The organism is Kitasatospora sp. NPDC001660 (assembly GCF_053596725.1).
In genome coordinates, this window is record NZ_JBSFGU010000028.1 from 54,305 (window position 1) to 104,533 (window position 50,229).

The following is a 50,229-nucleotide window of genomic DNA, read 5'->3' on the forward strand; positions in this document are numbered from 1 at the left end:
TCGGTCACGTGCCTCAACGGGCACGTCCACCAGCTGTTCAGCAAGACCGAGGGCAACATCACCTTCCACTCGGCCCGCCCCACCTGCTACCCGTTCCCCAAACCCGGCCAGGGCCCCGCCCCACTCCCACAGGTACTGCCCGCCGGACAGCTCAAGGACGCACTCGGCATCCGCACCGTCAACTACTGGCAGGGCAACCACGCACTGGCCATCAAGGACACGAAACTCGCATGAACACCCGGAGCACGAACACCCGAAGACTGCCCGCCCTCGCCCTGCGCCTGGCGCTCGCCGCCACGCTCGCGGCGAGCGGATACATCCACGCCCAGCTCTACATCGACGGATACCGCTCCATCCACATCATCGGCTCGTTGTTCCTCCTGCAGGCCAGCACCTCCTTCGCAGTGGCCGCACTCCTCCTACTGGCGGCACCCCCGCTCCTGCGCATCGCCGCCACAACGATCGCCATCTGCACGCTCGCCGGGTTCACCGCTTCCCGCACCACCGGACTGTTCGGATTCTCCGAAAACGGCCTGCAACCCACCCCGCAGGCCCTGCTCAGCCTCATCGCCGAAACGCTCACCCTGCTGATCCTCGCGGCCTGGAAGGCATCCGAGGCTGCGGCGAAATCGAGGGCCGGGGCGGCCGAGCACGTGTAGGGCCTCGCTCACCCCGCCGACCACCGACGGCACCACGACGCCCTGTGGCTTCTCCTGCCCGCGCTGGTGTGGCCGGCCTCTACTGGTTCGGCCGCGTCCACACCCCCAAACCGCCAACTACGAAACCAGCCTCTTCAGGAACCGCGGCGACGCGAGACTGCTGAGAGCCCAAATGGGCTCCGCGCTCCTGGGCCTGGCGCTTATTCAGCCCGAAGTGCACGGCGGGACGGCGTGCGGGCAGCCAACCGGCTGGTGAGAAGGAGGCCGCAGCCGCGTCAAGGGCGCGGTCCGTTTCCATGCGCTCCCTACGCCGCGGGCACCTCAACGGGACACTTGATCTCCCGGACAGTCCCGGGGCTCTACGCTGCGGGCATGACCTCGCGACACGCACAGTGGGCCAGGCTGCGCCGGCGGTTGTGGCGGCCGCCGCGCGCGCATGGCGAGCAGCCGCGCGAGCGGGTGGTCGGTCCACTCGAGTTGTTCTACGACCTGGTGGTCGTCGTGCTGGTGGCCCAGGCCGCCCATCACCTGGCCGGGCACCTGACCTGGAGCGGGCTGGGTGAGTTCGCCGCCGTCTTCGCGCTGGTGTGGATCGCATGGTTCAACGGCAGCCTGCACCACGAACTGCACGGGTACGAGGATGCCCGCGGCCGGAGCATGTTCCTGCTGCAGATCCTGGTGCTCGTGCCTCTGGGCGCGTGCATCCCCGAGGCGGGCGGCGCGCGCGGAATCGCGTTCGCCGTGAACGCGGGGGTGCTCTTCGCGGTACTGGCGGTGCTGTGGCTGTTCGCCGCACGCGGTGACAGCCCCGAATTCCGCCGCCCCAGCATGCTTTTCGTCACCGGAACGGCCCTCTGCGCGGTCGTCGCGGCCGTGAGCGCCGCCCTGCCGGCGGGCATCCGTGTGCTGACATGGGCTCTGCTGGCCCTCGCCTACCTGACAGGGTTCGCGGTCCTGATCGGTACGGCCACCCCGGTGCAGGCCACCGCGCTCACCGTGACCGATGCACTCACCGAACGGTTCGGCCTCCTCATCATCATCGTGCTTGGCGAAACCGTGACCGGCGTCGTCGACGGACTGGCCCACGAGCCGACCACCGCGCTCACCGTCGCCGTCGGACTCGTCGCCGTCGTCGTCGGCTTCGGCGCCTGGTGGACGTACTTCGACTTCGCCGGACATCGGCCACCAAGGCCCACCCGCACGAGCACCGTGCAGTGGATGCTGGTCCACTTGCCGCTCACGGCCGCGATGGCCGCGATGGGCGCCGCGATGGTCAGCCTCGTCGAACACGCCCACGACAGCCGGACCCCCGCCGCAACGGCCTGGGTGCTCTGCGGGGGCGCGGCCACGGCGCTCTGCGCGACGATGCTGCTGGCGGCTTCGCTGCGCGTCTGGCGGCAGGAGCGCAGGCTCTACCGGCCACTGGCCGGCATCTGCGTCATCGTTGCCATCGTGTGCCTAGGAGTCGGCGCAGCACGCCCGGCTCCACTCGTCCTTGGCCTCGCCCTCGTCCTCCTCCTCGGTGTCCCGTGGGGACTCGCCGTGGCATACCACCTGTCCCACGAAGAGGAACCCACTGCCGAGAGAGAGGGGTGAGCGTTCCGGTGAAGGCCGAAGCGCACCAGCACCACAGCCGCGGACGCTTCGCCCAACTCGTCCGCGCAGCCGCCGCACGCAACCGCGACCGGCTGATCTGAGGCACCCGGTACCCGACAGCGCCCACCCAGCGAGAATAGTCACACGCGGAATCGACGAGACCACTCAACGTTTCCCCCTTGGCGCCTGCTCAAGGGAGATCCGCAGGCCACAAGCCCCCTTCCAGGGTTGGTGGTCGCATGATGGTCGCCAGCGGCACGCTGGCTGGAAGGAGAACGACCCGCGCACCCCTTCGAGGCGATCACCATGCGCAGCTCACCCACCCCTGAACGAGGACGGGTCTACCGGCGTTGTGGCTGCCGCGACGACCAGCGTCGCCAGCTCGGCACCCGCTGCCCGAACCTCGCTGCCAACCCCGAGCACGGCACCTGGGCCTTCGCCGTCGACGTCCCCTCCACCGACGGCCACCGCCGCACAATCCGCCGAGCAGGCTTCCCCACCGAGGTCGACGCCCGCATCGCGCTGCGGCGCTTCAACCAGTCCCTGCCCGCCTTCGTCATCATCGACCCGCGGCAGACCACCGCCGACTACCTCATCACCTGGCTCGCCGAGAAGGAACTCCACCTCAAGCCCACCACCATCGCCCGCTACCGCGCCTACATCGAACAGGACCTGATCCCCGCCCTCGGCACCATCCCCCTCGACGACCTCACCCGCCAGCACCTGAGCGCCTTCGTCACCACCCAACTGCGCCACCACCGCGGCAAGGTCACCGTCCACCGGATCATGTCCACCCTCTCCAGTGCCCTCAGCTCCGCCGTCACTGGCGAACGCCTCGCCCGCAACCCCGCCAAGCCCCCACTCATCTCACGCCCCGCCCCCGCCGAGCGGCACCTGTGGACCGAGGAGGAAGCCGCCCACTTCCTGCGCTTCACCCACGTCACCGACCCGCTCTTCGCCGACCTCGCCGAACTGATGATCGGCACCGGCATGCGCAAAGGCGAAGCCCTCGCCCTGCAATGGGACGACGTCCACTTGCGTGAGCGCACCCTGTTCGTCCGCGCCACCCTCTCCGTCATCGACAACAACCAACTCCTGCTCACCACGCCGAAGACCAAGGGCAGCCGAACCTGGGTCGCCCTGTCCGACCGCGCCGCCGACGCCCTCGACGACCGAGCCGGCTCCCGCGCCTTCGGCCAGATCACCCCCGCCGGCGGCTACGTCTTCCACCGCCACGGCCGCCCGCTCCACCCCAAGAGCGCCCTCGATCGCTTCTACCTGCTCTGCGACAAGGCCGGCGTCCGTCGCATCGCCCTGCACGACCTGCGCCACCTCGCCGCCAGCTTCGCTATGGCCGCCGGCACGCCCCTATCCGTGGTTTCCAAGACCCTGCGCCACCGCACCCTGTCGACCACCGCGAACATCTACGCCGACCTCACCCACCTCGCCGCCCGCGCAGCCGTCGACGCCATCGCCTGGACCCTCAACACCGCCGACCGCGCCATCCTGGGCGAACCGACCTGCCGAGCCCGGCGCCCCTGGCACCAAGAACCGCGCCCCCACCGGCAACTGCCCGCACACCAACACGCAGGAACAAAAGAACCGTCAGCCGCGTGGCCGATGTGGCCCGGAGACCACCATGCGACCACCAGCTGACCGAACATCAAAAAGGCCGCTCCCGCCAGAAGCGGAAACGGCCTACGACCTGCAGTTTTGCAAGTCGGGACGACAGGATTTGAACCTGCGACCCCTTGACCCCCAGTCAAGTGCGCTACCAAGCTGCGCCACGTCCCGTGGTCTCGGTGCCGGGCGGCTGGGCCTGGGGGGCTCTGCCGGTCGGCTTCTCGACCTTGTCTCCGGTTGTCCCGGCGACGTGGAAAACAATACAGCACGTGGAGGGGTGCTCGCTGCCAGGTTTCGGGTGGGTGGGTCAGGGGGTGGGGTGGCGGGCGTCGTAGGTGAGGAAGGCGGGGCGGCGGACGGCGAGGAGGAGGACGGCGGCGACGCAGGCCAGGCCGCCAGTGATCACGGAGGTGGCGGGGCTGGTGAGGGCGGCGACGGCACCGGACTCGAAGTCGCCGAGGCGGGGGCCGCCGACGACGACCACCATGAAGATGCCCTGGAGGCGTCCGCGCATCTCGTCCGGGGCCGCGACCTGCATCATCGTGTTGCGGAAGATCATGCTGACGGTGTCGGCGCAGCCGGCGAGGGCGAGCAGGAACAGGCCGAGCCAGAGGTTGTGGAGCACGCCGAAGGTGGCGATGGCGAGGCCCCACGCGGCGACGGCGGTGAGGACGGCGGCGCCCTGGCGGTGGATGCGGGCGACCCAGCCGGAGAAGAGGGCGCCGACCAGGGCGCCGACGGCGGGGGCGGAGACCAGCAGGCCGACGGTGCGGGCGTCACCGCCGTAGAAGGTGACCGCGATGGCGGGGAAGAGGGAACGCGGCAGGCCGAAGATCATCGCGGCGAGGTCGGCGAGGAAGCTGGTGCGCAGGTTGGGCTGCTCGCGCAGGAAGCGGAGCCCGTCGAGGACGGAGGCGCGGGCCTTGCCCGCGTCGAGCGGACGCATGGCGGGCAGGCGCCACATCGCGTACAGGGTGCCGGTGAAGGCGACGGTGTCGACCAGGAAGGCCGCCTGGGCCCCGTAGGCGCCGATGAGGAGGCCGCCGAGCATGGGGCCCACGGTGAGGCCGAGGTTCATGCTGACGGTGTTCAGGGCGTTGGCCGCGGGGAGCTGGTGGGAAGGGACGAGGCGCGGGATCATCGCCGAGCGCGCGGGCGAGCTGAGGGCGAAGAAGCAGGCCTGGGCGGCGACGGCGGCGTAGAGGACGGCGACCTGGCCGAGGCCGGCCATGGCTTGGACGGCGAGGACGGCGGAGACGACGGCCAGGCCGGCGGCGCCGATCAGGCCGAGCTTGCGCCGGTCGACGCGGTCGGCGATCACGCCGCCGTAGAGGCCGAAGGCGATGAGCGGGACGAACGAGAAGAGGCCGACCACGCCGGTCGCGAAGGCGGAGCCGGTCAGCTCGTAGACCTGGACGGACACGGCGACGGCCGTCATCTGCTGGCCTATGGAGGAGACGGCCTGACCCAGCCAGACCCGCCGGTAGTCGGCGTGGTCCCGCAGCGGGCTGAGATCGGCGAAGGCCCGCCGATACCACGGGCCGGCTGCTACGGGCTCCCGGGATGAGGAGACGGGATCGGCGGACGAGGAGACAGGATCGGCGGACGGCGGAGCCTCTGAAGGGCGCGTTGATGAATGATGGTCGTTCGGCACAACCCTCCATGCTCCGCCCTGCCGTTCGTGCGCTCCCCACCGGGGCCCGCACGAACGAGCGCGCCCCAGGTCAGGGTTACCCCGTCAGGTCCGGGTTACCGGGTCAGAACCTGCTTCTCCCCCGCCTCCACCGCGAAGTCCAGCCGGTTGCCCGGCGGCGGGAACGGGCAGATGAAGTGGTCCGCGAAGGCGCACGGCGGCAGGTACGCCCGGTTGAGATCGAGCACGGTGCGGCCGTCCGCGTCCGGCGCGGGCAGCGTGATGAAGCGGAAGCGGTAGGTGTCGATGCTGCTCGTCGCGTCCGCGATGACGCCGCTGAGGCGGTTGCCGGCGCGGCTGACGGTCAGGGTGCGGTGCTCGCCGGCGACGGTGAACGCGATCTGCCCGGTGACGGCCAGCGGGCGCTCCTTGCCGTCCGCGTTCGGGACGAGGACGGACTGCGCGTCGTCCGCCTCGAACGGGGTGAAGACCGCGGGGACGGCCCACTCCGGCGAGTAGGGGTACGCGGAGATGCCTGCGAAGGAGGCCCGGCGGGGGGCGGCGGGGTCGAAGACCCGCAGGGCCAGCTCGCCCTCGCGCTCGATCGGGACGAGCAGCGCGTCGCCGAGGGCGGCGGTGTCGGCGGCCGGGTCGGTGTCGGGACGGAGCAGCACCTCGCCGTCGACCGGGTCGGCGCCACCGCCGACCGTGATGCCGTCGGCCGCCGTCGCGCGGACCCGGACGCCCTCCGCGTCGGCCCACCAGCGCCCGGGCAGCCCAGGGATCTCGATGGGCTCGGGCTCCAACCAGTGCGTGCCGGTGAGTGCGAGCTGCCCGTGCGGCGCACTCACCGACGCCGCCCGATTGTCGCTCCAGTGCTTCCAGTCCTCCGCGGCCGTCGCTGTCATCGGCAGACCCTCCCATCCGGTCCGCGGCCCGCCGCGCGGTGGGCCGCCCTTCTCGATCACCCAGCACAACACCGGCCGCCCGGCCGATTCATCCCCGCCACCGCCGCCCGCCCCGAAACGGAAACACGGTGGCAACAGCGCGCAATCCCAGCAAACCCGGCAATCTCACCCCTGCAACGGCCGGAACAGGCCCTCCTGCACCACGGACACCACCAGCCGCCCGTTCCGGTCGAAGATCTGCCCGCGGGCGAGCCCGCGCGCGCCGTGGGCGATCGGGGACTCCTGCTGGTAGAGCAGCCAGTCATCGGTCCGGAACGGACGGTGGAACCACATCGCGTGGTCCAGCGAGGCCATGTCGAAGTGCCGGGTGCCCCAGAGCGGCTCGACGGGCGCGCGCACGGCGTCCAGCAGCGTCATGTCGCTCGCGTATGTCAGGGCGCAGACGTGTATCAGCGGGTCGTCGGGCAGGGCGCCGTTCGTCCGCAGCCAGACGCCGCTGCGCGCCTCGACGTCCGTCAGCTCCTCCTTCGTCCAGCGCAGACGGTCGACGTAACGGATGTCGAAGGGCTGGCGGCGGCTGATGAACGGGGGCAGTTCGCCGAGCCGGGAGCCGACCTCCTCCAGGGCGCTGGGCAGTTCCTCGGGGGCGGGGACGCCCGGCATGGGGTGCTGGTGCTCGATGCCGCCCTCCTCGGCGAGGTGGAAGTCGGCGGTGAGGGCGAAGATCGAGCGGCCGCCCTGGATGGCGAGCACCCGGCGGGTGGTGAAGGAGCGGCCGTCGCGGATCCGGTCGACCTGGTAGACGATCGGCACGCCGGGCACCCCGGGGCGCAGGAAGTAGGCGTGCAGCGAGTGGACCGGCCGGTCGCCGTCGACCGTGCGCCCCGCCGCGACCAGCGCCTGCCCGGCGACCTGGCCGCCGAACGTCCGCTGCAGCGCCTCCTCGGGGCTTCGGCCGCGGAAGATGTTCAGCTCGATCTGCTCCAGGTCGAGCAGATCGACGAGGTCGTCGACGGGGGTACCCATGGCTTCGCTTCCTCTCCGGGCCCGCAGCCCGGGCGGAGGTCTTCCGTCCGGCTGCCGGAGCCCGTTCTCTCGAATTCTCCAGCTCACTCGAATTCTCCGGCGACCGGTGGAATTCCCGCTCCCCGGTCCGAAGCCCCCGATTCACTCGAACGAGTGCCCGATCGACGACCCGGCGACGCGACGACCCGACGACCCGACGACCGATCCGACCGCTGCTGCACCACGCCCCCCCGCCCCCACCCCGCCCTACTCCAACCCCGACTGCCGCACGGTGATGTTGAGCCGCCCCACCAGCCCCAACGCCGGATCCGCCGTCCCCGCCAGCGTCCGCACCACCCCGTGGTAGGCGAACCGGGCCGGACCACCGAAGACGAGCAGATCGCCGCTGCGCAGCTCCAGGTCGGTCCACGGACGGGTCCGGGTCTCGGTGTTCCCCAGCCGGAAGACGCAGGTGTCGCCGAGCGAGAGCGAGACGACGGGCGCGTCCGTCCGCTCGTCGCGGTCCTGGTGGAGGCCCATTTTGGCGCCGTGCGCGTAGTGGTTGACGATCGCGATGTCCGGCGCGTACGACGCGGCGCCCGCGACCTCCCCGGCCCGGTCCCCGTACGCGTCCGTCACCGCCCGCCGGGCGAGGTCCCCGAGGAGCGGCGGGAACGGCTTGACCGGCGCGCCGTCGTCGGCGGTCCGCCGGTACCCGTACGGGAACCAGTGCCAGCCGAGGCTCACCATCCGGACGGACATCACCCCGCCGGTCGGCATCCGGACGGTGTGCAGGCCGGCCGAGCCACGGGCCCAGTCCCGGCAGGCGGCGACGAGCCGCAGCTGGGCGCTGGCGTCCAGCCAGCCGGGGAGGAGGACGGCACCGGGCGCCGGCTCGGAGCGCTCGCGCGGGGCGGAGGGCTCCGACGGGTCACCGAACAGCTCGCCCTGGATCACCCCCCCATCCTCGCGCATCGCCGGGCGGAGATCCCGGTCGGGCGGACGCCAGCCCATCAGCCCCGGTTTCCGCGCATTCCGGCCACGTCTCCCGCCCGGCACCAGCACTGCCACGACCGGCAGCACCAGGACCGGAAAAGCCACCGCATCGCCCCCCCGACACGCCGGATACGCCGACGGCCGCTCCCCCGCGCAGCGGAGAAGCGGCCGTAGCGATGAGCGACACGACACCTGCCTCAAGGGCAACCGGCGTCAAGGGACGCGGACGATGTCAGGCGACGTCAGACGCTCAGGACCTGGCCCGGGAAGATCAGGTTCGGGTTGCCACCCACGACCTTGGCGTTGTTCTTGTACAGGTCGTGCCAGTCGACGCCCTGCGCGGCGGCGATGGAGCTCAGCGTGTCACCGGACTTGACGGTGTAGCTGCCGCTCTTGGCCGGGCCGACCGGCGCGACGGGCTTGGCGTCGCTCGAACGGTTCCAGGACTGCGCGCCCTTGTCGGCCTTCGGAGCGGCCTTCGGAGCGGCCGTCGCGACGTCGGCCTTCGGAGCCTGAGCCGGCTTCGCGGCCGGGACGGCAGGCTTCGCGGCGGTCGCGCCGGCGGAGGTGTCGACGGAGGCCGGGGCGCCGCCCTTGGTCAGGCCGGCCTTGACGGAGCACACGGGCCAGGCGCCCGGGCCCTGCGAGGCGAGGACCTTCTCGGCGACGGCGATCTGCTGCGCCTTGGTGGCCTGGTTGGCCTGCGCGGCGTAGGCGGTGCCGCCGTACGCGGCCCAGGTGCTGGAGGTGAACTGCAGGCCGCCGTAGAAGCCGTTGCCCGTGTTGATGGCCCAGTTGCCGCCGCTCTCGCACTGGGCGACGGCGTCCCAGGTGGAGACGGGGGCGGCGGAGGCCGAGGTGGCCGTGACGAGGCCGGCCACCGGCAGGGCCGCGACGGCGGCGCCCGCGACGACCGCCAGGCGCACGCGGTTGCGCGTGGTGGCGGTGGAGGTGGTGGCAGCGGCGGTCTCGTGACGGAAGGTCATGGGGTTCCTCTCGACAGCCCCGGGCGGGCATGCGGAACCAGGCCCTGGAAGGGGCCGCGTTCGTTGCCGCGTCCGTCGGACGGCCGTGCACGTGTCGGACGTGCCGCTGCCGCCCCGGCCACCCAGCCGCTCGCCGACGACCTGTTCGAGCGATCGCGTCGGCGGGCACGTGCCGCTGCCGGTACCGGACCGGCGGGCTGTGCGTCGGGGGTGAACCCGGGTGGCGCTCGTTGCGCCGCCCAAGAAGCTACGAGCCGGTCGGTGAGGAAACCAAAACCCGAGCGGTCTACCCAGCTCACACAAGGGTTACCAGCGGTAACAGGGACACAATTACGCCCGAATTGCCCGGTTTGGTCGTCAATTCCAAGATCAAATACCGCAGCCGCGTGACCCACCTCACGGCTTCATTTCGGCAGGCCCGCCCACGACATCGACACATTGCGACCACTTGGACACGCGCTGCGGTCGGATCCGGGGCAATTCCCGTCAGCCTCGACGCCCACCCGTGACGCCTGACACAGGGGTCCGTTGGTAATGGCGACCTCCCCGTAACCGCAACCCAGACCCACCAGACCCACCCGAGGAGACCCTGTGCCGCGCATGCTCACCGTCAGCGACGAGGTCCGGTCCGAGATCGGCGACGACGAGGCCGACCGCCTCCTCGGCGGCGACCGCGCACCCGACAGCTACGAGTGCACCTCCTGCCGCACCCCCGGCGACACACACTCGGACCCCACCAGCACAGTGCTGTTCGTGGGCGACGAAACCGCCGTGCTCGCCTTCGCCCACGCCCGCTGCATCCCGTCCCAGGTGGTGCCGGTGTCAGAGGAGCAACTCGCCGGCGCCGTCCGCAGCATCAACCAGGTCCAGACCGACGCCCCGGCCTTCCCCGCCGCCGCCACACCCGCCCCGTCCACCCCGTCCGCCGCGCCTGCCGTACCGACGACGGACACCCCGGTCCTCGCGGCCCCGGGTACCGACGGCCGGCCCACCTCCCCCGGCCAGGTCGCCATCCTCGGCATCACCTGCGGCCTGGTGCTGCACGGCAAGGTCGGACACGCATCGCTCGTGGTCGAGCCGACCGGGCCGGTCGGCCGCCCGGGCAACACCTCCGGCGAGGACGAGTTCCTCGACCTGCTCCAGGACGCCGGCTTCCAGCCCGTCGCCGACCTCGACGAGACACCCGACCAACTCCCGGGCTGGTCGGTCCTGGTGGCCATGGGCAAGCTGCACGCGATCCTGCAGCCCGCGGCGGCCGGCGGCAGCACCGGCTGGTGGCAGGCGCACCAGCCGCTCCAGGTGACCGACGCGTGGCGACTGGCCGCGAGCCAGCTCTCCGAGGTGACGATGTACGCCGTTCCGGCCGGCATGATCGGCCGCCAGCCGCGCGAGGACCTGCTCCGCCAGGCGCTCGAGCGCGCGGTGTCGCTGGGCCAGGTGGTCGCGGCCTCCCTCCCGCTCGCCGGTACCTGAGCCGTACCGCCGCGCCACGCCCACACGCCACTCAACGCCGCGACCACCCGGCGCCGCACACACCACTCGGCGCCACCACCATCGGCGCCGCGACCACCCGGCGCCACGACCACCCCACGGCTCGCCCGGCCGGAAGGCGGCTCTCCGATCGGCTTAGGCCACCTTCCGGCCGGGCCCCCGTGCCCCGCATCCCCGGAGGCTCTCGCTCGTTGGCCCTTTTGTGTACAGCTACGACGTCTCCGAGGCCCCCGGCCGGACCGCCACCGCCCCCCGCTCGATCCCGGGCATGCGCCCGTCGTACGACGCGGAGCACCCCCACTCGACGACGCCGATCTACGACGAGCTGTACTCCGAGTACCGGCGGCTCTTCCGCGCGCTGCCGGGCGACCGCTCGGGCGAGGAGGACCTGAAGTTCACCGGCTTCGCGATCCGCGACAACTACCCGATGCCGGTGGACCCACGGTCGTACCCGGCGCAGCAGCAGGCGTTCCACACCTATGAGGGCCAGACGGCGGGCCTGCCGCAGTTCATTCCGGCCCAGCAGGCGAACCCGCACCCCGCCAACCCCACCAGCGACGGCTACGGCCAGGCCACGCACCACGCGACCGGACACCACCCGGCGGAACACCACACCACCGGCCAGCACCCGACCGGGCACCACGCCACCGGCCACCATCCGGCTGGGCACCACGTCACCACCCACCACGCCCCGAACGGCCACCAGGCCTCGCCCGCACCGCAGTTCACCAACGGCCAGGGCTGGGTGGCCGCCGGCTACCTCGGCGCGGCGGGCATGATCCCCCACCCGATGCCCGCGCCGCCCCCGGTCCCGTCCCCGATGATGGGCACGGCCCCGTCCGCCGCCGGACGCCACCGCCAGATGCTGTCCCTCCCCCCTGGCCGCATGGGCAACCACCACTGAACTCCGACGAGCGCTGGACTGCGACCACCACTGACCCGCACAGCAGCACACGCGCAGAACGCACACAACGACCGAGGGCCCCGCCGCCGAAGCGACGAGGCCCTCACCCGTACTCACCTGCATCCGCACCTACACATAGGCGCTACTTCTTCTTGCGCTTCTCCCGCACGCGCACCGAGATCGAGATCGGCGTCCCGACGAAGCCGAACTCCTCGCGCAGCCGGCGCTCGATGAAGCGCCGGTAGCCCGCCTCCAGGAAGCCCGAGGCGAACAGCACGAAGCGCGGCGGACGGGTGCCCGCCTGGGTGCCGAACAGGATGCGCGGCTGCTTGCCGCCGCGGATCGGGTGCGGGTGGGCGGCCACGAGCTCGCCGAGGAAGGCGTTCAGCCGGGCGGTCGGGATGCGGGTCTCCCAGCCGTCCAGCGCGGTCTCGATCGCCGGGACGAGCTTCTCCATGTGCCGGCCGGTCTTGGCCGAGACGTTGACGCGCGGGGCCCACTGCACCTGGACGAGGTCGCGCTCGATCTCGCGCTCCAGGTAGTAGCGGCGCTCCTCGTCGAGCTGGTCCCACTTGTTGTAGGCGATGACGACGGCGCGCCCGGCCTCGACGGCCATCGAGATGATGCGGGTGTCCTGCTCGGCCAGGGTCTCGCTGGCGTCGATCAGGACGACCGCGACCTCGGCCTTCTCCAGTGCGGAGGCGGTGCGCAGCGACGCGTAGAAGTCGGCGCCGGCGGTCAGGTGGACCCTGCGCCGAATACCGGCGGTGTCGACGAACTTCCAGGTCTTGCCGCCGAGTTCGATCATCTCGTCGACCGGGTCGCGGGTGGTGCCGGCCAGCTCGTTGACGACCACCCGGTCCTCGCCGGCGACCTTGTTGAGCAGGCTGGACTTGCCGACGTTCGGGCGGCCGATCAGCGCGACGCGGCGCGGGCCGCCGGGGGCGGCGTCGCCGAAGGTCTGCGGCGGGGCCTCGGGCAGGGCGGCCATGACGGCGTCGAGCAGGTCGCCCGAGCCGCGGCCGTGCAGCGCCGAGACGGGGTACGGCTCGCCCAGGCCGAGCGACCACAGGTAGGCGGCCTCGGCCTCGGTGGACGGGCCGTCGACCTTGTTGGCGCACAGGACGGTCGGCTTGCCGGCCCGGCGGATGATCTTGATCAGGGCCTCGTCGGTGTCGGTGGCACCGACAGTGGCGTCCACGACGAACAGCACCGCGTCGGCCTGCTCGATGCCCAGCTCGGCCTGGGCGGCCACCATGGCGTCGATGCCGAGGACGTCGATCTCCCAGCCGCCGGTGTCGACGACCTTGAAGCGGCGGCCGTTCCAGCTGGCCTCGTAGGTGACCCGGTCGCGGGTGACGCCCGGCTTGTCCTCGACGACGGCCTCGCGGCGGCCGATGATGCGGTTCACCAGGGTCGACTTGCCGACGTTCGGGCGGCCGACGACGGCCAGCACCGGCAGCCGGACGTGCTCGGCGGCGTCGAGGCCGTCCACGTCGTCGAGGTCGAAGCCCTCTTCGGCGGCGAGGGCCATGAACTCGGCGTACTCGGCGTCGTCCAGCTCACCGTGGCCGGTGGTGGCGTGCTCTGCGGTCATGTTCGTCTGTTCCGTTTCCCGGCCCGGCCCTTCCCAGGGGCGCGCCGTGCGTACCTGCCCCGCTCGGGGCAGCGCGAGTACTTCTCCTGCGGCACCTCGGCGGCGCCGCAGCTCGTTGGGGTCCCCCGGAGCCGGAGCTCGGCGGATCACCGGTGCAGAAAAGCGGTGGTCACACCGACGACAGGCCGGCCCGCTCCTCCACCAGCGCGGCGATCCGCTCGATCACCTGCTCCAGCGTGAGGTCACTGGTGTCCACCAGGACCGCGTCGGCGGCCTGGGTCAGCGGAGCCGTCTTCCGGGAGGAGTCGGCGGCGTCCCGGCGGGCGAGGTCGGCGGCCATCGCGGTGATGGTCGACTCGTCGACGCCCTTGGCCCGCAGCTCGGCCGCCCGGCGCTCGGCGCGGGCCGTCTCGGAGGCGGTCAGGAAGATCTTGACGGTGGCGTCCGGGAACACCACGGTCCCCATGTCCCGGCCCTCCGCGACGATGCCGCGCTCGGCGACCTCGGCGCAGCCGCGCTGCAACTCGACCAGCTGGGAGCGCACCGCCGGCACCGCGGACACGGCGCTGACCCGCGCCGTCACCTCGGGGCCGCGGATCGGCCCGGACACGTCCTGCCCGTCCACCGTGATGGTGGGCCCGTCGGCGTCCGTCCCCGACACGATCACCGGCTTGCCGCACGCGACGGCCACGGCCTCCGCATCGTCGGTGTCGACGTCGTTGGCCAGCATCCACCAGGTCATCGCCCGGTACATGGCACCGGTGTCCAGGAAGCTCAGGCCCAGCCGGGCGGCGACGGCGCGCGAGACGGTCGACTTGCCGGAACCGGAGGGTCCGTCGATGGCGACGACGACCGGGGCGTGCGACGCTCGGTCGGCAGTGTCCACGGGGTCGAACCTCTCTCTGAGCATGGGACCCGGAGCCTGGACAGCCATTGAACAGGCACACGACCGGGGATTGTCTCCCTCAAGGTTAATGGACCGCCGCCGGACCCCGTCCCGCCCGACCCCTCCCCGCCCGCGCCGGGCCCCGGCGGCCCTCAGTCCCGCACACTCCACCCGCTCGCCCGCAGCGCCGCCGTCAGCGGCTTCACGGCCGTCGGGGCGACGGACAACTGCACGAAGCCGACCTGCTGCCCGTCCGAGTGCTCGATGGCGACGTCCTCGATGTTGACCCCGGCCGCGCCGACCTCGCCGAACAGCCGGCCCAGCTCACCGGGCTGGTCACCGAGCACGACCGACACCGTCTCGTACCGGGTGGGCGGCGCGCCGTGCTTGCCGGGGATCCGGGCCTGCCCGGTGTTGCCGCGCCGCATGACGGCCTCGATGCCGACCGCACCCGAGCGGCGCTCGCCCTCCTCGGCGGCCTCCAGGGCGCGCAGCGCGGTGACGGTGTCGCCGAGGTCCGCGGCGACCTCCTCCAGGATGTCGGCGACCGCGCCCGCGTTGGCGGAGAGGATGTCGACCCACATGCCGGGGTTGGAGGCGGCGATCCGGGTGACGTCCCGGACGCCCTGTCCGGAGAGCCTTATCGCCGTCTCGTCCGCGTGCTCCAGCCGGGCGGCGACCAGCGAGGACACCAGCTGCGGGGCGTGCGACACCAGGGCGACCGCCCGGTCGTGCGCGGCGGCGTCCATCACGATCGGCATCGCGCCGCACAGCGCGACGAGCTCCAGCGCGGCGTTGAGCGTCTCGGTGTCGGTGTCGGCGGTGGGGGTGAGCACCCAGGGGCGGCCCTCGAAGAGGTCGGCGCGGGCGGCCAGCGGGCCGGAGCGCTCGCGGCCGGCCATCGGGTGGCTGCCGATGTAGTGGACGGTGTCGCAGCCGAGCGCGGTGATCTCGGCACGCGGGCCGGCCTTGACGCTCGCGACGTCGGTGTACCAGCGGGCCAGGTTGCGGCGCTGGCAGTCGGCGAGCACCTTGCCGACCAGCGTCGGCGGGACGGCGATGACCGCGAGGTCGACGGGGCCGTCGGCCGGCTCGGTGGTGCCCGCGCCGAGCGAGGCGGCCGTGCGGGCGGCGTCCGGGTCGGCGTCCTCCAGGTGGACGGTCAGCCCGCGGCCGGTCAGGGCGAGGGCGGCGGAGGTGCCGATCAGTCCGGTGCCGACGACGACGGCAGTGCGCATGGCGGGTCGTTCTCCTTCACGGGACTGGCCGACGGGCCGGGGTGTACTCGCCCCATCCTCTCGCATCCACCCCGTCCCCACGCCCACCACCCACCGCCCCACGGCCACGGAGAACCGCCGACGCGCCGCCCCCGTCCCAGAGATTGCACACGCCAACGCACGGGCGAAATCCGGGGACGCCCGCACGGAGGCGCGGCAGACTGGCCGCCCGAGGCAGGCACCGTCGGCGCAGGCGGCAGGACGCGAACGAAGGGGTTGCGCATGGACGATCAGCACAGCGGCGAGGCGGGGCGGCGGAAACCACCGGCCGTGCCGGCGCACCCGTCGGTCCTCGACTCGGTCGTGGTGTACGCCGAGGGCGCGGTCTGCCGCCGCCGGGCCACCGTGCCCGTCCCGCCCGGCGGCCGGCTGCGGCTGACCGGCCTGCCCCGCACGCTGGACGGCCGCTCGCTGCGCGCCCGGGTGCTCGGTGGACCGGCCGGCACCGCCGTCACCGAGGCCCGCGTGGAGCAGCTCGCCGAGATCCGCGACGAATCGGAACTCCCGGCGCTGCGCCACGAGTTGGACGATGCCAGGGAGCGTCTGGGCGCGCTCGTCGAGCGCCACCGCCTGGTCCTCGCGTCGATCGCCGAGACAAGCGCGCTGCGCGCCGTGCCGCCGCAGCGGCGGCGGCCCGACGAAGTCCTGCGCCGCACCCCCGCCGACGCGTGGCTGGAGCTGGCCGAGTTCGTCGACGAGCGCATGGCCGGGCTCCAGACGCGCGCCGAGCAGCTCACCCGGGAGATCGAACTCGCCGACCACGAGTGCGAGTTGATCAGAGACCGGCTGGAGCGCGGGTCCACCGCCGGCCCGTCCCGGCCCGTGGAGACGGCCACCACCGTCCTGCTCACCCTCGCCGTCACCGCCCCGGACACCGCCCCGGACACCGCCCCGGACCGGACAACCGCCGAACCCGCCCGCCTTGAGATCGAGCTGGAGTACGGCGTCGCCGCCGCCCGCTGGGTCCCCGCCTACCGCCTGTCCTACCGGCAGGGCTCCGACACCGGCCGCCTCGTCCTGCGCGCCTCCGTCGCCCAGCACACCGGCGAGGACTGGACGGGCGTGCGCCTCGCGCTCTCCACCGCCGACCTCGACCGCCGCACCGACCTGCCCAGGCTGCGCTCGCTGCGGATCGGCCGCAGCCAGCCCGCGCCGCCACCGTCCGGCTGGCGCGAGCCCCCGGGCGGCCTGTCCGACCTGTTCACCGGCTACGACGCGGCCGACGACCTCCCCGGCCGGCCCCGGCCCCGCCAGGGCGCGCTGCCCGTCTCGGCGCCGATGCCCCAGCCCGTGGCGGAGCCCCGGCAGCGCCGCCCGCTCCCGGCCGGGTCCCGCCCGGCCGGGAGCGGGCGCCCCGGCGGTGGCCCGATCGGCGCGGGCGGCGCGGTCAGCCGCGGCGGCACCCTGGACGCCGCCGACGGCGAGTACCCGTTCCCGTCGCCGCCGCCCCCGCCCCCGCACGTCGCCGGCTTCGCGGGCTACGGCGGTGCACCGGCCCCCCAAGCCGCACCCGCATCCGCATCCGCCGCACAGTCCCTGCCGCCCGACGCCATGAAACGCGTGGCCCACCGCCAGAGCTACGGCGCGCCCGGGTCCCAGGACGCCGGCCACACCGCCCCCGCCACCCCCACCGGCCCCACCCCCGACGCCGCCCTGCTCGACTATCCCGAGCTCGTCCTCGCCGGCCCCGACGAACCCGCCGCCCGCCGCGGCACCCTCCACCCGCCCACCACCGCCCGCACGACCGGCCCCGGCCTCGGGCGGCTGCGCGGTCTCCGCCTCCCCCAGCACGCCGTGGCACCGCGCGTCTCGGCCGGCTCCTTCGACCACCGCTTCGACGCCGCCGCCCCCGCCGACATCCCGTCCGACGGCACCTGGCACACCGTCACGGTGGACGAGATCCCGCTGTCCGTCCGCCCCGAGTACGTCACCGTCCCGGCCGTCGAGGAGAAGGTGTACGCGACGCTCGTCCTCGCCAACCGCACCGACCGCGCCGTCCTGGCCGGCCCGGTCGAGGTCACCGTCGACGACGAGTTCCTGCTGACCGCCGCCCTGCCCACCCTCGCGCCCGGCGGCGTGCGGCGCCTGGGCATCGGCGTCACCGAGAGCATCGAGGTGGCGCGCCGCACCGAGCTGCACGAGGCCGCCGCGGGCAAGCTGAGCATGCTGAACAACAGCACCCTGCTCGACCACCGGGTGCACGTCGAACTGGTGAACCGGCTCGGCCGCGCCGTCACCGTCGAGGTCCGCGAGCGCGTGCCGGTCACCTCCGACGCCGAGATCCGGATCGAGGAGCGCGCCGACTGGCACGCCCCGACGGTCCCGACCCCGCAGTGCCCGACCAGCACCCGGCTCTGGCGGGTCGAACTGCCCCCGGGCGGGCGGGCCGAGCTCGACGGCGGCTACCAGATCAAGATCCCGGCCGGAAAGGCCATCGTCGGCGGAAACCGGAGGAACTGAGAATGACCGGAACCACCCCCCTCCCCGTCACCCCCCTCCCCGTCACCGCCGTCACCTGCCTGGAGGACCGCAGCCACGTCGAGCGTACGGCGACGGTCGACCTCGCCGCGGGTGTCCAGCGCGTGCGCCTCGGCCCGCTCACCGCGCTCGCCGTCGACCGCACCCTCCGCGCGGAGACCAGCACGCCCGGCACCCGAATCCTGGACGCCCGCCTGGTGCGCAGCTGGACCCCGCACGCCCCGCAGCCGCCGGGCCCGGACGATTCCGAACTGCGCCACCGGCTGCACGAACTGGACGTCGAGACCCGCCTGACCGACCAGACCCGCACCCGCCTGGAGGCCCGGCTGGCCCTGCTCGCCCAGCTCGCCGCCGACCTCCTGCGCGAGGTCGGCGAGGGCGTCGGCGTCGGCGAGGTCGAACGCGCCCGCTGGACCCGCGAGCTGGAGCGGGTGGACGCCGAGCGCGAGCGCCACGGCGAGGAACTGCGCGCCGCCCACTCCCGGCTGCGCCGCCTGGAGGAGGAGCGCTCACAGGCCCTGACCGCCCTCGACGAGGCCGAGGAGGAGCCCGCGGAGCTGGTGGCCCACCTCGACCTCACCGTCGAGGCGGCCTCGAACGGCCCCACCACCCTGACCGTCACCCACCTGGTGCCGTGCGCGCTCTGGCGCCCGTCCTACCGCGCCACCCTCGCCGACGGGAGCCTGCGCCTGGAGTCGGAGGCCGTGGTCTGGCAGCGCACCGGCGAGGACTGGACCGGCGCGAGGCTCACCTTCTCCACCGCCCGCTCCGCCCTCGCCACCGATCCGCCCGCGATCGCCGAGGACGTCCTGATGCTGCGCGAGCGCACCACCGAGGAACGCCGCACGGTCGAGGTCGAGCTGCGCGAGGAGACCGTCAGCACGCTCGCCCCGGACGCCGCCGTGCCGGGCGTGGACGACGGCGGCGAGGTCCGGGTGCTGCCCGCGCCCGCCCCGGCCACCGTGCCGTCCGACGGCCGGGCGCACCGGGTGCCGCTGGGCGGCTTCCGCGCGCCGGCGAGCAGCGAGTACGCGTGCGCGCCGGAACTGTCCCCGCTGGTCACCCAGGTGGTCCGGTTCCGCAACGCGGCGGGGCACCCGCTGCTGGCCGGCCCGGTCGAGCTGGTCCGCGGAAGCGGCTTCACCGGCCGGGGCGAACTGCGCTTCACCGCGGCCGGCGCCGACGCCGAGCTGGCGTTCGGCAGCTCGGACGGCTACCGGGTGGTCCGCGAGACCGAGGAGCGGCAGGCCAGCGCCGGGATCACCGGCCGCCGGACGACCACGCGGACGGTCCGGCTGCACCTGTCCCGGTTCTCCGGCCCGGAGGAGCGGGACGAGCAGGTCGTCACGGTCCGCGAGCGGGTGCCGGTCTCGGAGGTGTCGGCGGTGGAGGTGCGGCTGCGCAAGGAGGAGTGCACCCCGGCGCCGGACGCCTTCGACGCCGAGGGCATCGTCCGCTGGGACGTGCCGCTCGGCCCGGGCGCCCGCCGCACGGTCACGCTGGTGTACGAGATCGCGGCCTCCGCCAAGGTGGCCGGGCTCTGACCTCCCGAGCGCGCCGGACTCCGACGCGCTCGTGACGGCCGCTCAGGACCAACCGGAGGACCAACCGGACCGGACCGGGTACAACAGGAACATGATCCTCCACCTCGCACCCCTGGACGACTGGCTGACCGACCCCGGCCGCCCGTACGCCGCCGCGTCGCTGCTCACCGACGGGTTCATCCACTGCTCGGCGGACGAGCGGACGGCACTCGCGGTGGCCAACCACTTCTTCGCCGACGCCCCCGATCCGCTGATGGTGCTGCTGATCGAGGAGGCGCTGGTGGAACCGATGGTCAAGTGGGAGGCCCCGCACGGCGCACCGCCGCCCGGGGCCACGCCCGGCGTGCTGTTCCCACACATCTACGGCCGGCTGAACCGCTCCGCCGTGGTCGGCCTGGAGAAGGTCGAACGCGGTCCGGACGGCCGCTGGGCCTCCCTCACCCCCTGGAGCTGACCCGGGCCCCGGAGCCGACCCACGCCCAGGGGCCGACGGCTCACAGCCACCCGCGCTCCCGCGCCGCCATGCCGGCCTGGAAGCGGGTGGTCGCGCCCAGCGCCCGCATCAGGCTCTGCAGCCGGCGCTGGGTGGTCCGGGCGCTCCAGCCGAGCGAGCGGGCGATCGACTCGTCGGTCAGGCCGGCCGCCAGCAGGCCCAGCAGCTTGCGGTGGTCGGCCGCCGGCTCCAGCGCGCTCTCCGTCGCACCGATCGCGGCCTGGAGCTGGACGGCCCGCTCCCACTCCGCCTCGAACAGCGTGTCCAGCGCCTGGAGCAGCGCGGAGGGGTGGATGACGTAGGCGGCGTCGAGGACGCTGTCGCCGACGCTGATCGGGATGATCGCCATCCGGTCGTCCGAGATGATCATCTTCATCGGCAGCGTGGGCCGCACCCGCGCCTCCTCGCCGTCCGCGACGCCGGCCAGGATGTTCTTCTCCAGCCGCCCGGGCCAGGCCACCGCCTCCCGGTCGTAGATGGTCCGGAAGCGCAGCCCCTCCCGCAGCCGGTCCCGCTGCAGCGGCATCAGGGCCACCGGGTCCTGGATGTACGGCGGGCAGTCGAAGCCGCGGACCTGGTACTGGCTGGTCTCGGTGATGTGCTCCAGCCGCTGGGCGATCGCCTCGCCGCCGGTCAGCACCTCGACCGAGTGCGCCGGGTCGGTGTAGCGCGACGCCTCCCGGAAGGCGTCCATCAGCCGGTGCATCTCGGCCCGCGCATACCGCAGTTCGGACTCGCGGTGGCCGATCAGGGTCCCGATCGCGACGTCGGGGGCGACCGGCAGGTAGCGCTGCCGGTCCACCGGCGCGCGGGTCGCCATGCCCTGCTGGGCGAGCCGGTCGAGCGCGCGCACGCTCTGCTGGAGGGTCAGGCCGCAGCTCTCGGCCAGGTCCTCCGCGGTGGATTGCGGGCTGGCCACCAGCGCGGCGTAGACCTGCCCGTCCGGCTCGGCCAGTCCCAGTGCGCTGAGTGGTGCATCGGACACGACGCCTTCTCCCCCTTTTCGCCCCCACCGGCGCCTGTGCTGGCGCACTCCCGCCACGCGGCGCGGCGGTGGTCAAGTGGCCATCCTCTGCCACGGATCATGACGCTGACAAGGCCGTGACCAGGGGGTGCGTCCCGATTCACATACACACCGGAGGGTCCCCCGCCACCACGGGCGGGAGACCCTCCGAAGAACTCTGCGTGAACCGGCCGCCTACAGGCCGACCTCGCGCATCAGCCGGCCGACCTCGGGGTTGGTGAGGCGGCGCAGCCAGCCCGACTTCTGGTCGCCCAGCGCGATCGGACCGAAGTGGGTGCGCACGAGCTTCTCCACCGGGAAGCCGACCTCGGCCAGCATCCGGCGGACGATGTGCTTGCGGCCCTCGTGCAGGGTCACCTCGACCAGGTAGTTCTTGCCGACGTTCGAGACGACCTTGAAGCTGTCGGCGCGGGCGTAGCCGTCCTCCAGCTCGACGCCCTGGGCCAGCTGCTTGCCCAGGTCACGCGGGATCGGGCCCTGGATGGCGGCCAGGTAGGTCTTGGTCACGCCGTACTTGGGGTGGGTGAGGCGGTGGGCCAGCTCGCCGTGGTTGGTGAGCAGGATGATGCCCTCGGTCTCGGTGTCCAGGCGGCCGACGTGGAACAGCCGGGTCTCCCGGTTGGTCACGTAGTCGCCGAGGCACTGGCGGCCCTCCGGGTCCTCCATGGTGGAGACGACGCCGGCCGGCTTGTTGAGCGCGAAGAACAGGTAGGACTGGGTGGCGACGGTCAGGCCGTCGACCTTGATCTCGTCCTTCTCCGGGTCGACGCGCTTGCCCTGCTCGGTGACGGTCCTGCCGTTGACCTCGACGCGGCCCTGCTCGATCAGCTCCTCGCAGGCGCGGCGGCTGCCGATGCCGGCCCGGGCCAGCACCTTCTGCAGGCGCTCGCCCTCGGGCTCGCCGAAGGTCTTGGGCAGCTTGACGGCGGGCTTGTCGTGCCGGGCGAGGACGGCGTCCTCGATCCTGGCCTGGAGCTCGCGCGAGCGCTGCGGCTGGCGGCGCGGGTCGCCCGGGGCGCCCTGGCCCTCGCGGCGCGGGCGCGGGGCCGGGCCGGGGCGCCGGCCGGCGAAGCCGCCGCGGGCGGGGGTGGCGTTGGGGCCGCCGCCGTACTCGGGGCGGTCGTACTTGCGCTCCTCGGGCCGCAGCGGGCGGTCCGGGTAGCGGTCGTCGCGGCGGTCGTCACGCCGGGAGTCCCGCCCGGACGAGCCGGAGCCGCCGCGCGAGCCCGAGCCGCCACCGTACGAACCGCCGCGCGAGCCCGAGCCACCGCGGCCGCCGCCCCCGTAGGAGCCGCCGCCCCGGCCCCCGCCCTGTCCGCCGCGACCGCTTCCGCCGCCGCTGCCGTTCCTGCCGTTGCCACTGCTACGCATCAAAATGTCCGTACGTCGTTTCGTCTGGGATGTGCGGTCGTTTCGGCCGACCTCACCGCCCCCTGCCGATCGTGCTCGGCCCGACCGGCCTCGCCACTGCCGTCCGCGGCCTGCGCGGCAGCGGCGGCGACCGCCTCCGCGATCATCGTGCCCTCCAGGGACTCCGCTTCCACGTCGTCGACCTCGGGCAGGAAGGGAGCGAGCTCCGGCAGCTCGTCCAGGCCGCGGAGCCCCATCCGTTCCAGGAAGTAGTTCGTCGTCCGATACAGGATCGCACCTGTTTCGGGCTCGGATCCGGCCTCTTCCACCAGTCCTCGCTGTACCAGGGTACGCATCACGCCGTCACAGTTCACACCACGGACGGCCGAGACCCGCGATCTGGACACCGGCTGACGGTAGGCGACCACCGCGAGGGTCTCCAGCGCGGCCTGGGTCAGCCGGGCCTGCTGGCCGTCCAGGACGAAGCGGTCGACGGCCGGGGAGCAGGCGGCCCGGCTGTAGAAACGCCAGCCGCCGGCCACGTGCCGCAGGTCGAAGCCGCGCCTGTGGGCGGTGTACTCGGCGGACAGCCCGCGCAGCGCGGCGGCGATCTCCGCCCGGGGCCGCTCCAGCACCCCGGCCAGCCGGTCCTCGGTCACCGGTTCGTCGACGATCATCAGGATCGCCTCCAGCTCGGCCCGCAGCCCGACGACCGGTTCCCCTGTCTGCCCCGCCGGCTCGGGCTCGACGTCGGAAGTCGACGGAGCCGGCTTCCGGTCCACGACCCGCGCCTCGGCCACCGGCTCCGGCGGCACGGGCGACCCGACCACGGGCGACTCGGCCACGGGCGACCCGACCACGGGCACCTCCTCCGGCTCGTCCAGCACGAGCTCGAAGGCCGGCTCCAGCCACTCCTCGGCCCGCGGCCGCCCGGGCAGCCCCAGCCGCCGTCGAGCCGGCCGCCCGCCGCCGCCGTCCGCAGACGTCCCCATCACCCGTCCTCCTTCTCCCCCGCCGGCCGGTCGAACTCGTCCGTGACCTCCACCGCGCCCCGTCCCGGCTCGGCCACCCACCGCACGGTCAGCTCGCCCAGCGCCTCCGGCTGCTCGAAGGCGAGTGCCTGCTCGCGGTAGAGCTCCAGCAAGGCGAGGAAGCGGGCGACGACCACCAGGGTGTCCGGCGCGTCCGCCACCAGCCGCTGGAACGACGCCTCGCCCAGCTCGCTGAGCAGCGCCACCACCAGCCCGGCCTGCTCGCGCACGCTGACCGGCGGGGTGTGGATGTGGTCGACGTACACGACCGGCTCCGGCCTGGGCTCCATCGCCCTCGCCGCGAGCTGCGCGAGCCGCTCCGCGCCGACGCCGATGACCACCTCGGGCAGCAGCTCGGCGTGGTGCGGCTCCAGCCCGCCGGTGCGCGGGCGCTGGAGCAGCTCGGCGGCCCAGCGTTCCCCGAACACCTCCGCGGCCCGCTTGTACGCCCGGTACTGCAGCAGGCGCGCGAACAGCATGTCGCGCGCCTCCAGGAGGGCGAGGTCCTCCTCGTCCTCGACCTCGGCGGCGGGCAGCAGCCGGGCGGCCTTGAGGTCGAGCAGCGTGGCGGCGACGACGAGGAACTCGGTCGCCGCGTCGAGGTCCCAGTCCGGGCCCATCGCCCGGATGTGCGCGAGGAACTCGTCCGTCACGGTGGCCAGCGCCACCTCGGTGACGTCCATCTTGTGCTTGGCGATCAGGCCCAGCAGCAGGTCGAACGGGCCCTCGAAGTTGTCCAGCCGCACCCGGAAGCCGCCCCGCGACCCGTCGTCGGTCCCGGAGCTCGCGGCGGTGGCAGGCGGTTCGGTGGTGCTCGGCATGACGGTCCATCTTCACCCGGCCCCGGCGCCCGCCCCGCGCCGGGGCCGTCGACACGCCGTGCCCCGGACACCCGCAGGCGCCCGCCGGGGCCCTGCCGCCGCGCGAGGACAGGCCCTAGCGGCCGCGCAGGCGCCGCACCAGGATGGAGGCCTCGCCGCGCTGCTCCAGGTCCGCCAGGACGACCGCGATGGCCTCCCGGACGATCCGCCCGCGGTCCACGGCCAGGCCGTGCTCACCGCGCAGCACCAGCCGGGTGTGCTCCAGGTCCATGAGCTCCTCGGCGGACACGTACACGGTGATCTTCTCGTCGTGCCGCTCGCGCCCGCTGGGGCGACGCGGCGCGCGGCCGCGCGGGCGGGCCCGTCCGGCGGCGCCGGGCTGCTCCTCGGCGGTCCCGGCGTGCCGGGCGGCCGCCGGGGTGGCGGCGGCACCGCGGCCGCCCGAGACGGTCTTGCCGGCCGGGGCGGCGGTCTGGCCGGCGGCCGGGGCCGCGGCGGAGCGCTGCACGGGCGGCTGCGCGGGCGCCGGGACGGTGGCGGCCGGCCGGCCCTGGGACGGGCGCCCCGGCTCGCCGGTGCCCTGAGCGTCCTGCGTGCCCTCGGCGCCCTCGGCGCCGTCCGTGCCGTTGCCGGTCCGCGCGGTCTCCGGTCTGGATGCCTCGGCGGCCGGACGCGGCGCTAGGGACGGCGACAGCGCCATCCCGCCGGTGGTCCGGAACAGCTCGTCGGCACCCGGGAGACTCACTCGGCGGGGCGGCACCGGTCGAGCACCTCCCTGGCGAGCTGGCGGTAGGCGGCGGCACCGACCGAGTTGGTCGCGTACGTGGTGATCGGCTCGCCGGCGACGGTGGTCTCCGGGAAGCGCACGGTCCGCCCGATGACGGTGTGGAAGACGTGCTCGCCGAACGCCTCGACGACGCGCGCGAGCACCTCGCGGCTGTGCACGGTGCGCGAGTCGTACATCGTGGCGAGGATTCCGTCCAGGCGCAGCTCGGGGTTGAGCCGCTCGCAGACCTTCTCGATGGTCTCGGTGAGCAGCGCGACACCGCGCAGCGCGAAGAACTCGCACTCCAGCGGGACGATGACGCTGTGAGCGGCCGTCAGCGCATTGACCGTCAGCAGACCCAGCGAGGGCTGGCAGTCGATGATGACGTAGTCGTAGTCGGGCAGCAGGGGCTTCAGGGCGCGCGCCAGCGCGGACTCCCGGGCCACCTCGCTGACCAGCTGCACCTCGGCGGCGGAGAGGTCGATGTTGGACGGCAGCAGGTCCATGCCCGGCACAGCCGTCTTGAGCAGCACCTCATCGGCCGTCAGGCCGCGCTCCATGAGCAGGTTGTAGACCGTGACGTCGAGTTCCATCGGGTTGACCCCGAGGCCGACGGAGAGCGCGCCCTGGGGGTCGAAGTCGACGAGCAGCACCCGGCGGCCGTACTCGGCCAGCGCGGCGCCCAGGTTGATGGTCGACGTGGTCTTGCCGACGCCGCCCTTCTGGTTGCACATCGCGATGATCTGCGCGGGGCCGTGCTCGGCCACCGGCGCGGGGATCGGGAAGTAGGGCAGCGGGCGGCCGGTCGGGCCGACCCGCTCGCGGCGCTGGCGCGCGGCGTCGGGGGCCAGCGTGGCCGCGTACTCCGGATCCGGCTCGTACTCGGCGTCCGGGTCGTCGTAGGCGCCGTAGGCGAACTCGCCGTAGGCCAGGCCGTAGGCCGCCAAGTCGGCGTCGTGATCGGTCACCGTGGTCACCTGTGCTGTGTTCTGGCGTGCTTCGAAAGTACGGAGTGCGACCGAGCCGACCTCGGCCGAGCCCACGGAGGGCTGCCGGGCCCCGGGCTCCTCACTCGGCTGGCCGGCGGTGCGTTCCGCCAGTCCTGGCTGACCACCCCCGGGAGCAAATGTCGACTCATTCACAAGTCGTCTTACCTCCTTGGGGATCCAGGACTCTATGTCGATTCGTCAGCGTGGCAGCATGCCGACGGTTTGCGACTCTAGGCCGTTCAAGGCGTTCGCAGCAACACAATCCACGGTAGTGGGCATGATGTGTCGACTATCGGGCGGGCTGCTGTCAAGGGATGAGTGGCCCGTCGACCCTCACGTTTCTGCGCCGGGGTGCGGTGGGGTGATACGACCAACAGAAATTGACGACAGAGCGACCTGCCCACGCCACCGCCTGTTCACGGGCACGGCGAAGCCCCCGACCCGAAGGGAGAGGGTCGGGGGCGAACGACCGCCGTGCGGTCAGGGGTTTCAGGCGAGCACGCTCTCCAGCGAGACCGACTCCAGGCCGAAGGCCTCGGCGACGGCCGGGAAGGTGATCTGGCCCTCGTGCACGTTCAGGCCCTTGGCGAGCGCCGGGTCGCGGCGCAGCGCCTCCTTCCACCCGCGGTTGGCCAGCTCGACGACGTACGGCAGCGTCGCGTTGGTCAGCGCGTAGGTGGAGGTGTTCGGGACGGCGCCCGGCATGTTGGCGACGCAGTAGAAGACCGAGTTGTGGACCTGGAAGGTCGGCTCGGCGTGCGTGGTCGGGTGCGAGTCCTCGAAGCAGCCGCCCTGGTCGATGGCGATGTCGACGAGCACGGAGCCCGGCTTCATGCGGGAGACCAGCTCGTTGGTGACGAGCTTCGGGGCCTTGGCGCCCGGGATCAGCACGGCACCGATGACCAGGTCGGCCTCGATGACGGCCTTCTCCAGCTCGAAGGTGTTGGAGACGATGGCCTTGATCTTCGTACCGAAGATCCGGTCGGCCTCGCGCAGCTTGTTGATGTCGCGGTCGAGCAGGGTCACCTCGTAGCCCATGCCGATGGCGATGGTGGCCGCGTGCCAGCCGGAGACGCCACCGCCGATGACGACGGCCTTGGCCGGGTGGGTGCCGGGCACGCCACCGGGCAGCACGCCGCGGCCGCCGACCGGGCGCATCAGGTGGTAGGAGCCGACCTGCGGGGCCAGGCGGCCCGCGACCTCGGACATCGGGGCGAGCAGCGGCAGGGCGCCGTTGGCGAGCTGCACGGTCTCGTACGCGATGGCGGTGGTGCCGGACGCGACGAGCGCGTCGGTGCCGGCGCGGTCGGCCGCCAGGTGCAGGTACGTGAAGAGGGTCTGGCCCTTGCGGAGGCGGTGGTACTCCTCGGCGATGGGCTCCTTGACCTTCAGCAGCAGGTCGGCGGTGGCCCACACCTCGTCGGCGGTGGGGAGGATGGTGGCACCGGCGGCCACGTACTCCTCGTTGGGGATCGAGGAGCCGACACCGGCGCTGTCCTCGATGTAGACCTCGTGTCCGTTGCGGACCAGCTCATGCACGCCGGCGGGCGTGATGGCCACGCGGTACTCGTGGTTCTTGACCTCGCGGGGGATGCCGACCTTCACGGCTAAACACGTCCTCTTGCCATGGGGGTCCCTACCGGAGAAGACCGGCGGGCGACGCGCACGGGGGGAAGCCTCCGGGGGCAGCCCGGGGCATGGATCGCTGCGCGACTGAGCTCGAGTGTAATGAAGCCCAGTCGGCGTGTCAGCCTTCCAAAGTGACTAATTTTGCCGGACACATTGGCAGGTTCGTAGGCTTCCGTCTCGATCTTCCCATCAAAGGCGCCCGGATCGGACATCTAAGACAATACCCCCGAAACAGCCCTCACCACCCGGTGCGGAGGCGTTCCCGCAGGTCCGCCAGGTCGGCTCCGACGGCCTCCTGACCGTGCTCGTCGCCGAGCCTGCGCAGCACCGCCAGGGCGGCGCGGTACTCCCGCTCGGCCTCCTCGAACCGGCGCTGCGCGGTGTGCGCTTCGGCCACCCGGGCGAGCAACCGGGCCTCGGCCGCCTGGTCCCCCATCGACTGCCGCAACCCGAGCGCCCGCCCGTACCAGTCGGCGGCACGCACTGCGTCCCCGAGCGCCCGGTGGCATCCGGCCGCGGCCTCCAGCGCCCGCGCGCAGAGCGGCTGGTCGCCGACGGCCCGGGCGTGCTCCAGAGCGGCCCGGTAGTGGGTGCCGGCGAGCTCCCACCGGCCGGCCGCAGCCTGCAGGTCGCCCAGGTTGAGCAGCGCGGCCGAGGCGCGGCGGGGCCTGCTGTTGCGCTCGGCGACGGTCAGCACCAGCTCGTGCAGCCGGTAGAGGTCGGCGGGCGCGGCGCCGCCGGTGAGCGGCAGCGCCCGCAGCAGCGCGGTGACGAGCCGCCCGGCCGAGCCGTCGAGGTCGCCCTGGCCGATCGCGTCGCCGACGGCGCCGAGCAGGAGGTCCCGCTCGCCGAGCAGCCACTCCCGGGCGTGTGCGGCCGAGCGCAGCCGCAACGCGACGGGCAGCGGGTCCGGTGCCGGGCCGGCGGCCGGGTCGAGCAGCGCCCGGGCCGATTCGGTGAGCCGGACCATCCGCTCCAGCAGCCGGGCCCGGGCCAGCTCGGTCTCGGCGGGCCGGTCCTCGTGCTCGCGCAGCCGGACGAGCCGCGGGTAGAGCCGCGCGGGCACCCGGTAGCGCGGCGTGCCGTCGGCGGCCGGCGGCTCCTCGGCGAGCAGCTCCCGCTCGGCGAGCGCGGCCAGCGTCGCGGCGGCGTCCGGGGCCGGGCAGCCGACCAGGGCGGAGGCGGTGCGGGGGTCGGCGGTCTGGGAGGGGGCCAGGGTGAGGGTGCGCAGCATCCGCGCCTGGCCGGCCGGCAGCGTGCCGTACACCAGCGTGAACGCGCCGACCAGCGGGTCGTTGTCGGGGACGGGCACCGGCTCGGCGGGCTCCGGGCCGGGCCTGACCCAGGCCGCCGGATCGGTGGCCGGCTCGGCGGGCGGCTCCGGCGCCGCGGCCGCGCCGTTGCTCCTCGCGCCCTTGACGTTCCTGACGCCCTTGGCGTTCTTCGGGTCCTTCCCGGCCGCCGTCTCCTCTTCCTTCTTCCCCTCATCCACGACGCTCTTCGCGATGTCGTTCGCGACGCTCTTCGCGACGCCGTTCGCGGCGTCCCCTCCGTCTTCTTTCGCACCCTTCTTCCGGACCGCCGGCCGGTCCGCCTCCTCGCTCAGGACCTTCGCGAGGTCGCGCGCCGCCTCCGTGACCGCCGCCTTCGGGTTGCCGCGCAGCCACCCGGCCATCAGCCGCAGTGCGGCCGGCCGGGCGGCGCAGGCCTCGGCGAGGTCGGCGCCGCCGATCGGGTCGCAGGAGATCCGGGTGCCGCCAACCAGGTCCGCGAGCAGCTCACCGGAGGCCTGCCGGTCGAGCCCGCCGAGGATGACCGGGTCGATGTCCTCGATCCCGGTGAGCGGCCCGGCGGTGGTGGCGAGCACCAGGCAGCCGGGCTCGTCGGCGAGCAGCGGCCACAGCTGGCCGGCATCCCGGACGTCGTCGAGCAGGAGCAGGACCCTGCGCCCGGCGAGGGCCTCGCGAAGCGCGACGCAGGCCGGCTCGTCCCGCCCGTCCTCGGCCGCGCCGGGCAACGGCACGGCGACGTCCGGGTCGAGCTGCTCCAGTAGCAGGCGGGCGGCGCGGGCCGGCGGCACCCGGCCGCCATCGGGCGCGGACAGGCGTGCGAAGAGCACGCCGTCGGGGTACTCCGCGGCGGCGGTGCGGGCGAAGCGCACGGCGAGGGCGGTACGGCCCGAGCCGGGGCGCCCGGCGAGCACCAGCACCGGGCTGCGGCCCGCGGCCGGCCGGACCGCGGCGGCCCGCAGCGCGGCCAGTTCGGCGCGCCGCCCGACGAACACCGAGGGCCCGGCCGGCAGTCGGTCCACACCCGGCACGGCCCCGGCGGGCACACCGGGGCCGGGGTCCATCGTCGCCGTCTTCCTCGCCACCCGTGCCCCACTCCCGACGTCATCCGGCGCTCAGCGGAGGCGGCCCGGAACGGACCGCCTGTCTGCGAAGCGTAGTTCGGCCGTCCGGCTCGGCCGAGGTGACATCCGGTCGTACGAACCGGCAAATCACCCCGCCGGACCAGCCGGAGTGGACACGCGGGGCCCTACGCCTCGAAGGGCCGGGCCGGCCAGGGCGCGTCCGCCGGGCGCAGCGCGTCCAGCCCGCCCGGGCTGGTGAGCGCGGCGTGGACGGCGAGCGTGCCGGTGATCAGGGTCGGGTTGTGCAGCTGCCCGGCCTGGATCAGCCGGATCAGCTCGGGCACCGGCACCCGGGCGATCTCGATCTCCTGCTCCTCGCCCTCCGCCGAGTAGCGCTCGCCCTCGGCGTCGGACAGGTCGGTCGCGAGGAACATGCGCAGCGCCTCGTCGGTGCCGCCCGGGGAGGTGTAGTAGTCGGCGAGCACTCGCCAGGTGCCGGCCTCGACGTGCGCCTCCTCGTACAGCTCCCGCCGGGCGGCGTGCCACGGGTTCTCGCCGGGCACGTCGAGCAGACCGGCCGGCAGCTCCCAGAGCCGCTGCCGGACGGGGTGGCGGTACTGGCGCAGGATCAGCACCCGCTCCTTGTCGTCCAGGGCGAGCACCGAGACCGAGCCGGGGTGGGTCTGGTAGTCGCGGCGGGCCCAGCTGCCGTCGGGCATCCGGACCTCCTCGCTGCGCACGCCGGTCACCCGGCCCTGGAACGGCGTCCGGCCCTCCCTGACCTCCCACTCCTCGGCCGCGTCGGCGATCACCCGGTCGCTGCTGTCGTCCATCGCTCTCCCCTTTTCGTCAGTACGACACAATCTAACGCCGGACGGCGGCCCCGCGGGAATCGCGGGGCCGCCGTCCGGTGAACGACCGTCGACTTCGGGCGTGTTACTCGGCCGGGGCGGTCTTGATCTGGATGGCCGCCTTGACCAGGCCCGCGAACAGCGGGTGCGGGCGGGTCGGACGGGACTTCAGCTCCGGGTGGGCCTGGGTGGCCACCAGGTACGGGTGCACCTCGCGCGGGTACTCGACGTACTCGACCAGGTCGCCCTTGGGCGAGAGGCCGGAGAACTGCAGGCCGGTCTTCTCCAGGTCCGCGCGGTAGGCGTTGTTGACCTCGTAGCGGTGGCGGTGGCGCTCCTCGACGTACTGCTCGCCGCCGTAGACCTCGCGGACGATCGAGCCCTCGGCGAGCTTGGCCGGGTAGAGGCCCAGGCGCATGGTGCCGCCCAGGTCGCCCTTGCCGTCGACGATCGCCAGCTGCTCGGCCATGGTGGAGACGACCGGGTACTTGGCGGCCGGGTCGAACTCGGTGGAGTTGGCCTCGGGCAGGCCGGCCAGGTTGCGGGCGGCCTCGATGACCACGCACTGCAGGCCCAGGCACAGGCCCAGCAGCGGGACCTTGTTCTCGCGGGCGTAGGTGATGGCGGCGACCTTGCCGTCCACACCGCGGTCGCCGAAGCCGCCGGGAATGCAGATCGCGTCCACGTCGCTCAGGTGCTCCCGCGCGCCCTCGGGGGTGACGCAGTCGTCCGAGGTGACCCACTTGATCTCGACCCGGGCGTTGTTGGCGAAGCCGCCGGCGCGCAGCGCCTCGGTCACCGACAGGTAGGCGTCCGGCAGGTCGATGTACTTGCCGACCAGGGCGACCTTGACGATGTGCTGCGGCTCGTGGACGCGGCGCAGCAGGTCGTCCCAGGTGGTCCAGTCCACGTCGCGGAACGGCAGGTCGAGCCGGCGCACCACGTAGGCGTCCAGGCCCTCGCCGTGCAGGACCTTGGGGATGTCGTAGATCGACTTGGCGTCGATGGCCGCGACCACGGCCTCCTCGTCCACGTCGCACATCAGCGAGATCTTGCGCTTGATGGCCTGCGGGACCTCGCGGTCGGCGCGCAGCACGATCGCGTCCGGCTGGATGCCGATGTTGCGCAGCGCGGCGACGGAGTGCTGGGTCGGCTTGGTCTTGAGCTCGCCCGAGGGGCCGATGTAGGGCAGCAGGGAGACGTGCACGAAGAACACGTTGTCCCGGCCGACCTCGTGGCGGACCTGGCGGACGGCCTCCAGGAACGGCAGCGACTCGATGTCGCCGACGGTGCCGCCGACCTCGGTGATCACCACGTCGACGTCCTCGGTGGCCATGCGGCGGATCCGGGACTTGATCTCGTTGGTGATGTGCGGGATGACCTGGACGGTGTCGCCCAGGTACTCGCCGCGCCGCTCCTTGGCGATCACGGTGGAGTAGACCTGGCCGGTGGTCACGTTGGCCGAGCCGTGCAGGTTGGTGTCCAGGAACCGCTCGTAGTGGCCGATGTCCAGGTCGGTCTCGGCGCCGTCGTCGGTGACGAAGACCTCACCGTGCTGGAACGGGTTCATGGTGCCCGGGTCCACGTTGAGGTACGGGTCGAGCTTCTGCATCGTGACGCGCAGGCCGCGGGCCTTGAGCAGGGCGCCCAGGCTGGAGGCGGTGAGGCCCTTGCCGAGCGAAGAGGCGACACCCCCGGTGACGAAGAGGTGCTTGGTCGTCACGGCGCGGCCGTTCGCTGCCTTGCCGGAATGGGGCTGTGCCAAGAGGGGGCTCCCGTGGGTCGCGAGTCGGAAGTGACGTGGGTGGGGGCTCACCGGCTCGCCGGACGACGGGAGTGCGGTGTGAGGCACGGCACTCGGAGGGTCGTCGGTTCGGCTGGTCCGGGGCGTTTGATCCCACCGGTCCACGGGATACCAGGGTATCAGTGACCCGACCCGGACGCCTTCCGGGCCGCTCGGCACCGCCACCGCGGCGCACGCGGGGCGCACCACCGGCGCACCGTACGGCGCATCCGTCACACCGGTCGCACCACCACCGGACCGGGCCACGGCGACACTGCCCGACCGGGCCACGGCACCCCCTCCTGGTGGGCCACCCGGAACTGATCCGTCCGGACCATCCTTCCCGGCACCTCCACGATGCACGGCATTTCCCCCGAATTGTGGCGCCACACGAGGCTGCGTCCGCGTGCTTCGCCCCTTTCGTCCGTCGTAAGCTGCACGGACGCATCGCCGACAGCACGAGCACGCGGAGGGCGTGGGAGGGTCAGGACACTCCCGGTCCCCGATGCGCGACCGGACCTCTCCGTAATCCAGCTCCTCCCCACCCACCTCAGGGGCTCCACCGAGCCCCGCGCGGACACTCCAGCAAGGCCCGCCACCACCCCTCGGCGGGCCGGACGTCCCGGGGTGGACCTCCGGCCCCGCAAACCGCTCGCTCCCCTCGGATCGCCGATGCGTCGTGACCACATTGCGAACTGGAGATCCACGTGGCCGGCCGTATCGAGGACTACGCACTCATCGGGGACATGCAGACCGCCGCCCTGGTCAGCAGGGACGGGGCGGTGGACTGGCTCTGCCTCCCCCGCTTCGACTCGCCGGCCGTGTTCGCCGGCCTGCTCGGCACCGATGAACACGGCTTCTGGCGGATCGGCCCGGCCGAGGCCGTCGTGACCGAGGTCCCCGCCCCCACGGCCGCCCCGGCCCCGGCCGCCCCCGTGGTGGCCCCGGGCCGGATCCGCTTCGCCGACACGGCCGACCTGCGGGTCCCCCCGCCCACCGCCGCCGCCCCCGCCGTGCCCGCCGACCGGCGCCGCTACCGGGGCGACTCGCTGGTCCTGGAGCAGGAGTGGGACGTCCAGGGCGGCACCGTCCGGGTGATCGACTTCATGCCGCCGCGCCCGCTGGCCGGCCGGGACGCCGTCCCCCAGGTGATCCGGATCGTCGAGGGCGTGGCCGGCACCGTCCGGATGCGCTCGGCGCTGCGGATGCGTTTCTCGTACGGTCGGATCGTCCCCTGGGTGCACCGCGTCGAGCAGGCCGACGGCGGCCACCGCACCGTCGCTATGGCCGGGCCCGACTCGGTCTGGCTGGACGGCGAGGCCGAGACGTACGGCCGCGACCTCACCACCTACGCCGACTTCACCGTCCGGGCCGGTGAGCGGATCGCCTTCGCCCTCACCTGGCAGGCCTCCCACCTGGAGGCGCCGAACGTCCCCGACGCCGAGGGGCTGCTCGACGCCACCGCCGACTTCTGGCACGAGTGGGCCGAACAGTGCACCTACCAGGGCCCCTACCGCGAGGCCGTCATCCGCTCGCTGATCACCCTCAAGGGCCTCACCTACGCCCCCACCGGCGGCATCGTCGCCGCCCCCACCACCTCCCTGCCCGAGGACATCGGCGGCGAACGCAACTGGGACTACCGCTACACCTGGCTGCGCGACGCCGCGATCACCCTCTCCTCGCTGCTGCGCACCGGCTACCGCGACGAGGCCCGCGCCTGGCGCGAGTGGCTGCTGCGCGCGGTCGCCGGCGACCCGGAGAACCTGCAGATCATGTACGGCATCGCGGGCGAGCGGGAGCTGACCGAGTCCTCGCTGGACTGGCTGCCCGGCTACGAGAACTCCCAGCCCGTCCGGGTCGGCAACGGCGCGGCCGGACAGCTCCAGCTCGACGTCTACGGCGAGGTCGTCGAGGCCCTGCACCTGGCCCACATGACCGGTCTGGTCCGCAACGACCACGCCCTCCACCTCCAGCTGCGCCTTATCGACTACCTGGAGGAGCACTGGCAGGAGCCGGACGAGGGCATCTGGGAGGTCCGCGGCCCGCGCCGGCACTTCGTCCACTCCAAGGTGATGGCCTGGGTCGCCGTCGACCGGACGATCAAGCTGCTGGAGCAGACCCCCGAGGACGCCCCCTCCGACGGCCACCTGGAGCGCTGGCGCGAGCTGCGCGACACCATCCACCGGGACGTCTGCGAGAAGGGCTACGACCCCGAGCGCAACACCTTCACCCAGTACTACGGCGGCCAGGAGCTGGACGCCTCGCTGCTGCTCATCCCCCAGGTCGGCTTCCTGCCGCCGGACGACAAGCGCGTGATCGGCACGATCGAGGCGATCCAGCGCGAACTGTCCACCGAGGACGGCTTCGTGCTGCGCTACCCCACCCACGACCAGAGCGGGAACAACGTCGACGGCCTGTCCGGCCACGAGGGCGCGTTCCTCGCCTGCTCGTTCTGGCTGGCCGACGACCTCGCCATGATCGGCCGGGTGCAGGAGGCCCGCGAGCTGTTCGACAAGCTGCTCGGGCTGCGCAACGACCTCGGCCTGCTCGCCGAGGAGTGGGACCCGCGCGCCAAGCGCCAGGTCGGCAACTTCCCGCAGGCCTTCAGCCACGTCCCGCTGATCGACACCGCGCTGCGCCTGACCGCCTGCGGCGGCGCCTACCTGTCGGCCCAGCCCGACGGCCACGCCGCCGAGCGGATCGAACAGGCCACCGTCTAGACCCGCTGCACGAGTTCGTCGTAGGTGCTGAGCACCTGGGCGACGGTGGCGGCCTCGTCCGGCCAGGTCTCGGCCTGCTGGCGGCCGGCCGCCACCAGCCGCTCCCGGCGCTGCGGGTCGGCCAGCAGCTCCCGCACGGCCCGGCCGATCGCGGCCGGGTCGCCGGAGGGCACCAGCACGGCCGCGTCGCCGACCAGTTCGGGGATCCCGCCGACGGCGGTGGCGATCACCGGCACGCCGGCCCGCATCGCCTCCTGGACGACCAGCGAGCGGGCCTCCCAGCGGCTGGACACGACCACCACGTCGGCGGCCGACAGCAGATCGGGCACGTCGGTGCGGTAGCCGAGCAGCCGCACCGGCAGCTTCTCGGCGGCGACCCGCTCGCGCAGCGCGCCCGCCTCCGGGCCGTCCCCGGCGAGCAGCAGCAGCGGCTCCGGGTCGAGCGCGGACAGCTCGCGGGTGGCGTCCAGCAGCAGCCCGAACGCCTTCTGCGGGACGAGCCGGCCGACCGCCAGCACCAGCGGCCGGTCCGGGCCCTCGCCGAGCAGCGCGGCCCGCGCCGCGGCCCGGTCGAACCGGCCCTCGGGCATCGGCGGGGCGGCCACCGGGCCGAGCCGGGCGTCCGTGGCGCCCAGCTCGCGGGCCCGGGCGACCAGGTCGGACGAGGCCCCGAGCACGAGGTCGGCGGCGCGCGCCACCCGGCGCTCCATGAGCCGCTGGAGGCGGCGCTCCATGCCGGTGGCCAGCAGCGCGTGGTGCGAGGTGACCACCAGCGGCGTCTCCGGGCGCAGGCCCGGGAAGCGGCCGGCGGTGCGCAGCGCGAGGTCGGAGAGCAGCCCGGCGCGCAGCCCGTGGGCGTGCACCACGTCGGCGCCGGTGAAGGCGCGGCGCAGCTCGCCGATCGCGGTGGCGTCGCTGCGGGCGCCCGCGGTGGGGGTGATGTCGACGGTGTGGAACCGGGCACCGGTGCGGGAGAAACCGAACAGCGCGTCCGTGCCGGCCGGGGCGCACACCGTCACGCTCACCCCGTGCGCGACCAGGCCCTGCGCGAGTGAGCGCACATGGGCACCGATCCCGCCGGTGCTGGCGGCCAGGACGAGCACCACGTGCAGCTGGCCCGGCTCGGGGGCGGCCGGGGTGACCCGGGCGGCGAAATGGTCCACGTCGTCTCGCATCCGACTCGATCAGGTTCGCGCGCCCCGCTGCGGGGGTTGCCCGCCGGCGGCGCTCGGGACTGGAAAGCCAGTGTCCAGCCGCCACCATGCCAGGTCGGCGGCCCTCTTGGACAGTCAGCGCCACCGGGGCGCGTCGTCGTGCCGCGAGGGCCGCCGGACCCGGCGAAGGGACCGGCTAGCGCTGGCGCGGGGCCCGGGCGGCGGCCAGCAGTTCCTCGGCGTGGGCGCGGCCCAGCTCGGAGTCCTCCAGACCGGCCAGCATCCGGGAGAGTTCGCGCACCCGCTCCTCGTCGTCGAGCACCTTGACGCCGCTGCGCGTCACGGTGCCGTCGTTGGTCTTCACCACCACCAGGTGGCGGTCCGCGAACGCGGCGACCTGCGGGAGGTGGGTGACCACCACGACCTGGGCCGACTCGGCCAGCTTGGCCAGCCGGCGGCCGATCTCGACCGCGGCCTTGCCGCCGACGCCCGCGTCCACCTCGTCGAACAGGTAGGTGGGGACGGGGTCCGCCCCGGCGAAGACCACCTCGACGGCGAGCATCACGCGGGACAGCTCACCGCCGGAGGCGCCCTTGGCGATCGGGCGGGGCTGCGCGCCGGGGTGCGGGGCGAGCAGCACCTCGACCTCGTCCACGCCGTGCGGGCCGTAGGCGACGGTCCGGCCGTCGACCTCGATCCCGGCGAGGTCGTCGACCCGGGTGACCGAGAAGGTCACCCGGGCGTGCGGCATCGCCAGTTCGGCGAGTTCGGCGGAGACGGCCTCGGCGAAGCGGCCGGCGGCGGCCTGCCGGGCGGCCGACACCTCGGCCGCGAGCTCGCCCAACTCGGCGCGCAGCGCGGTCTCCTGGGCGCCGAGCTCGTCGATCCGGTCGTCGTCGCCGTCGAGTTCGGTGAGCCGGACGGACCCGGCCTCGGCCCAGGCGAGCACCTCGGCGAGGGTGTTCTCCTCGCCGCCGTACTTACGCAGCAGCTGGGCCAGGACGGCCCGGCGGTCCTCGACGGCGGCCAGGCGCACCGGGTCGGCGTCCAGGTCGTCCGCGTAACCGGCCAGGTCGCCGGCCACGTCGGCGAGCAGGTAGCCGACCTCGCCCAGGCGGTCGGCCAGGGCGGCGAGCCGTTCGTCGTGGTGGCGCACGGCGTCCAGGGCGCGGCGGGCCTGGGCGAGCAGGGTGCCGGCGTCCAATGCCTCCGGGTCGGCCGGGTCGCCGGCCAGGGCGGCGTGGGCGAGGGTCGCGGCGCCGGACAGCGCGTCGGCGTGGCCGAGGCGCTCGGCCTCGGCGGACAGCTCGACGTCCTCGTCGGCCACCGGCTCGGCGGCGGCGATCTCGTCCAGGCCGAAGCGCAGCAGGTCGGCCTCCTGGGCGCGCTCGCGGGCCCGGGTGGTCAGTTCCTCCAGGGTCGCCGAGACCTCGCGCAGCGCCCGGTAGGTCTCCCGGTAGCGCGCCAGCGGCTCGGCGACGGTCTCGCCCGCGTACCGGTCCAGCGCGCCGCGCTGGCGGGCCGGGCGCAGCAGCCGCTGCTGGTCGGTCTGCCCGTGCACCGCGATCAGGTCCTCGCCGAGCTCGGCGAGCAGCCCGACCGGTACGGCCCGGCCGCCGACGTGCGCCCGGGAGCGCCCCTCGGCGGAGACGGTGCGGCTGATCAGCAGGGCCCCGTCGTCCAGTTCGGCCCCGGCCTCGATCGCGCGGGCCGCCACCGGGGAGCCGGCGGGCAGTTCGAGCCGGCCCTCGACGACGGCGCGTCCGGTGCCGCCGCGCACCAGGCCCGGATCGGCCCGGCCGCCGAGTAGCAGGCCGAGGCTGGTCACCACCATGGTCTTGCCGGCGCCGGTCTCACCGGTCACGGCGGTGAAGCCGGGGGCCAGTTCGACCACCGCGTCGTCGATGACCCCAAGATCCCGTATCCGCATCTCGTCCAACACGGAGACGACCTTACGAGGTTCCACCCCCGCCGCGCGACGAGCGGCAACGGCGTGCGGCAACTCCGTGCCCGGAAGTTCATCCCTTCCGGGAGGTTTGCCCGGGGCCGGGCGCGGTGCACCAGGGCAGGAAGAACTGCACCAGCGGGCCGATGGCCAGCGCGTACGCGACGGTGCCGACCCCGGCGGTGCCGCCGAGCAGGATTCCGGCGACGAGCACGGTCAGCTCGATGCCGGTGCGGACGAGCCGCAGCGAGCGGCCGGTGCGCCGGTGCAGGCCGGTCATCAGGCCGTCGCGCGGGCCGGGGCCGAGGCGGGCGCCGATGTAGAGGCCGCTCGCGAGGCCGTTGAGCGCGATCGCGGCGGCCATCAGGGCGATCCGGGCGGGAGTCGCGTCGACGCCGTCGACGACCCCGAGGGTGAGGTCCATGGCGGCGCCGATCACCAGCACGTTGGCGACGGTGCCGAGACCGGGCCGCTGGCGCAGCGGGATCCACAGCAGCAGGACGAGGGCGCCGCAGATCGTCACCCAGGCGCCGACGGTCAGACCGAGGACGCGCTGGAGGCCCTGGTGCAGGACGTCCCAGGGGTCGAGGCCGAGGCCGGAGCGGAGCATCAGCGCCATGCTCGCGCCGTACAGCGCGAGGCCGGCGAAGAGCTGCGGGAGGCGGCGGCCGAGCGCGTGGGTGTCGCCGAACACGCGGACGGCGAACGGTGTCCGCTCGGAGGGGACGGCAGTCGGGGTCGAGGTGGTGGCCAATGGTGCTCCTGCGGTGGTGCTGCACCCCGGGGACGGCCCCGGCGGTGGCGGCCTCGACGGCCGCGCTGCCATGATGAACGGGCCAACCGAGCCCCCTCCAGGGCCAATCCCGAGCAAGTGGACTGATTCCCCATGGCCGACTGGCACACCACCGTCGCTCCCCCGGCGCTCGCCCGGCTGCTCGCCACCGCCAGGCTGCCCGAGCCGGCCACCGCCCGCCGGCCCGCCTACCGCGCCCTCGCCGACCGGATCCGGCTGCTGGTCACCGAGGGCCGCCTGCCGGTCGGCGCCCGGCTGCCCGCCGAGCGCGAACTCGCCACCGCCCTGGAACTGAGCCGCACCACCGTCGCCACCGCGTACGAGACGCTGCGCGCCGACGGGTACCTGCGCAGCCGCCGCGGCTCCGGCAGCTGGACCACCCTGCCCGAAGGCGCCCCGCCGCCCAGCGACGCCCTGCACCCCGTCCCGCCGGACGAGCAGAACCGCACCCTGGACCTCGGCGTCGCCGCGCTGCCCGCCCCGCAGCCCTTCCTCGGCGAGGCCGCCGCCCACGCCGTCGAACAGCTGCCCCGCTACGCCGCCGGGCACGGCCACTACCCCACCGGCGTCCCGGTGCTCCGCGAGGCCGTCGCCCGCCGCTTCACCGAGCGCGGCCTGCCGACCACCCCCGACCAGATCCTGATCACCACCGGCGCGATGGGCGGCCTCCACCTGCTCCAGCGGGTGCTGATCGGCCGCGGCGACCGCGTCGCCGTCGAGGCGCCCACCTACGCCCACACCCTCCAGGCCCTGCGGCTCGCCGAGGCCCGCCTGGTGCCCGTCCCGTACGCGTGGCCGGACGGGCCGCTGCGCCGGCCGCGCTGGGACCTCGCCGAGTGGCGCCGGGTACTGCACGGCGCCGCGCCCAGACTCGCCTACGTGCTGCCGGACTTCCACAACCCGACCGGCGCGCTGATCGGCGAGGAGCAGCGCCGGGAACTGCTCGCCGCCGCCCGGACGGCCGGCACGGTCGTCCTGGTCGACGAGACCACCGCCGAACTCGGCTGGGGCGTGCCGCGGTCCGCGCCGCTGCCGCGCCCGACGGCCGCGCTGGACCGGGCCGCGCAGGTGGTCACCGTCGGCTCGGCGGGCAAGCTGCTCTGGGGCGGCCTGCGGATCGGCTGGGTGCGGGCGGCACCCGCGCTGGTGCGCCGGCTTGCCTCCGAGCGGGTCTACAGCGACGTCGGCACCCCGGTGCTGGACCAGCTGATCGCCGCCGAGCTGATGGGCGAGCACCTCGCCGACATCCGCGCCCACCAGCTGGACCGGCTGCGGGCCACCGCGGACGCGTTCGGCGAGGCGCTCCCCCGCCACCTGCCCGGCTGGAGCTACGCGCCGCCGCCCGGCGGACTCTCGCTCTGGGTGTCCACCGACGGCCTGTCCGGCGCGGCGCTCGCGCTCGCCGGGGAGCGCCGCGGCGTGCGGATCGCCTCGGGCAACCGCTTCGGCGCCGACGGCGCGTTCGAGCACCACGTCCGGATCCCGCTCAGCGTGCCCGCGGCGGCCGTGCCCGCCGCCGTCGAACGGCTCGCCGCCGTCGCCGCGCAGGCGGGCAGCGGCGGCCGGTTCGGCGCGGCGGACGACAGCCAGCCGCTGGCGGTCTGACGGTTCGTCAGTTGTCCGTGTTGGAGCGCCCGCGCCAACCCGTCACCGGGAGAGCGAACTTGGCCACCAGCCGGTCGGTGAACGGCGCCCGGTGCAGTCGCGCCAGCCGCACCGGCGTCTGCCCCCGGCGCACCTCCACCCGTGCGCCGGCGGGCAGTTCGACCGAGCGCCGCCCGTCGCACCAGAGCACGCCGTGCGGGGTCTTCGGCTGCACCTCGACCGCCAGCACCGAGTCCGGCGAGGTCACCAGCGGGCGCGCGAACAGCGCGTGCGCGGAGATCGGCACCATCAGCAGCGCCTCCACCTCCGGCCACACCACCGGCCCGCCGCCCGAGAACGCGTACGCCGTCGAACCGGTCGGCGTCGCGCAAACCACCCCGTCGCAGCCGAAGTTGGAGACCGGACGGCCGTCCACCTCGGTCACCACCTCCAGCATCCGCTCCCGGGACGCCTTCTCGATCGAGGCCTCGTTCAACGCCCAGTCCTGGTGCACCACATCGCCGTTGGTGCGGACGATGACATCGATCGTCATCCGCTCCTCGACCTCGTAGTCGGCCTTCACCACGCGCTCGACCACGACCGCGAGGTCGTCCCGCTCGGCCTCCGCGAGGAAGCCCACCCGGCCCAGGTTGATCCCGAGCATCGGCAGCCCGTGCTCGCGCGCCAGCTCAGCTCCGCGCAGCAGCGTCCCGTCCCCGCCCGCGACCAGGATCAGCTCGCAGCCGTCCGCCGCACCCGGCCCCCCGGCGACCTTCTCGACCCCGTCCGGCAGGTCCAGGCCCACCGCCTCGGCAGCCAGCAGTCTGATCCGGACGCCCTCCTTCAGCAGCCCGTGCACCAGGCCCTCGACGCTGCGCAGCGCCGCCTCCCGGCCGGTGTGCGCGATCAGGAAGACCGTACGTTCTTCATCGCTCATGCCGCTGCCCTCTCCCTACGCCTGCCCGGGTCGCCCTTGGCCCGGTGCGGTCGCGTCACACAGCAATCACACAGCATGACGGACCCGACGTCCGCAAGCACCCTATCGGGGGCCCTCCGCGACGGCCCGGTCCGCCTCCGCCGGGTCCAGCTGCGGGGCGTCCCGGCGCATCCACAGGAAGTACTCGACGTTCCCGGACGGCCCCGGCAGCGGGCTCGCGGTGACGGCCCGCACGCCCAGCCCCAGCTCCCACGCCTGCGCGGCGACCTGGCGCACCATCTCGGCGCGCAGCTGCGGGCTGCGCACCACCCCGCCGCTGCCCAGGCGCTCCTTGCCGATCTCGAACTGCGGCTTGACCATCAGCACGAGGTCCGCGTCCTCGGCCGCGCACCCGGCCAGGGCCGGCAGCACCAGGCCCAGCGAGATGAACGACAGGTCGCCGACCACCAGGTCGACCGGGGTGCCGCCGATCATCTCCCGGGTCAGCTCGCGCACGTTGGTGCGGTCCATCACCGTCACTCGCTCGTCGCTCTGCAGCGACCACGCGAGCTGCCCGTAGCCGACGTCCACCGCCAGCACGTGGGCCGCGCCGGCCCGCAGCAGCACGTCGGTGAACCCGCCGGTGGACGCACCCGCGTCCAGCGCCCGGCGGCCCTCGACCACCAGGCCCTGCGGCACGAAGGCCGCGAACGCCCCGGCCAGCTTGTGGCCGCCGCGCGACACGTAGTCGGGGTCGTTCTCGTCCTTGGCCACGACGACCGCCGCCGAGGTCTCCACCTGGGTGGCCGGCTTGGTCGCGGTGGTGCCGCCGACGGTCACCCGGCCCGCCGCGATCAGCTCGGACGCGTGCTCGCGCGACCGGGCCAGCTTGCGGCGGACCAGCTCCGCGTCGAGACGGCGTCGTGCCACTGCCACTGGTGTTTCAGCTCCTACGGGTCGTACGGGGTCAGTCCTGGTCGAGCGCGGCCAGCGCGTCGGCGAGCCGCTGGTGAACATCTTCGTACACCGCGACGTGCGCCTCGGCGGGCACCCCGTCCAGCGCCTCCAGCCGGGCCAGGCCGGCGTCCACGGCGGGGTGGCCGGTCGGGGTCGGCTCGACGCCGAGCGGCTCGGGCGCGGTGCCGGGGGCGAGGTCGTCAGGCATCGGGCTTCTTCGTGCTGGTGGCCTTGCGGACGGTGGTCTTCTTCGTCGCGGTGCGCTTGGCGGGCGCGTCGGCGGCGGCCGTCTTCTTCGCGGCACCGGACGCGTTCGCGGTGGCGGTCTTCTTGACGGCGGTCTTCTTCACCGGCGTCTTCGCCGCCGTCTTCTTCCCCGCCGTCTTCTTCGTCGCCGTGGTCTTCGTCGCCGTGGTCTTGACGGCGGTCTTCTTCGCGACGGGCTTCTCGGCAGCCGTCCGCTTCGTCGCGGTCTCCGCGACGGCCTCGGCGACGGCCTCGGCGACAGGCTCGGCGGCGGACGCCCTTGCCGGGGCCTTCTTCGCCGGCACCTTCCGGGCCGCCGACTTCGCCGGCGCCACCGGCGGATCGACCTCGACCGGCTCGTCCACCTCCACCCGCTCCGCCGCTATCGGCTCACCCACCGCCCGGGCCGCCGACGGCTCGTCCCTCTGCTCCCAGCCGCGGCCGAACAGGCCCTCCGCACGCGGTGCCGGCGCGGGCTCCTCGGCCTGCTCCCGCGCCGCAGGCGTCCCCACCGGAACGGCACCCTCCTCGACCTCGCGCAGCTTGCTCTCCAGGTACGCCAGCACCACACCGACCTTGGTCACCTGGTCGCCGACCTTCTCGAAGGCCTTCTCCACCTCGCCGCGCGCCACCCCGACGGCCAGGTCCACCCCGGCCAGACCGGCGGTGACCGCCTCCTCCGCGAGGCTCTGCAGCGTCTTCGCCGACGGCGGGAACTGCCCGCCCAGCCGACGCTCGACCTCGGCAACGTCGACCCCGGTCCGTTCCAGGACCGTGGCCGCCGTCCCGACGACCCGCTTGCCGACCTCCTCCACCACCACGGCCGCGGCCTCCACCACTCCCCGCACCGTCCTCGGCAGCATCCGGGTGCCTCCTTAGCGCCTGCGCGCATCGCTCCGTCGCCGTCGGCACCCGGCCGGTACCGGGCGCCCCACTGACGACGCTACCGCCAAAACCCTCCTGCGGTACCGTGGCCCCGGCCGACCGCCGCCGTCGGCCGTCGGAACCCGGGACGCCCAGGGAGGGGATCCACCGTCATGGCCAACGCCGAGGAGTGCCGCGAGGCACTGGAACAGCTCAGCCGGAACATGGCGAAGTCCACCGGCGACGTCCGCAAGGCCGCGTCCCTCGACCGCTCGCTCTCCTGCCGGATCACCGACCTCGACCTGACCTTCACCGGTCGACTGCGCGACGGCCGGATCCAGGACGTCGTCCCGGCAGCCGGCGCCCCCGCCGAGAAGGCGGAGATCCGGCTCACCATGGCCAGCGACGACCTGGTCGCGCTGGTCGGCGGCCGGCTCAACTTCGCCTCCGCGTGGGCGAGCGGCCGGGTCAGGCTGGAGGCGGGCTTCCGCGACCTGCTGCGGCTGCGCACCCTGCTCTGACCCGGCCGCCGCCGAGGCTCAGAACCCCAGCTCGGCGAGCGCCTTCCGGCCGTCGGCCGGCTCTCCGTCCGCGTCCAGCGCCGCCCAGGCCGCCGCGCAAAGCGCCCGCAGACCGTCCCAGCGGTCCGCCCCTGCGCCGTCCAGCCGCAGCACGCCCTCCTCGGCGCGCGCGACCCAGCCACGGCAGCGGAAGCCGCCGTCCGCCGCCTCCACCCCCGGGTGCGGCTCCAGCAGACCGCGCAGGTCGGCCGCGAGATACGTCGGCCGGTGCTCGACCGGGGCCGCGAGCAGCTGCGCCGCCGTCGCCACCCCGGTGAACACCAGCAGACTGTCCACCCCGCCGTTGAAGGCGCCCTCGATGTCGGTGTCCAGCCGGTCGCCCACCACCAGCGGCCGCTCCGCGCCCGTCCGCAGCACGGTCTCGCGGTGCATCGGCGGCAGCGGCTTGCCCGCGACCTCGGGCTCCACGCCGGTCGCCGCGCGCACGGCCGCCACCAGCGTCCCGTTGCCGGGCGCGATGCCACGGGCCGTCGGCACGGTCAGGTCGGTGTTGGACGCCACCCACGGCAGCCCGCGCTGCACCGCGTACGAGGCCTCCGCCAGGTGCGCCCAGCCGACCGACGGGTCGTAACCCTGGACCACCGCGAGCGGCTCCTCGGCGAGCGTCCGGACCGCGACCAGCCCGCGCTCGGCGAGTGCCTCCTCCAGCCCGAGACCGCCCACGACCAGCACCTTCGACCCGGCCGGCACCTTCTCGGCGACGAGCCGGGCGGCGGCCTGCGCCGAGTTGATCACGTCTGCGGGCTCGGCCGGCACGCCCAGCTCGGTCAGGTGCTCGGCCACCACCCGGGGCGGCCGGGAGGCGTTGTTGGTCACGTACGCGAGGTGCATCCCGGCCGTACGGGCGGCGGCCAGCGCGTCCACGGCGTGCTCGATCGCGTGCGGGCCGGCGTAGACCACGCCGTCGAGGTCCAGCAGGGCCGTGTCGTACGCCGCGGTGAGCGGACGCTCGCTGCTCCCGGGGGCGGTCCGTCGCACGGGGGTGGCCGTCTCGGTCATGCCTGCTCAACCTCATTCACTGCGTCGTCGTTCGTTCACTGCGTCGTTGTTCACCGCTGGTCGCACGGTCCGGCGCCCGCCGGTCACGCGTCGTCGTCGCCGTCGGCGATCCCGTCGGCGGTGCCGTCGGGCTCGCCCCCCGGGGACTCCAGGTAGCCGGGCGCCCCCGGCAGCAGCGGGCCGAACGCCCCGGCGCGGGCCGCCAGGGTGGCTCGGGTCTGCCGCAGCGCCGCCCGGTAGTGCTCGGCGTCCGGCCGCATCGCCACGGCCAGCGCCAGGTGCTCGGCGGACGTCTCGAAGTCGCCCAGCCGGGCCGCCGCGACGCCCCACCCGAACTGAGCGTAGTCGTCCGACGGATCCGCCAGCGCGACGGCCCGGAAGTTCGCCAGCGCCGCCGCGTACGAACCCGCGTCGAACTGCGCCCGCGCCAGCGTCTCCCGGATGCTCCGCGAGTCCGGCTCGGCCGCCGCCGCCCGGACCAGCAGCTGCTCGGCCGCCGCCGGGTGCCCCTGGGCCAGCAGCTTCCCGCCCCGCCGGAACCAGTCGTACACGTCCCCGACGGGCTCGCCCGGCCGCTGCGCCGGCACGCCGCCCGCCCCGGGGCCGCCCCCGCCGGTGGTGCCGTCCGGTCCGCCCGGCTCGACCGGAGCGCCGTCCTCCACCTGGTTCCACCCGTCGTTCATGCCGTACCTCGCCCTCGTTCGCCCCGCGGCCGCCCACCCGCCCCACTGATCGGCACAGGTGTTCCGATCTCTCAACAACGCGTACCCGGTTACGATGCCCAGAATGAGCACCTCCAGTGCAGAAGACGGAGCCGAGACTCCACAGGGCGGCCCCGGCGATCCCGGGCACGTCGCCACCGCAGGTCTGTCCCTGTCCCCGTTCCGGGGCCTGCGCTACGTCCCCGACCGGGTCGGCGCGCTGGCCGCGGTCACCTCACCCCCGTACGACGTCGTCGACCCCGGCCGCCGGCTCGACCTGGAGACCGCCGACCCGCACAACGTGGTCCGGCTGATCCTGCCGCGCCCCGAGCCCGAGGACAGCGGCGACCGCCCCGACCGCGACACCCGGTACCGGCACGCCGCCCGGCTGCTGCGCGACTGGCAGCGCGAGGGCGTCCTGGCCGCCGACCCCGAGCCCGCGCTGTACGTCTACGAGCAGCGCGTGCCCGCCACCGCCGACTCCCCCGAACTGCTGCAGCGCGGCCTGATCGGCGCCCTCGCGGTCAGCGGCCGCGAGGCCGGCGTGGTGCTCCCGCACGAGGACGTGATGCCGCGGCCGGTCGCCGACCGGGTCGGCCTCATGCGCACCACCCGCGCCAACCTCGAACCGCTCCTGCTCACCTACCGGGGCAACGGCGGCGCGGCCGACGTGATCGAGCGCACCGTCCGCGGCGAACCGCTGCTCACCACCGCCACCAGCGACGGCACCCACCACCGCCTCTGGGCCGTCACCGACGCCGACGACATCGCCGACATCGGCCGCGACCTCGCCCGCTGCCGGGCCCTGATCGCCGACGGCCACCACCGCTGGGAGATGTACCTGCGCCTCCAGCGCGAGCACCGCCACCTCCCTCGAAGCCCGTGGGACCGCGGCATGGTGCTCCTCGTGGACACCGCCCGCTACCCGCTGCGCGTCCGGGCCATCCACCGGGTGCTGTACCGGCTGCCGGTGGCCGAGGCGCTCGAGCGGCTGGGCGACCACTGGAAGGTCAAGGAGATCCCCGGCCCGCTCACCTCCGCCCTCCAGGCGCTCGCCGAGCAGAAACGACACGGCGGCAACGGCTTCGTCCTGACCGGCGGCGACGGCGTCTTCTGGCTCCTCGGCGAGCCCGAGGAGGCCCTGCTCGACGCGACCGTGCCGCGCGACCGCCCCGAGGAGTGGCGTCACCTCGACGCGACCGTCCTGCACGCCACCCTGCTCGACCACACCTGGCACGTCCCCGACGGCCCGGACGACATCGGCTACCTGCACACCGCGGTCGCCGCCGAACGGGAGGCGGCCCGCACCGGCGGCACCGCCGTCCTGCTGCACCCGGTGCGCGAGAGCGTCGTGCGGCGGCTCGCCGAGCAGGGCGTCACGATGCCGCGCAAGTCCACCTCGTTCGGGCCGAAGCCGGCCACTGGCCTGGTGCTGCGCAACCTCGAACTGGGCTGAGGCGCCCTGGCGTCGCCGCTTCACGCAGTGAGGCCCTGCCGCACTCCGGGAATTCCCGGGGTGCGGCAGGGCCTCACTCATTGGGCCGTGCGTCAGCTCTTGGCGTCGGCCTCGGCCGCGTCGTCGGCCTTGTCCTCGGCCTTGTCGTCACGCTTCTCGTCGTGCTCGGCGTCGCGCTTGGCGTCGCCGGGGCGCTCGGGCACCACGCCGTCGAAGTCCTCGTCGATCTCGAGGTCGTCCTCGTCGTAGTACTCCTCGACCTCCTCCTCGTCCTCGAAGATCACGCGGTCGTCGGCCACGTCGCCGCCGCGCTTCTTCGCCGGGGCCTCGGCCTCGTCGGCCTCGCCCTCCAGCTCGGGGTCGAGCGCGTCCACGAACTCCACGCCGTCGATCTCGGCCAGCCGCTCCGAGGCGTTGGTCGAACCGTCGGTGTCGGCCTCAACCGCCTTCGCGAACCACTCACGGGCCTCGTCGCCCCGGCCGGCCGCGATCAGGGCCTCGGCGTAGGCGTACCGCAGCCGCGCGGTCCACGGGTGTACGGCGCTGGAGGCCAGCTCCGGGCTCTGCAGGGTGACCACGGCGGCATCGAACTGCTCCATGTCGGTGCGCGCGCCGGCCGCGACCAGGCGCATCTCGACCTGGCCGGCCTTGTCCAGCTGCTTCACCTCGGGCTCGCCGGCCATCGCCAGCGCCCGCTCCGGGCGGCCCAGACCACGCTCGCAGTCGGCCATCACCGGCCACAGGTCCGCCCGGCCGGTCATCCGACGGGCGGCGCGGAACTCGGTCAGCGCCTCGGAGTAGCGCTGGGTCATGTACGAGGCGAACCCGGCCGCCTCACGGACGGCCGCGACGCGCGAGGCCAGCCGGAGCGCGACGCGCGAGTACTGGTACGCCTCCTCCGGCTCGCTGTCGAGCATGCGGGCGACCATCACCAGGTTGCGGGCCACGTCGTCGGCGAGCGTCTTGGGCAGGCTCTTGAGCTCCTGGCGCACGTCCGCGTCCAGCTCGAAGCCGGTGACGTCCTCCGGGATCGGCAGGCGCTTGACGGGCTCGTAGTTGCCCCGGCGGTCGTCGTAGTCCCGGCCGCCACGGTCGTCGCGACGGTCGTCCCGGCGGCCCTCGAAGCGGCCACCACGGTCGTCACGGCGGTAACCGCCGCCACCCTGACGGTCGTCACGCCGGAAACCGCCGGAGGGGCGGTCGTCGCGGCGGTAGCCGCCACCGGCCGGGCGGTCGTCACGCCGGAAACCACCGGAGGGACGGTCGTCACGGCGGAAGCCGCCGCCCTGGCGGTCATCGCGCTCACGGTAGCCGCCACCGGCCGGACGCTCGTCACGGCGGAAACCACCGGAGGGACGGTCGTCACGACGCGGACGGTCGTCACGGTCATCACGACGGAAACCACCCGACGGGCGGTCGTCACGACGCGGACGGTCGTCACGGTCATCACGACGGAAACCACCCGAGGGGCGGTCGTCACGGCGGAAGCCGCCGCCCTGGCGGTCATCGCGCTCACGGTAGCCGCCACCGGCCGGACGGTCATCACGGCGGAAACCACCGGAGGGGCGGTCGTCACGGCGGTAGCCACCACCCGAGGGGCGGTCGTCACGGTCACGGCCGTAGCCACCCGACGGACGGTCGTCACGACGCGGACGGTCGTCACGGTCATCACGACGGAAACCACCCGACGGACGGTCGTCACGACGGAAACCACCGGAGGGGCGGTCGTCACGACGGAAACCGCCGCCCTGGCGGTCATCGCGCTCACGGTAGCCGCCACCGGCCGGACGGTCATCACGGCGGAAACCACCGGAGGGGCGGTCGTCACGACGGTAGCCACCACCCGAGGGGCGGTCGTCACGGTCACGGCCGTAGCCACCCGACGGACGGTCGTCACGACGCGGACGGTCGTCACGGTCATCACGACGGAAACCACCCGACGGACGGTCGTCACGACGGAAGCCGCCACCCGAGGGGCGGTCGTCACGACGGAAACCGCCACGGTCATCACGGTCGTCACGACGGAAACCACCCGACGGACGGTCGTCACGACGGAAACCACCGGAGGGGCGGTCGTCACGACGGAAGCCGCCGCCCTGGCGGTCATCGCGCTCACGGTAGCCGCCACCGGCCGGACGGTCGTCACGCCGGAAGCCGCCGCCCTGGCGGTCGTCACGACGCGGACGGTCGTCACGGTCGTCACGACGGTAGCCGCCCTGGCGGTCGTCGCGACGGGCGCCGCCACGGTCGTTGGACCAGCTCCCGCGGGACCGGGGCTCGTAGCCTCGGCCGTCGTCCGATCGACGCTCGGGACGGTCCTGGGGCTGGTTCGACATTGTGGTGACTCCTTCTGCTGCTTCAGCTCTGCCGCGGACCGGGCCGAACATCGTCGCCCTCACGCGGCTCGGTGCCGGCCTCCTGGCCCGCACGCCTTCTCCATTGTCCGGCATCCGGGAACACTCCGCGTCCGGGCGGATGCCCCGACCTTGCCGGCCGTGCACGTTCGCAAAACACAAAAAGGCCGCGGCCCCAGCGATATCGCTGGTCGCCGATCACCCGGAAGCTGCCCACGGCGCCGTCGTCACCGAACACGCCCCCGTGGACGGTACTGGTCACGACGCCATTGGTGGCGCCGTAGGG

General features: G+C 73.8%; 42 protein-coding genes, 1 tRNA gene and 1 pseudogene (1 of these 44 running past the window's edge). 13 read left to right on the plus strand and 31 right to left on the minus strand.

Going from position 1 to position 50,229, the window contains the following annotated elements:
- From ACWCXH_RS26410 to ACWCXH_RS26425, 4 genes are all read left to right on the plus strand, one after another.
- Positions 1-234, plus strand: the 3' portion of a protein-coding gene (locus ACWCXH_RS26410) for a metallophosphoesterase family protein (RefSeq protein WP_449803953.1). It extends 720 nt beyond the left edge of the window; 234 of the gene's 954 nt are visible here — the last part of the coding sequence; its start codon lies beyond the left edge, outside the window; it ends in the stop codon at positions 232-234.
- Complete coding sequence (locus ACWCXH_RS26415; protein ID WP_449803954.1) at positions 231-659, plus strand: hypothetical protein; 429 nt, start codon at positions 231-233, stop codon at positions 657-659. Before ACWCXH_RS26410 ends, ACWCXH_RS26415 begins: the two co-directional genes overlap by 4 nt.
- Before the next feature lie 414 nt (positions 660-1,073).
- Positions 1,074-2,255, plus strand: coding sequence for a low temperature requirement protein A (locus ACWCXH_RS26420; RefSeq protein WP_449803955.1), 1,182 nt, complete (start codon positions 1,074-1,076; stop codon positions 2,253-2,255).
- 306 nt (positions 2,256-2,561) lie between these two features.
- Positions 2,562-3,911, plus strand: coding sequence for a tyrosine-type recombinase/integrase (locus tag ACWCXH_RS26425; protein ID WP_449803956.1), 1,350 nt, complete (start codon positions 2,562-2,564; stop codon positions 3,909-3,911).
- A gap of 64 nt (positions 3,912-3,975) precedes the next feature.
- Here the strand turns inward: ACWCXH_RS26425 and ACWCXH_RS26430 are convergent.
- The 6 genes from ACWCXH_RS26430 to ACWCXH_RS26455 form a co-directional block, all read right to left on the minus strand.
- Positions 3,976-4,049 (minus strand) — tRNA-Pro (locus ACWCXH_RS26430).
- Between the two features lie 136 nt (positions 4,050-4,185).
- Positions 4,186-5,532: an MFS transporter gene (locus ACWCXH_RS26435; RefSeq protein WP_449803957.1), complete on the minus strand. Its 1,347-nt coding sequence runs from the start codon at positions 5,530-5,532 to the stop codon at positions 4,186-4,188.
- A gap of 95 nt (positions 5,533-5,627) precedes the next feature.
- Complete coding sequence (locus tag ACWCXH_RS26440) at positions 5,628-6,419, minus strand: DUF1684 domain-containing protein (RefSeq protein ID WP_449803958.1); 792 nt, start codon at positions 6,417-6,419, stop codon at positions 5,628-5,630.
- A gap of 165 nt (positions 6,420-6,584) precedes the next feature.
- Positions 6,585-7,445, minus strand: a complete 861-nt coding sequence (locus tag ACWCXH_RS26445) for an acyl-CoA thioesterase (protein ID WP_449803959.1) — start codon at positions 7,443-7,445, stop codon at positions 6,585-6,587.
- A 246-nt stretch (positions 7,446-7,691) separates the two neighbouring features.
- On the minus strand, positions 7,692-8,378 hold the full coding sequence (locus tag ACWCXH_RS26450; RefSeq protein ID WP_449803989.1) for an alpha-ketoglutarate-dependent dioxygenase AlkB family protein: 687 nt from the start codon (positions 8,376-8,378) through the stop codon (positions 7,692-7,694).
- A gap of 284 nt (positions 8,379-8,662) precedes the next feature.
- Positions 8,663-9,406, minus strand: coding sequence for a transglycosylase family protein (locus tag ACWCXH_RS26455; protein ID WP_449803960.1), 744 nt, complete (start codon positions 9,404-9,406; stop codon positions 8,663-8,665).
- Positions 9,407-9,997: 591 nt separating this feature from the next.
- Here ACWCXH_RS26455 and ACWCXH_RS26460 point away from each other — a divergent pair.
- Positions 9,998-10,879, plus strand: coding sequence for a hypothetical protein (locus ACWCXH_RS26460; protein ID WP_449803961.1), 882 nt, complete (start codon positions 9,998-10,000; stop codon positions 10,877-10,879).
- Positions 10,880-11,099: 220 nt separating this feature from the next.
- Entirely contained in the window at positions 11,100-11,801 is a 702-nt protein-coding gene (locus ACWCXH_RS26465; RefSeq protein ID WP_449803962.1) for a hypothetical protein, read from the plus strand.
- Positions 11,802-11,943: 142 nt separating this feature from the next.
- Here the strand turns inward: ACWCXH_RS26465 and der are convergent, their stop codons facing one another.
- The 3 genes from der to ACWCXH_RS26480 all read right to left on the minus strand — a co-directional run bounded on the left by der (position 11,944) and on the right by ACWCXH_RS26480 (position 15,522).
- Positions 11,944-13,398, minus strand: coding sequence for a ribosome biogenesis GTPase Der (der, locus tag ACWCXH_RS26470; protein ID WP_449803963.1), 1,455 nt, complete (start codon positions 13,396-13,398; stop codon positions 11,944-11,946).
- Positions 13,399-13,567: 169 nt separating this feature from the next.
- Positions 13,568-14,284, minus strand: a complete 717-nt coding sequence (gene cmk / locus ACWCXH_RS26475) for a (d)CMP kinase (protein ID WP_449803964.1) — start codon at positions 14,282-14,284, stop codon at positions 13,568-13,570.
- Between the two features lie 152 nt (positions 14,285-14,436).
- Positions 14,437-15,522 (minus strand): prephenate dehydrogenase, encoded by a 1,086-nt coding sequence (locus tag ACWCXH_RS26480; protein ID WP_449803965.1) that lies wholly within the window; start codon positions 15,520-15,522, stop codon positions 14,437-14,439.
- A 261-nt stretch (positions 15,523-15,783) separates the two neighbouring features.
- On the opposite strand from ACWCXH_RS26480, the gene ACWCXH_RS26485 reads away from it, so the two are divergent.
- The 3 genes from ACWCXH_RS26485 (at position 15,784) to ACWCXH_RS26495 (ending at position 20,037) form a co-directional block, all read left to right on the plus strand.
- Positions 15,784-18,021, plus strand: coding sequence for a DUF4139 domain-containing protein (locus tag ACWCXH_RS26485; protein ID WP_449803966.1), 2,238 nt, complete (start codon positions 15,784-15,786; stop codon positions 18,019-18,021).
- 2 nt (positions 18,022-18,023) lie between these two features.
- On the plus strand, positions 18,024-19,583 hold the full coding sequence (locus ACWCXH_RS26490) for a DUF4139 domain-containing protein (RefSeq protein ID WP_449803967.1): 1,560 nt from the start codon (positions 18,024-18,026) through the stop codon (positions 19,581-19,583).
- 91 nt (positions 19,584-19,674) lie between these two features.
- On the plus strand, positions 19,675-20,037 hold the full coding sequence (locus tag ACWCXH_RS26495) for a DUF952 domain-containing protein (protein ID WP_449803968.1): 363 nt from the start codon (positions 19,675-19,677) through the stop codon (positions 20,035-20,037).
- Between the two features lie 40 nt (positions 20,038-20,077).
- On the opposite strand, the gene ACWCXH_RS26500 is transcribed toward ACWCXH_RS26495, so the two are convergent.
- The 10 genes from ACWCXH_RS26500 to ACWCXH_RS26545 all read right to left on the minus strand — a co-directional run bounded on the left by ACWCXH_RS26500 (position 20,078) and on the right by ACWCXH_RS26545 (position 32,655).
- On the minus strand, positions 20,078-21,061 hold the full coding sequence (locus tag ACWCXH_RS26500) for a helix-turn-helix domain-containing protein (RefSeq protein ID WP_449803969.1): 984 nt from the start codon (positions 21,059-21,061) through the stop codon (positions 20,078-20,080).
- Between the two features lie 213 nt (positions 21,062-21,274).
- Complete coding sequence (locus tag ACWCXH_RS26505; protein WP_449803970.1) at positions 21,275-22,471, minus strand: pseudouridine synthase; 1,197 nt, start codon at positions 22,469-22,471, stop codon at positions 21,275-21,277.
- The gene (gene scpB, locus ACWCXH_RS26510) at positions 22,471-23,127 is read right to left on the minus strand and encodes an SMC-Scp complex subunit ScpB (protein WP_449803990.1); all 657 of its coding nucleotides are present in this window, start codon (positions 23,125-23,127) and stop codon (positions 22,471-22,473) included. The genes ACWCXH_RS26505 and scpB overlap by 1 nt, the downstream gene beginning before the upstream one ends.
- 314 nt (positions 23,128-23,441) lie before the next feature.
- On the minus strand, positions 23,442-24,302 hold the full coding sequence (locus ACWCXH_RS26515) for a segregation and condensation protein A (protein WP_449803971.1): 861 nt from the start codon (positions 24,300-24,302) through the stop codon (positions 23,442-23,444).
- Between the two features lie 115 nt (positions 24,303-24,417).
- Positions 24,418-25,047: a hypothetical protein gene (locus ACWCXH_RS26520; RefSeq protein WP_449803972.1), complete on the minus strand. Its 630-nt coding sequence runs from the start codon at positions 25,045-25,047 to the stop codon at positions 24,418-24,420.
- Positions 25,044-26,111 (minus strand): ParA family protein, encoded by a 1,068-nt coding sequence (locus ACWCXH_RS26525; protein ID WP_030245868.1) that lies wholly within the window; start codon positions 26,109-26,111, stop codon positions 25,044-25,046. The genes ACWCXH_RS26520 and ACWCXH_RS26525 overlap by 4 nt, the downstream gene beginning before the upstream one ends.
- A gap of 435 nt (positions 26,112-26,546) precedes the next feature.
- Positions 26,547-27,662 (minus strand): alanine dehydrogenase, encoded by a 1,116-nt coding sequence (gene ald, locus ACWCXH_RS26530; protein ID WP_449803973.1) that lies wholly within the window; start codon positions 27,660-27,662, stop codon positions 26,547-26,549.
- Between the two features lie 262 nt (positions 27,663-27,924).
- The gene (locus ACWCXH_RS26535; RefSeq protein WP_449803974.1) at positions 27,925-30,060 is read right to left on the minus strand and encodes a tetratricopeptide repeat protein; all 2,136 of its coding nucleotides are present in this window, start codon (positions 30,058-30,060) and stop codon (positions 27,925-27,927) included.
- A gap of 164 nt (positions 30,061-30,224) precedes the next feature.
- Positions 30,225-30,872 carry an NUDIX domain-containing protein gene (locus ACWCXH_RS26540; RefSeq protein ID WP_449803975.1) on the minus strand — a complete coding sequence of 216 codons (648 nt, stop codon included), beginning with the start codon at positions 30,870-30,872 and terminating at the stop codon, positions 30,225-30,227.
- Between the two features lie 103 nt (positions 30,873-30,975).
- On the minus strand, positions 30,976-32,655 hold the full coding sequence (locus ACWCXH_RS26545; protein WP_449803976.1) for a CTP synthase: 1,680 nt from the start codon (positions 32,653-32,655) through the stop codon (positions 30,976-30,978).
- Positions 32,656-33,380: 725 nt separating this feature from the next.
- Here ACWCXH_RS26545 and ACWCXH_RS26550 point away from each other — a divergent pair.
- Positions 33,381-35,393, plus strand: a complete 2,013-nt coding sequence (locus ACWCXH_RS26550) for a glycoside hydrolase family 15 protein (RefSeq protein WP_449803977.1) — start codon at positions 33,381-33,383, stop codon at positions 35,391-35,393.
- Here ACWCXH_RS26550 and ACWCXH_RS26555 read toward each other — a convergent pair.
- The 3 genes from ACWCXH_RS26555 to yczE form a co-directional block, all read right to left on the minus strand.
- The gene (locus tag ACWCXH_RS26555) at positions 35,390-36,568 is read right to left on the minus strand and encodes a glycosyltransferase family 4 protein (RefSeq protein WP_449803978.1); all 1,179 of its coding nucleotides are present in this window, start codon (positions 36,566-36,568) and stop codon (positions 35,390-35,392) included. The two genes, ACWCXH_RS26550 and ACWCXH_RS26555, sit on opposite strands and share 4 nt — an antisense overlap.
- 175 nt (positions 36,569-36,743) lie before the next feature.
- On the minus strand, positions 36,744-38,477 hold the full coding sequence (gene recN, locus ACWCXH_RS26560; RefSeq protein WP_449803991.1) for a DNA repair protein RecN: 1,734 nt from the start codon (positions 38,475-38,477) through the stop codon (positions 36,744-36,746).
- Between the two features lie 88 nt (positions 38,478-38,565).
- Positions 38,566-39,186: a membrane protein YczE gene (yczE, locus tag ACWCXH_RS26565; protein WP_449803992.1), complete on the minus strand. Its 621-nt coding sequence runs from the start codon at positions 39,184-39,186 to the stop codon at positions 38,566-38,568.
- Positions 39,187-39,378: 192 nt separating this feature from the next.
- Between yczE and yczR the strand changes: the two genes are divergently transcribed.
- The gene (gene yczR / locus ACWCXH_RS26570; protein WP_449803979.1) at positions 39,379-40,890 is read left to right on the plus strand and encodes a MocR-like transcription factor YczR; all 1,512 of its coding nucleotides are present in this window, start codon (positions 39,379-39,381) and stop codon (positions 40,888-40,890) included.
- Positions 40,891-40,897: 7 nt separating this feature from the next.
- Here yczR and ACWCXH_RS26575 read toward each other — a convergent pair whose 3' ends face one another.
- The 4 genes from ACWCXH_RS26575 to ACWCXH_RS26590 all read right to left on the minus strand — a co-directional run bounded on the left by ACWCXH_RS26575 (position 40,898) and on the right by ACWCXH_RS26590 (position 43,851).
- Positions 40,898-41,806 carry an NAD kinase gene (locus ACWCXH_RS26575; RefSeq protein WP_449803980.1) on the minus strand — a complete coding sequence of 303 codons (909 nt, stop codon included), beginning with the start codon at positions 41,804-41,806 and terminating at the stop codon, positions 40,898-40,900.
- Positions 41,807-41,908: 102 nt separating this feature from the next.
- Complete coding sequence (locus tag ACWCXH_RS26580; RefSeq protein WP_449803993.1) at positions 41,909-42,715, minus strand: TlyA family RNA methyltransferase; 807 nt, start codon at positions 42,713-42,715, stop codon at positions 41,909-41,911.
- Between the two features lie 37 nt (positions 42,716-42,752).
- On the minus strand, positions 42,753-42,950 hold the full coding sequence (locus ACWCXH_RS26585) for a hypothetical protein (protein ID WP_449803981.1): 198 nt from the start codon (positions 42,948-42,950) through the stop codon (positions 42,753-42,755).
- Positions 42,943-43,851, minus strand: coding sequence for a hypothetical protein (locus tag ACWCXH_RS26590; RefSeq protein WP_449803982.1), 909 nt, complete (start codon positions 43,849-43,851; stop codon positions 42,943-42,945). Before ACWCXH_RS26590 ends, ACWCXH_RS26585 begins: the two co-directional genes overlap by 8 nt.
- 174 nt (positions 43,852-44,025) lie before the next feature.
- Between ACWCXH_RS26590 and ACWCXH_RS26595 the strand changes: the two genes are divergently transcribed.
- Complete coding sequence (locus tag ACWCXH_RS26595) at positions 44,026-44,373, plus strand: SCP2 sterol-binding domain-containing protein (RefSeq protein WP_449803983.1); 348 nt, start codon at positions 44,026-44,028, stop codon at positions 44,371-44,373.
- Positions 44,374-44,391: 18 nt separating this feature from the next.
- On the opposite strand, the gene ACWCXH_RS26600 is transcribed toward ACWCXH_RS26595, so the two are convergent.
- Together ACWCXH_RS26600 and ACWCXH_RS26605 are read right to left on the minus strand one after the other, a co-directional pair.
- Positions 44,392-45,432: an HAD-IIA family hydrolase gene (locus ACWCXH_RS26600; protein WP_449803984.1), complete on the minus strand. Its 1,041-nt coding sequence runs from the start codon at positions 45,430-45,432 to the stop codon at positions 44,392-44,394.
- Positions 45,433-45,515: 83 nt separating this feature from the next.
- Positions 45,516-46,115, minus strand: coding sequence for a tetratricopeptide repeat protein (locus ACWCXH_RS26605; protein ID WP_449803985.1), 600 nt, complete (start codon positions 46,113-46,115; stop codon positions 45,516-45,518).
- Positions 46,116-46,218: 103 nt separating this feature from the next.
- Between ACWCXH_RS26605 and ACWCXH_RS26610 the strand changes: the two genes are divergently transcribed.
- Entirely contained in the window at positions 46,219-47,589 is a 1,371-nt protein-coding gene (locus ACWCXH_RS26610) for a DUF1015 family protein (protein ID WP_449803986.1), read from the plus strand.
- A 92-nt stretch (positions 47,590-47,681) separates the two neighbouring features.
- On the opposite strand, the gene ACWCXH_RS26615 is transcribed toward ACWCXH_RS26610, so the two are convergent.
- From ACWCXH_RS26615 to ACWCXH_RS26625, 3 genes and pseudogenes are all read right to left on the minus strand, one after another.
- On the minus strand, positions 47,682-48,581 hold the full coding sequence (locus ACWCXH_RS26615) for a tetratricopeptide repeat protein (protein ID WP_449803994.1): 900 nt from the start codon (positions 48,579-48,581) through the stop codon (positions 47,682-47,684).
- Between the two features lie 540 nt (positions 48,582-49,121).
- Positions 49,122-49,739, minus strand: a pseudogene (locus ACWCXH_RS26620) (DEAD/DEAH box helicase); the annotation flags it as partial.
- Positions 49,740-49,947: 208 nt separating this feature from the next.
- Positions 49,948-50,229, minus strand: a 282-nt coding sequence (locus ACWCXH_RS26625) for a hypothetical protein (RefSeq protein WP_449803987.1), incomplete at its 5' end; no start/stop codon positions are given.

Bases quoted from the DNA above. Each gene is read 5' to 3' on its own strand.
- ACWCXH_RS26415 (WP_449803954.1), top strand. From the start codon at position 231: ATGAACACCCGGAGCACGAACACCCGAAGACTGCCCGCCCTCGCCCTG.
- ACWCXH_RS26425 (WP_449803956.1), top strand. From the start codon at position 2,562: ATGCGCAGCTCACCCACCCCTGAACGAGGACGGGTCTACCGGCGTTGT.
- ACWCXH_RS26440 (WP_449803958.1), bottom strand. From the start codon at position 6,419: ATGACAGCGACGGCCGCGGAGGACTGGAAGCACTGGAGCGACAATCGG.
- ACWCXH_RS26445 (WP_449803959.1), bottom strand. From the start codon at position 7,445: ATGGGTACCCCCGTCGACGACCTCGTCGATCTGCTCGACCTGGAGCAG.
- ACWCXH_RS26455 (WP_449803960.1), bottom strand. From the start codon at position 9,406: ATGACCTTCCGTCACGAGACCGCCGCTGCCACCACCTCCACCGCCACC.
- der (WP_449803963.1), bottom strand. From the start codon at position 13,398: ATGACCGCAGAGCACGCCACCACCGGCCACGGTGAGCTGGACGACGCC.
- ACWCXH_RS26480 (WP_449803965.1), bottom strand. From the start codon at position 15,522: ATGCGCACTGCCGTCGTCGTCGGCACCGGACTGATCGGCACCTCCGCC.
- ACWCXH_RS26485 (WP_449803966.1), top strand. From the start codon at position 15,784: ATGGACGATCAGCACAGCGGCGAGGCGGGGCGGCGGAAACCACCGGCC.
- ACWCXH_RS26490 (WP_449803967.1), top strand. From the start codon at position 18,024: ATGACCGGAACCACCCCCCTCCCCGTCACCCCCCTCCCCGTCACCGCC.
- ACWCXH_RS26495 (WP_449803968.1), top strand. From the start codon at position 19,675: ATGATCCTCCACCTCGCACCCCTGGACGACTGGCTGACCGACCCCGGC.
- ACWCXH_RS26505 (WP_449803970.1), bottom strand. From the start codon at position 22,471: ATGCGTAGCAGTGGCAACGGCAGGAACGGCAGCGGCGGCGGAAGCGGT.
- scpB (WP_449803990.1), bottom strand. From the start codon at position 23,127: ATGATCGTCGACGAACCGGTGACCGAGGACCGGCTGGCCGGGGTGCTG.
- ACWCXH_RS26515 (WP_449803971.1), bottom strand. From the start codon at position 24,302: ATGCCGAGCACCACCGAACCGCCTGCCACCGCCGCGAGCTCCGGGACC.
- ACWCXH_RS26540 (WP_449803975.1), bottom strand. From the start codon at position 30,872: ATGGACGACAGCAGCGACCGGGTGATCGCCGACGCGGCCGAGGAGTGG.
- ACWCXH_RS26555 (WP_449803978.1), bottom strand. From the start codon at position 36,568: ATGCGAGACGACGTGGACCATTTCGCCGCCCGGGTCACCCCGGCCGCC.
- recN (WP_449803991.1), bottom strand. From the start codon at position 38,477: ATGCGGATACGGGATCTTGGGGTCATCGACGACGCGGTGGTCGAACTG.
- yczR (WP_449803979.1), top strand. From the start codon at position 39,379: ATGGCCGACTGGCACACCACCGTCGCTCCCCCGGCGCTCGCCCGGCTG.
- ACWCXH_RS26575 (WP_449803980.1), bottom strand. From the start codon at position 41,806: ATGAGCGATGAAGAACGTACGGTCTTCCTGATCGCGCACACCGGCCGG.
- ACWCXH_RS26585 (WP_449803981.1), bottom strand. From the start codon at position 42,950: ATGCCTGACGACCTCGCCCCCGGCACCGCGCCCGAGCCGCTCGGCGTC.
- ACWCXH_RS26590 (WP_449803982.1), bottom strand. From the start codon at position 43,851: ATGCTGCCGAGGACGGTGCGGGGAGTGGTGGAGGCCGCGGCCGTGGTG.
- ACWCXH_RS26595 (WP_449803983.1), top strand. From the start codon at position 44,026: ATGGCCAACGCCGAGGAGTGCCGCGAGGCACTGGAACAGCTCAGCCGG.
- ACWCXH_RS26600 (WP_449803984.1), bottom strand. From the start codon at position 45,432: ATGACCGAGACGGCCACCCCCGTGCGACGGACCGCCCCCGGGAGCAGC.
- ACWCXH_RS26605 (WP_449803985.1), bottom strand. From the start codon at position 46,115: ATGAACGACGGGTGGAACCAGGTGGAGGACGGCGCTCCGGTCGAGCCG.
- ACWCXH_RS26610 (WP_449803986.1), top strand. From the start codon at position 46,219: ATGAGCACCTCCAGTGCAGAAGACGGAGCCGAGACTCCACAGGGCGGC.